The sequence below is a fragment of the Alteromonas sp. CyTr2 genome, from assembly GCF_947311905.1.
GTDB lineage: Bacteria > Pseudomonadota > Gammaproteobacteria > Enterobacterales > Alteromonadaceae > Alteromonas > Alteromonas macleodii.
Genome location: NZ_CAMZMZ010000011.1, coordinates 57672 through 110395 on the forward strand (window position 1 = coordinate 57672; position 52724 = coordinate 110395).

44 protein-coding genes and 2 pseudogenes (1 of these 46 only partly in view) are annotated in these 52724 nt (G+C 46.4%); 30 read left to right on the forward strand and 16 right to left on the reverse strand.

What is annotated here, in order from left to right; translation table 11 throughout:
- The 3 genes from QME20_RS08330 to hemC form a co-directional block, all read right to left on the reverse strand.
- Positions 1-1100, reverse strand: the 5' portion of a protein-coding gene (locus QME20_RS08330) for a uroporphyrinogen-III C-methyltransferase (protein WP_281715774.1). It extends 73 nt beyond the left edge of the window; the window shows 1100 of its 1173 coding nt (coding positions 1-1100); the start codon lies at positions 1098-1100; its stop codon lies beyond the left edge, outside the window.
- Entirely contained in the window at positions 1101-1832 is a 732-nt protein-coding gene (locus QME20_RS08335) for a uroporphyrinogen-III synthase (protein ID WP_039226924.1), read from the reverse strand. It abuts the gene before it with no gap.
- 63 nt (positions 1833-1895) lie between these two features.
- Positions 1896-2834 carry a hydroxymethylbilane synthase gene (gene hemC / locus QME20_RS08340; RefSeq protein WP_014947801.1) on the reverse strand — a complete coding sequence of 313 codons (939 nt, stop codon included), beginning with the start codon at positions 2832-2834 and terminating at the stop codon, positions 1896-1898.
- 196 nt (positions 2835-3030) lie between these two features.
- Here hemC and QME20_RS08345 point away from each other — a divergent pair, with 196 nt between their 5' ends.
- The gene (locus QME20_RS08345; RefSeq protein WP_281715775.1) at positions 3031-4092 is read left to right on the forward strand and encodes a GGDEF domain-containing protein; all 1062 of its coding nucleotides are present in this window, start codon (positions 3031-3033) and stop codon (positions 4090-4092) included.
- Between the two features lie 194 nt (positions 4093-4286).
- Here QME20_RS08345 and QME20_RS08350 read toward each other — a convergent pair whose 3' ends face one another.
- Positions 4287-4958 carry an alpha/beta fold hydrolase gene (locus QME20_RS08350; protein ID WP_014977932.1) on the reverse strand — a complete coding sequence of 224 codons (672 nt, stop codon included), beginning with the start codon at positions 4956-4958 and terminating at the stop codon, positions 4287-4289.
- Positions 4959-5165: 207 nt separating this feature from the next.
- Here QME20_RS08350 and gmk point away from each other — a divergent pair, with 207 nt between their 5' ends.
- The 14 genes from gmk to QME20_RS08420 all read left to right on the forward strand — a co-directional run bounded on the left by gmk (position 5166) and on the right by QME20_RS08420 (position 19704).
- Positions 5166-5807: a guanylate kinase gene (gmk, locus tag QME20_RS08355; protein WP_014947804.1), complete on the forward strand. Its 642-nt coding sequence runs from the start codon at positions 5166-5168 to the stop codon at positions 5805-5807.
- 169 nt (positions 5808-5976) lie between these two features.
- Positions 5977-6249: a DNA-directed RNA polymerase subunit omega gene (gene rpoZ / locus QME20_RS08360; RefSeq protein ID WP_014947805.1), complete on the forward strand. Its 273-nt coding sequence runs from the start codon at positions 5977-5979 to the stop codon at positions 6247-6249.
- A gap of 142 nt (positions 6250-6391) precedes the next feature.
- Positions 6392-8503: a bifunctional GTP diphosphokinase/guanosine-3',5'-bis pyrophosphate 3'-pyrophosphohydrolase gene (spoT, locus tag QME20_RS08365; protein ID WP_039226917.1), complete on the forward strand. Its 2112-nt coding sequence runs from the start codon at positions 6392-6394 to the stop codon at positions 8501-8503.
- A 24-nt stretch (positions 8504-8527) separates the two neighbouring features.
- On the forward strand, positions 8528-8914 hold the full coding sequence (locus tag QME20_RS08370) for a RidA family protein (RefSeq protein WP_281715776.1): 387 nt from the start codon (positions 8528-8530) through the stop codon (positions 8912-8914).
- A 3-nt stretch (positions 8915-8917) separates the two neighbouring features.
- Positions 8918-9625: a tRNA (guanosine(18)-2'-O)-methyltransferase TrmH gene (gene trmH / locus QME20_RS08375; protein ID WP_014975317.1), complete on the forward strand. Its 708-nt coding sequence runs from the start codon at positions 8918-8920 to the stop codon at positions 9623-9625.
- A gap of 194 nt (positions 9626-9819) precedes the next feature.
- Positions 9820-11892 carry an ATP-dependent DNA helicase RecG gene (gene recG / locus QME20_RS08380; protein ID WP_049587128.1) on the forward strand — a complete coding sequence of 691 codons (2073 nt, stop codon included), beginning with the start codon at positions 9820-9822 and terminating at the stop codon, positions 11890-11892.
- A complete protein-coding gene (locus tag QME20_RS08385; RefSeq protein ID WP_168462690.1) occupies positions 11885-12661 on the forward strand; it encodes a class I SAM-dependent methyltransferase in 777 nt (258 codons plus the stop codon). Before recG ends, QME20_RS08385 begins: the two co-directional genes overlap by 8 nt.
- Positions 12662-12670: 9 nt before the next feature.
- Positions 12671-13144 carry a peroxiredoxin gene (locus QME20_RS08390; protein ID WP_061093922.1) on the forward strand — a complete coding sequence of 158 codons (474 nt, stop codon included), beginning with the start codon at positions 12671-12673 and terminating at the stop codon, positions 13142-13144.
- A gap of 411 nt (positions 13145-13555) precedes the next feature.
- Complete coding sequence (locus tag QME20_RS08395) at positions 13556-14365, forward strand: hypothetical protein (RefSeq protein WP_014947811.1); 810 nt, start codon at positions 13556-13558, stop codon at positions 14363-14365.
- 9 nt (positions 14366-14374) lie between these two features.
- A complete protein-coding gene (locus QME20_RS08400; protein ID WP_014975320.1) occupies positions 14375-15409 on the forward strand; it encodes an extracellular solute-binding protein in 1035 nt (344 codons plus the stop codon).
- A complete protein-coding gene (locus QME20_RS08405) occupies positions 15406-16926 on the forward strand; it encodes an iron ABC transporter permease (RefSeq protein ID WP_281715777.1) in 1521 nt (506 codons plus the stop codon). The genes QME20_RS08400 and QME20_RS08405 overlap by 4 nt, the downstream gene beginning before the upstream one ends.
- Positions 16926-17957 (forward strand): ABC transporter ATP-binding protein, encoded by a 1032-nt coding sequence (locus QME20_RS08410; protein ID WP_168533143.1) that lies wholly within the window; start codon positions 16926-16928, stop codon positions 17955-17957. The genes QME20_RS08405 and QME20_RS08410 overlap by 1 nt, the downstream gene beginning before the upstream one ends.
- 2 nt (positions 17958-17959) lie before the next feature.
- A complete protein-coding gene (locus tag QME20_RS08415) occupies positions 17960-19141 on the forward strand; it encodes an NAD(P)/FAD-dependent oxidoreductase (protein ID WP_168533141.1) in 1182 nt (393 codons plus the stop codon).
- Between the two features lie 254 nt (positions 19142-19395).
- Positions 19396-19704, forward strand: a complete 309-nt coding sequence (locus QME20_RS08420) for a hypothetical protein (RefSeq protein WP_281715778.1) — start codon at positions 19396-19398, stop codon at positions 19702-19704.
- A 223-nt stretch (positions 19705-19927) separates the two neighbouring features.
- On the opposite strand, the gene QME20_RS08425 is transcribed toward QME20_RS08420, so the two are convergent.
- Positions 19928-20812 carry an ArgP/LysG family DNA-binding transcriptional regulator gene (locus tag QME20_RS08425; RefSeq protein ID WP_281715779.1) on the reverse strand — a complete coding sequence of 295 codons (885 nt, stop codon included), beginning with the start codon at positions 20810-20812 and terminating at the stop codon, positions 19928-19930.
- Positions 20813-20989: 177 nt separating this feature from the next.
- Between QME20_RS08425 and QME20_RS08430 the strand changes: the two genes are divergently transcribed.
- Both QME20_RS08430 and QME20_RS08435 read left to right on the forward strand, forming a co-directional pair.
- Entirely contained in the window at positions 20990-21592 is a 603-nt protein-coding gene (locus tag QME20_RS08430; protein WP_281715780.1) for a LysE family transporter, read from the forward strand.
- Positions 21593-21707: 115 nt separating this feature from the next.
- Positions 21708-22025, forward strand: a complete 318-nt coding sequence (locus tag QME20_RS08435; protein ID WP_014947823.1) for a multidrug efflux SMR transporter — start codon at positions 21708-21710, stop codon at positions 22023-22025.
- A gap of 74 nt (positions 22026-22099) precedes the next feature.
- Here the strand turns inward: QME20_RS08435 and QME20_RS08440 are convergent.
- Positions 22100-22652 (reverse strand): annotated as a pseudogene (locus QME20_RS08440) (DUF1499 domain-containing protein).
- Between the two features lie 196 nt (positions 22653-22848).
- Between QME20_RS08440 and QME20_RS08445 the strand changes: the two are divergent.
- From QME20_RS08445 to QME20_RS08470, 6 genes are all read left to right on the forward strand, one after another.
- Entirely contained in the window at positions 22849-23568 is a 720-nt protein-coding gene (locus tag QME20_RS08445) for a DNA-J related domain-containing protein (RefSeq protein WP_049587111.1), read from the forward strand.
- Between the two features lie 316 nt (positions 23569-23884).
- The gene (locus QME20_RS08450; RefSeq protein ID WP_014947826.1) at positions 23885-25030 is read left to right on the forward strand and encodes an efflux RND transporter periplasmic adaptor subunit; all 1146 of its coding nucleotides are present in this window, start codon (positions 23885-23887) and stop codon (positions 25028-25030) included.
- A 21-nt stretch (positions 25031-25051) separates the two neighbouring features.
- Positions 25052-28150, forward strand: coding sequence for an efflux RND transporter permease subunit (locus QME20_RS08455; protein WP_168533129.1), 3099 nt, complete (start codon positions 25052-25054; stop codon positions 28148-28150).
- A 56-nt stretch (positions 28151-28206) separates the two neighbouring features.
- Complete coding sequence (locus QME20_RS08460; protein ID WP_014947828.1) at positions 28207-28704, forward strand: alpha/beta hydrolase; 498 nt, start codon at positions 28207-28209, stop codon at positions 28702-28704.
- 113 nt (positions 28705-28817) lie between these two features.
- On the forward strand, positions 28818-30659 hold the full coding sequence (locus tag QME20_RS08465; protein WP_014947829.1) for a bifunctional acetyl-CoA hydrolase/transferase family protein/GNAT family N-acetyltransferase: 1842 nt from the start codon (positions 28818-28820) through the stop codon (positions 30657-30659).
- The gene (locus QME20_RS08470) at positions 30656-31636 is read left to right on the forward strand and encodes a histone deacetylase family protein (protein WP_281715781.1); all 981 of its coding nucleotides are present in this window, start codon (positions 30656-30658) and stop codon (positions 31634-31636) included. The genes QME20_RS08465 and QME20_RS08470 overlap by 4 nt, the downstream gene beginning before the upstream one ends.
- A gap of 94 nt (positions 31637-31730) precedes the next feature.
- Here QME20_RS08470 and QME20_RS08475 read toward each other — a convergent pair whose 3' ends face one another.
- The 3 genes from QME20_RS08475 to QME20_RS08485 form a co-directional block, all read right to left on the reverse strand.
- Positions 31731-32471, reverse strand: a complete 741-nt coding sequence (locus QME20_RS08475) for a glutaredoxin (protein WP_202941611.1) — start codon at positions 32469-32471, stop codon at positions 31731-31733.
- A gap of 122 nt (positions 32472-32593) precedes the next feature.
- Positions 32594-33112, reverse strand: coding sequence for a DUF6436 domain-containing protein (locus tag QME20_RS08480; RefSeq protein ID WP_014947832.1), 519 nt, complete (start codon positions 33110-33112; stop codon positions 32594-32596).
- 36 nt (positions 33113-33148) lie between these two features.
- A complete protein-coding gene (locus QME20_RS08485; RefSeq protein WP_281715782.1) occupies positions 33149-34630 on the reverse strand; it encodes a methyl-accepting chemotaxis protein in 1482 nt (493 codons plus the stop codon).
- A gap of 173 nt (positions 34631-34803) precedes the next feature.
- Here QME20_RS08485 and QME20_RS08490 point away from each other — a divergent pair, with 173 nt between their 5' ends.
- The gene (locus tag QME20_RS08490) at positions 34804-35676 is read left to right on the forward strand and encodes a hypothetical protein (RefSeq protein ID WP_281715783.1); all 873 of its coding nucleotides are present in this window, start codon (positions 34804-34806) and stop codon (positions 35674-35676) included.
- A gap of 81 nt (positions 35677-35757) precedes the next feature.
- Here QME20_RS08490 and QME20_RS08495 read toward each other — a convergent pair whose 3' ends face one another.
- The 4 genes from QME20_RS08495 to QME20_RS08510 all read right to left on the reverse strand — a co-directional run bounded on the left by QME20_RS08495 (position 35758) and on the right by QME20_RS08510 (position 41341).
- A complete protein-coding gene (locus tag QME20_RS08495; RefSeq protein WP_039236800.1) occupies positions 35758-37200 on the reverse strand; it encodes a DUF3300 domain-containing protein in 1443 nt (480 codons plus the stop codon).
- Between the two features lie 135 nt (positions 37201-37335).
- On the reverse strand, positions 37336-37950 hold the full coding sequence (gene ribA / locus QME20_RS08500; protein WP_014947836.1) for a GTP cyclohydrolase II: 615 nt from the start codon (positions 37948-37950) through the stop codon (positions 37336-37338).
- A gap of 132 nt (positions 37951-38082) precedes the next feature.
- The gene (locus QME20_RS08505) at positions 38083-40935 is read right to left on the reverse strand and encodes an EAL domain-containing protein (RefSeq protein ID WP_281715784.1); all 2853 of its coding nucleotides are present in this window, start codon (positions 40933-40935) and stop codon (positions 38083-38085) included.
- Positions 40936-41023: 88 nt separating this feature from the next.
- Complete coding sequence (locus QME20_RS08510) at positions 41024-41341, reverse strand: hypothetical protein (protein WP_281715785.1); 318 nt, start codon at positions 41339-41341, stop codon at positions 41024-41026.
- Positions 41342-41446: 105 nt separating this feature from the next.
- On the opposite strand from QME20_RS08510, the gene QME20_RS08515 reads away from it, so the two are divergent.
- The gene (locus QME20_RS08515; protein ID WP_014975342.1) at positions 41447-42115 is read left to right on the forward strand and encodes a glutathione S-transferase; all 669 of its coding nucleotides are present in this window, start codon (positions 41447-41449) and stop codon (positions 42113-42115) included.
- Between the two features lie 85 nt (positions 42116-42200).
- Here the strand turns inward: QME20_RS08515 and recQ are convergent, their stop codons facing one another.
- Positions 42201-44042: a DNA helicase RecQ gene (gene recQ / locus QME20_RS08520; protein WP_014975343.1), complete on the reverse strand. Its 1842-nt coding sequence runs from the start codon at positions 44040-44042 to the stop codon at positions 42201-42203.
- Positions 44043-44255: 213 nt separating this feature from the next.
- Here recQ and QME20_RS08525 point away from each other — a divergent pair, with 213 nt between their 5' ends.
- The 3 genes from QME20_RS08525 (at position 44256) to rarD (ending at position 47335) form a co-directional block, all read left to right on the forward strand.
- Positions 44256-44768 (forward strand): thioesterase family protein, encoded by a 513-nt coding sequence (locus QME20_RS08525; protein ID WP_202941617.1) that lies wholly within the window; start codon positions 44256-44258, stop codon positions 44766-44768.
- Between the two features lie 86 nt (positions 44769-44854).
- Positions 44855-46192 (forward strand): magnesium transporter, encoded by a 1338-nt coding sequence (locus tag QME20_RS08530; RefSeq protein WP_281715786.1) that lies wholly within the window; start codon positions 44855-44857, stop codon positions 46190-46192.
- A 228-nt stretch (positions 46193-46420) separates the two neighbouring features.
- On the forward strand, positions 46421-47335 hold the full coding sequence (gene rarD / locus QME20_RS08535; RefSeq protein WP_281715787.1) for an EamA family transporter RarD: 915 nt from the start codon (positions 46421-46423) through the stop codon (positions 47333-47335).
- Between the two features lie 65 nt (positions 47336-47400).
- On the opposite strand, the gene QME20_RS08540 is transcribed toward rarD, so the two are convergent.
- Together QME20_RS08540 and uvrD are read right to left on the reverse strand one after the other, a co-directional pair.
- Positions 47401-48678, reverse strand: a complete 1278-nt coding sequence (locus QME20_RS08540) for a diguanylate cyclase (RefSeq protein WP_281715788.1) — start codon at positions 48676-48678, stop codon at positions 47401-47403.
- A 42-nt stretch (positions 48679-48720) separates the two neighbouring features.
- Entirely contained in the window at positions 48721-50892 is a 2172-nt protein-coding gene (gene uvrD / locus QME20_RS08545; protein WP_014977964.1) for a DNA helicase II, read from the reverse strand.
- A gap of 464 nt (positions 50893-51356) precedes the next feature.
- Here uvrD and cysE point away from each other — a divergent pair, with 464 nt between their 5' ends.
- Together cysE and QME20_RS08555 are read left to right on the forward strand one after the other, a co-directional pair.
- Entirely contained in the window at positions 51357-52163 is an 807-nt protein-coding gene (gene cysE / locus QME20_RS08550) for a serine O-acetyltransferase (RefSeq protein ID WP_014947845.1), read from the forward strand.
- Positions 52164-52290: 127 nt separating this feature from the next.
- A pseudogene (locus QME20_RS08555) lies at positions 52291-52724 on the forward strand (transposase); the annotation flags it as partial.

A 52724-nucleotide genomic window follows, 5' to 3' on the forward strand; every position in this document is an offset into this window, starting at 1 on the left:
GACGCTAGCTCTGTAGGTATTGGGCGCGATACATCGGTAGCAATGAGGTTTTGTAGTGCATCTACAAAACCCGTTACTTGGCTTTTTTCTGTGTCGAACTTTTCAATAATTAACGTTTGAGCGTATTGAAGCGACTGGCTATAAAGCCCTGCATCGCCCTGAAGCGCAGCGGTTTGCGCGTGCATAAGCTGTAGGCGAAGCTGCTCTTTTGCTAAAAACTGCGCTTCCAGTGAAAGCACTGGTTCAACCGGGCCTTCAATGGTTTTTATGGTAAGAAAATCGTTCACCAGTGAACGCCACACCTTCGCAAGGTTCTCCTGCCAGTCGTCAGCTGACTCCGATAAGGTCGTGTCTTCTGCATTGGCGTCTTCTGGTTTTTCGAAGGTATCAAGTGGCAGTTTGTCAATTTGAGCAATCATACCCGTAAGCGCGAGAGCGACGGAACTCTGTGATACAGGGTTAAGCTGTTGTAAGGTTTGAATATCTTCAGCAAGGTTTGCGCGAACCGGAAGTACCGATGGGTCGGCCAACGACTTTAAGCGTTTATCTGCGTTAACTAGCAGCAAAATTGCTGTGCGTACGTCGTTTTCCAACCAAAGCTTTCTGCCTGCCATGCGAACTAAGTAATCAGCCTCAGCAATGAGCCAGTCTGCCGGGCGGCGACCTTCCATATTATTTAGTTGCTCAAGCGTCGATTCAGCTTGCAGCGTCAGCTTTTCGTTTTGCGCTTTTAACTCGGCTACCGTGCTTTCTAACGTCTGGTTGGTGCGAGCTACTTTGTCGATAGAGGCAACAAGACCAGCGCGCTCACGCTCAATAGTGTTTAGCTGAGAGGTCGTCGTTTGAAGTGCAGATTCAGAGTCCTTGCTTGCCGACTGTTGCTGCATGTAATACCAGTAACCTGCGCCAGCCATACCAAGCACAATAAGGAAAAGGGTGATTACAACAAACCACAGTAGACCATTTCCCGACGATTTCTTTTTAGCAGCACCCGATGGTGTTGATTCACTGTGCGTGGCAGAAGATTCGATAACGTCTTTTTCAGCTTCCACTTTCACGAGTTCCTCTTTTTGTGGGCTACTTTCATTGTTGTTGGCCATTCAATACTCCCAGTTATCCTTTACCCAGGCGATGAGTGCCTGATCGGTGGCTCGCTGACAAACCGCTACCTCTTTAATGCCTTGGCTAGTGAGGGTTTTGGCAATTCGATCGCTCACTGTTAACCATTTAATAGATTTAAGTGCTTGGCCAAATTGCGCAATTAGTTGCAGTGCCATTGCTTCGCTTGTAGCGATAATGCCGCTAACTTCGCCCATTTTCCACCGTTTTGTGTAAATTGGGCTTGTAAGTTGCTCTCTCTTATAAACGCAAAAGCTATTCACTAAAATACCTTTTTCGTCTAATCCAGTGGCTATGGCGTCGCGCCCACCTTCACCCTTAATGATAACGACATGCTGACAGTTTGCCTCATTAAGTTGGTGCATTGCCAGTATACCTTCGGATGTATGGGCTTCGGGAATAGCAACCTGCGCCGATGAAAACGCCTGAAGTCCCGCTTGTAATTTTCGTGCAGTGGCATCGCCCACAGCTATGATCAATGGTAATTCGTTAGCCGTTTCGCGTAAGCCTTCAATAACGGTGTCTACAGCATATACGCTGGTAACAACAATTGCGTTTACTGCATTTGACGCTAAAAATTCTGCAGCAGCTTTTCTTTCAGACGAAATATCAATGATGTTAGACGTGGCAATGCCTACCGCGTCAATTCCGGCTTTTTCAAAGGCAGAAGCGCTTGCTTTTAACTTCGGCAGTGGGCGTGTAAACAGCAACATACTATCGAATTTTCATCCTTTTATTTTACTGCGTAAACCTGCACGCATTCGACAAACTATAACTTAGTTATAAAGCGCCTTTAAGATTTCACCGGCACCTTGCTCAAGAAGGGATTCCGCTACTTCAACACCAATATCTGCGGCTTTTTCTCGCGACGCTGTAGCAGAAGCAAAGAGCAGTTCTGAACCATCTGGCTTACCAACCATACCGGTTAGTGTCAGCACATCGCCATCAAGCGTGGCAAAGCTACCAATAGGTACTTGGCAGCCGCCTTCCAATCTCTCGTTCATGGCGCGTTCTGCGGTAACACGTGTATTAGTGTCTGTATGGTTCAACGCCTGTAGCAACTTAATTAGCTCTTCATCGTCGTTACGGCACTCGATACCTACAGCACCCTGCCCAACGGCGGGTAGTGAAATATCAGCAGGTAACGGCATGCGAATACGAGATTCCATTTCAAGGCGAATAAGGCCAGCAGAAGCTAAGATAATGGCGTCGTACTCACCTGCGTCTAGCTTGGCTAGACGAGTATTCACGTTTCCGCGCAGGTCCTTGATGATAAGGTCAGGGCGATACTTGCGAATTTGGCACTGTCTGCGAAGGCTAGACGTACCTACTACTGCGCCCTGGGGCAGGGCATCTAAACTGTCGTGGTTATTTGAAACAAAAGCGTCGAACGGGTTTTCTCGCTCACAAATAGCGTGAAGGCCAAAACCTTCAGGAAATTCAACCGGTACGTCTTTCATAGAGTGCACGGCAATATCGGCACGGCCTTCAAGCATGGCAATTTCAAGCTCTTTTATGAAAAGTCCTTTACCACCAATTTTCGCCAGAGGTGTATCTAAAATTTTGTCGCCCTGCGTGCTCATAGGCACAAGCTCAACGGTCATTGACGGATAATGCTCCAACAATTTTGCCTTCACATACTCTGCTTGCCAAAGCGCTAAAGCACTTTTTCTAGTAGCAATTCGAACGGTGCGGGTAGTGTTGAGGTGACTCATGGCTATTCCAAACTATATAAAAAGAAACTAAAACGATGTATCACATAACGTCATACGATATACCCCGTAGTATACGCATTTTCTGTATTAATGTTTGAAATTAGGCGCAGTTTTCTCCTTGGTTATTATTAGACATTCAGTCTATGCTGAAAGGAATAATGGTCAATTAGTTTTAAATGCGGAGATAAGTCTTTTTATGGACAGTTCGTCGTTGCGCCAATTACTTAGAAGTGCTCAGCAAGATGAAGCGGAAGCAAAACGAAGGCGCTTAACGCTATATTTCATATCTTATGTTGGTGGCACCATTATGGCGTTTATGGCGTGGATCAACATGGGTACAAACAACCCATTGCTCGTTGGAACGCTGGCGGGGTCAGCTGCTTTTGTGTACGCCAATGTGGCGTTATCCCATATGTTCCCTCGCGTCGATGTCTTCTATTATCTAGCAGGCTTAGTGGTAGCATTTACCATAAACGGCTTGGTTTATACCGGCGGGCTAAATAATACTGGGCTTTATTTTATCTTTCCCCTGCTTTTTATTCAGATAGTTGTTGTGCGTTTTAAGCCCGCCATGGTTTACGTAGCAGTGACCATGGGTATCGCTATTTTTATGCTCTACAATCAAGAAAAAATAGTGGCTGAGTACCCAGCAGAGCATGTTTCCCGCTTCTTAATCGCTACGTTCTGTTTTATTTGCGTCGCCTTTATAGGTGAAAATTTCTGGCATCAAAGCAGAAAAGAAATGCTGTGCGAAAATTTAGAGCGCATGCGGCAGGCTAATACCGATCCGCTTACAAAACTTCCTAACCGGCGATTCCTTGAAGCTGTTTTTTTTGAACGTGCAATGCAAGATCCCGGTGCTCATTTCCCTTTAAGTGCGGTGGTGGTAGATATTGACCATTTCAAAACAATTAACGATACCTATGGCCACGATATTGGTGACGAAGTGCTTATACATATCACTCGCCTAATGAAAGAAGCAGTAAGAACTACTGACGTGGTGGCAAGAACCGGTGGTGAAGAATTTTTGGTTCTATTCCCTCATGCGACGTTGAGCCAAGCGGTAAAATTAGCAGAAAAAATGAGGAAGGTGATTGAAGCTAATCCGTTTGTAGAGGGTGATGTTAATCACTCCATAACCGCAAGCTTTGGTGTAGCCACAGCGCTTACTGATACAAACTTGCACGCTTGTTTGAAGCAGGCCGATGACAATCTTTACAAAGCTAAAAATGCGGGGCGCAACAGAGTCGTCGAATAGTTTTGGAATAAACGTGAAATAAAGAAGAGACGGAAGGCGCGACTTTTTAATCGACAGACGTGTACCCACTCACGCTAAGAAGAAAGCTGGCTTTTGTTGCTTCACCAGCTTTTTCTTTTGTTTAAATACCGGAGGCTGTTGATCTTTATTATATGAACGTAATTTGCAGCAAGGGCCAACAGGCTCTTAAGGCATTACCCTAGAACTTTTTGAAGCCAAGCACTTATGTCGTTAAGCTCTTGCATACAAACATTGTGCTGCATGGTGTAAGTCTGCCACGTGGCATTAAAGCCACTTTCGCTCAGCGTTTTAAACGCAGCATTGCCCATAAATACCGGCACCACTTCGTCTTGCTCACCATGTGCCATCATAATTGGCGTTTCGCGGTTTGTGTCTTTTGCTTCGCTTCCAAGAAGTGATGGCTCGCACATATAAGTAGATAGAGCGATAACACCTGCAAATTTATTGGCATATCGAGGTGCTAAGTGCAGAGCAATAACACCGCCTTGAGAAAATCCTGCAAGTACAATACGTTCGCTAGGAATGCCACTTTCAATTTGTGCTTCGATAAGCGCTTCTACCTGAGCAGCCGACTCTTTTACACCTTCTAAGTCCGCACGGCTTTCAAAATCTAACGATTTGATATCGTACCAAGCGCGCATTCTCATGCCGCCATTGATAGTCACAGGGCGTTCTGGAGCGTGAGGAAAGAGAAATTTAACCGCCATTGATTCGGGCAGTTTTAGCTCGGGCACTATAGGCGCAAAACCATGGCCTGAATCGCCAAGACCGTGAAGCCAGATAACGCAGGCATCAGGCGTAGTGGATGGGTTTATCTCTACGCACGGCAGAAGTTGCTGAGTCATGCTTTATTTCCTAGTTTTGGGGTCAGAGTACATTTAGGGCCAGAAAAAGTACTCTGACCCCATTAATTTTTGCTGTGGTAACCCATCGGCATAAGCTTGATAGAATGAACCAAGTTTTCACTATGCAATGAAAGGTACGGCACAACCGCTTAATATGCTATCATTGCCACTTGAAATCACCACATTTTGAAAGAATTTTAATACCCTATGGCTTCACTACTCGGCAACTTATTCATTCTTGCAGCTCCTTCTGGAGCAGGAAAATCAAGCCTTATAAAGGCGCTAATGGAAAAGTATGAAAGCAATACAGCTACGCCAATGCAGGTGTCTGTATCTCATACAACACGTCAACCTCGTCCGGGTGAAGTCGACGGCGTGCACTACCATTTTGTGAGTCGAGAGCAGTTTGAAGCGCTGATTGAACAGGGTGTGTTTTTTGAATACGCAGAAGTATTTGGCAATTATTACGGCACATCCCGCGTGACGATTGAACAAACTTTGCACCGTGGTATTGACGTATTTTTAGATATCGATTGGCAGGGCGCGCGCCAAGTCAAAAAGCTTATGCCAGACACATGCGGTATTTTCATTCTTCCGCCTTCACTCGACGTGCTAGAGCAGCGTTTAAATAATCGCGGTCAAGACAGTGAAGAAGTCATTGCAGGTCGTATGGCGCAAGCCGTAGCTGAAATGTCTCATTTCAATGAATTCGATAGCGTAATTATCAACGACGACTTTGCGACTGCGTTAAACGATTTGGAAGCCATCGTTACAGCACAGCGACTTCGCACGGGAAAACAACAAATGCGCCATCAAGTGCTATTGGACGAACTGCTCGGTAGCGCGTAAGCTTAACTTAACAATACGTGTTTTGTTTTAGCATCGAACGATCGCTGCATAAATTGCATGATCTGACTGCTTCAAATTCAAACAAAACGCTAGGATCGCGCCACGTATCTGTGTATACTACGCGGCCGTTTTTTGAATAACTTGCTCAACCTAATTTTCGGAGAAATACATGGCTCGCGTAACTGTAGAAGATGCCGTAGATAAAATTGGTAACCGCTTTGACCTAGTGCTTGTTGCTGCACGCCGTGCACGTCAAATTGCCACTGAAGGAAAAGATCCTATGGTTGACGTTCAAAACGATAAGCCAACTGTTACAGCACTTCGTGAAATTGAAGAAGGTTTGGTAACGGCTGCTACGCTTGAACAAGCAGAACTTCAAGCTCAAGAGCAGCAAGAACATGCTGAATTTGCATCAGTAGCAAACATCCTATCTGATCAATAAAACCTCTTTTTTACGGTTTTATCGGTATTTTAGCGCCAGTGCTTTGAAAAAAGCACTGGCGCTTTACTTTTGGCGTATTGGCTTCTTGCACAATTAAACGTATTCTTAGGGTTGTAACGTTAGATAAGGGTCACGCTTCACTGTGTATTTGTTTGAAGGTTTAAAGCAGAAAGTTTTAGAGTACTTACCAGCCGACCGCGTTCAGTTGGTACAAGAATCTTTTGTGCTTGCGCAAGAAGCGCATGACGGACAAATGCGTTCAAGCGGCGATCCGTACATTACTCACCCAGTTGCAGTTGCCGGTATTTTGGCTGACATGCACCTTGATCACGAAACGATCATGGCGGCACTCCTTCACGACGTTATTGAAGATACCCATTACAGCAAAGAAGACTTAGCCGAAGCTTTTGGCGATACCGTTGCTGAACTGGTAGAAGGGGTAAGTAAGCTAGATAAACTCGCGTTTAGCACTAAACAGGAAGCGCAGGCGGAGAACTTCCGTAAAATGATGATGGCCATGGTGCAAGACATCAGGGTTATTCTTATCAAGCTTGCTGATCGCACGCACAACATGCGCACGCTCGGGTCATTACGACCAGACAAGCGCCGCCGCATTGCGCTAGAAACGCTAGAAATCTACGCGCCAATCGCCCACCGCTTGGGTATTCACGACATTAAAAATGAGCTTGAAGATTTGGGTTTTCAGGCCATGTACCCTATGCGTCATCGCGCACTAAAGTCTGCTGTGCGCCAGGCCCGCGGTAATCGTAAAGAGATTATCGAAAACATTCGCGAAGAGCTGAACACTCGTTTAGACGCCTACCAAATTGAGTCGAATGTATTGGGTCGCGAAAAACATTTGTATTCCATTTACCGCAAAATGAAAAACAAAGAACTTATGTTCAATGAGGTAATGGATATTTATGCGTTTCGCATCGTTGTTCAATCGGTAGATAACTGTTATCGCGCCCTCGGTGCTATGCATGGGCTGTACAAGCCTATTGAAAACCGTTTTAAAGATTATATCGCTATCCCTCGAACCAACGGCTATCAGTCGTTGCATACGTCATTAATTGGCCCGCACGGCATTCCTGTGGAAATTCAAATTCGAACCCAGGAAATGGACCAAATGGCAGACAAAGGAGTGGCGGCGCACTGGCTTTACAAAGAGCCTGGCGATAATGGCACCACTGCACAGCTTCGAGCGCGCAAGTGGATGCAAAGCCTGCTTGAGCTTCAGCAATCGGCCAGCTCATCCTTTGAATTCATCGAATCGGTAAAAACCGACCTGTTCCCTGATGAAATTTACGTATTTACACCAGACGGACGTATTATCGAGTTGCCAATGGGCGCAACCGCCGTTGACTTCGCTTATGCCGTGCATTCCGATGTGGGTAATACCTGCGTAGGTGTGCGCGTAGAGCGCAGAAACTTTAGCTTAAGCAAGCCGCTTGAAAACGGTCAAACCGTGGAAATTATTACCTCGCCGAAAGCTAAGCCTAATGCGAACTGGCTAAACTTTGTTGTGAGCGCTCGCGCGCGAACCCGTATTCGTCAGTATCTGCGTAAACAGCACTCTCAAGAAGCGGTGAACATGGGTAACCGTCTACTTCGCCATGCGTTAGGCAGCGTGAAATTAGACGATATTCCAAACGAAGATATCGAACGTGTGGTGGCCGAAACTAAGCATGCTAATTTTGACGATTTGCTAGTAGATATCGGGCTTGGTAACGAGCTAAGCGCAATTGTAGCGCGTCGTTTATTGGGTGAAAGCACAACAGATTTATCAGATAAGAAAGGTAATGTGGCTATTCGCGGCACAGAAGGCCTGCTTGTTCATTATTCTCGTTGTTGCCATCCTATTCCAGACGATGAAATTGTTGCGGTTTTAAGCCCAGGTCGCGGCATGACTATTCACCAAATTGGGTGTAACAATATTCGCAAGCTTACGCGAGAAGAACCTCAACGCGTATTGCCCATGCAGTGGGACGACAACCCGCAAGGTGAATTTAAAGCCTCACTGCGTATAGAGTTGTTTAACCATCAGGGCACACTGGCAACTTTAACGAACACCATTTCAGGGTGCGATTCCAATATCATTGGTCTGCAAACTGAAGAGAAAGAGAGTAATATCTACTTTATTGACCTTGAACTTACCACGCACAACCGTGTGCACCTGGCTCGCGTAATGAAGAAAATACGTACCATGCCGGAAGTTCAAAGAGTGTCTCGTCATAGTCAATCACGACACTAATTACTACACTATTTAGGAACTACTATGTCTAAGTCTATTATTCAGACCGATAAGGCACCTGCTGCTATTGGTACTTACAGCCAAGCAGTTAAAGCAGGTACTACCATTTATCTTTCAGGGCAAATTCCTCTTGTTGCTGAAACTATGGAAATGGTTTCTGACGACTTTGAAGCGCAAGCTGTACAAGTTTTTGAGAACATTAAAGCGGTGTGTGACGCTGCGGGCGGCACTACAAACGACTTAGTGAAGGTGAACATCTTCCTTATCGACCTAGGTCACTTTGCAACGGTTAATGAAATTATGAGCCGTTACTTCACCAAGCCTTACCCAGCACGCGCAGCCGTTCAGGTGTCGGCATTGCCTAAAGGTGCACAAATTGAAATTGATGGTGTAATGGAACTGCCGGAGTAAGCCATGTCACCTGAGCGTTACCAACGCATAAGACAAGTGCTGGAAAGAAGGCAAACAGATCTTACGGTTTGCCTTGAAAATGTACACAAGCCGCATAACGTATCTGCAGTAGTGAGAACCTGTGATGCAGTGGGTATTCATCGCGTTCACACCGTGTGGGAAAAGAAATACCAGTTTCGTCGCGGCACCGCTATGGGCAGCCAACAATGGGTGCGTCAAACCAATCACGATAATATCAACGACGCGATGGCTGAATTAAAAGGTCAAGGTATGCAGGTGCTGGTAACCCACTTATCTGATACCGCTGTCGATTTTCGTGATATTGATTACACCAAGCCTACGGCTATTTTGTTTGGTCAAGAGAAATACGGTGCCTCTGATGAGGCGAAAGCCGTTGCCGATCACGACATTGTTATTCCTATGATGGGCATGGTGCAGTCGTTGAACGTATCGGTAGCCGCAGCGCTAGTACTTTACGAAGCCCAGCGCCAACGTACTATTGCAGGTATGTATAACACCCAGCAGTTACCAGAAGAAGAGTGCCAAGCATTGGCCTTTCAAAATGGTTACCCGCGTTTGTATAAACTTTGCCAACGCAAAGGTTTGCCTTTGCCTGCTATTAACGCCATTGGTGAAGTGGATGCCGACGATAGCTGGTGGAAAGAAATGCAGATCACAAAAGCAGAAGCAAACGCGCTAGAGGCCGACTAGGGCCTAACCTATTGGTAGCACTTTTAGTTTTGCTCGTACTTGTATAGGGGCCAGCGTAAAAAACTGGCCTAAAGCGTACTCGCCAACCCCTCAACAATCCTTTACACTTCTTTTCCTATAACATGTTGAATAACACCAGCTTGTGCCAATTCAAAGGTTAAATAGTTAATGTTCCAAAAGAAGGATATCGCTTGATGCAAGCACTGGCCACTACACCCATTACTGCGCTTAAAGGCGTAGGCGCAAAGGTGGCAGAAAAGCTTAACAAAATAGGTTTGTTTACCCTTCAAGATATTCTGTTTCATCTTCCTCACCGCTACGAAGACAGAACCCGTATTTATAGCGTGGCAGAGTGCCGCCCGTTTACTCATGTAAGCGTGCAGGGCCAGGTAATGAGCGCCGACATTCAGTACGGAAAGAAGCGCATGCTGGTGGTCAAGCTTAGCGACGGTACTGGTACCATAACCTTACGCTTTTTCCACTTTGGTGCGGTGCAGCGTTCAATCATGACACCAGGCAACACGGTGCGCTGTTTTGGAGAAGTGCGTACTGGCAAGTGGGGCATTGAGATGATGCACCCAGAGTTTAAGCTTGTGGATGAAGACGCGCCACCATCAGAAGAATCACTAACCCCGGTTTATCCCACTACCGACGGTGTAAAACAGCTAACCCTTCGTAATTTGACTGACCAAGCTTTAAAGCTTTTGGATAAAGGGGCGCTGGCCGATTTGCTGCCCGACGGTATTTACGATAATCAAATAAGCCTGAACGAGGCCCTTCATCTGGTACACAGGCCGCCGCCTGATGTCGACGTTCACGAAATGGAAGAGGGGTTGCACCCTGCCCAGTATCGGTTAATTCTTGAAGAGCTGCTGTCTCATCACCTTAGTGTGCTTAAAGTGCGAAAGCTATCAGATGCGCAGCCTGGCATTCCCATTAAGGTGAATCAGCCGCTTATCGATAAAATGCTTGCCCAATTACCATTTTCACCAACGGGTGCTCAGGCTCGCGTGGTACAAGACATTCAAAAAGATATGCAGCATGCGCGGCCTATGATGCGCCTTGTACAAGGCGATGTAGGGTCGGGCAAAACCTTAGTTGCGGCACTGGCCGCGCTATCAGCCATTGGTGCAGGGCATCAGGTAGCGTTAATGGCACCTACTGAGCTGTTGGCTGAACAGCATGCCAATAACTTTCGTGGCTGGCTAGAACCTTTAGGTATTGAAGTAGGTTGGCTTGCCGGAAAGCTGAAAGGCAAAGCCCGCAATGAAGTATTAGCCCGCTTAGAAGCTGGCGATATTCAAATGTTGGTGGGTACTCACGCCATCTTCCAGGAAAGCGTAAATTACCAGCAGCTAGCGCTAGTTATTGTAGATGAACAACACCGCTTTGGTGTGCATCAACGTTTGGCCCTGCGAGATAAAGGCGAGCAGCAAGGTCGCTACCCTCATCAGCTAATTATGACGGCGACGCCTATTCCAAGAACGTTGGCCATGACAGCCTATGCCGATTTAGACACCTCGGTTATTGATGAGTTGCCACCGGGCAGAACACCGGTGCAAACCGTGGTATTACCCGATACACGCCGCGCCGATGTGATAGAGCGCGTACGTCAGGCCTGTAAAGAAAACGGCCGCCAAGCCTACTGGGTGTGTACGCTAATTGATGAGTCGGAAGTGTTGGAGTGTCAGGCAGCAGAAGACGCTGCGGTTACCCTTCGTACTGCGCTGCCAGACCTACACGTTGGTTTGGTACACGGGCGTTTAAAGCCTGCTGAAAAAGCGCAGGTTATGGCCGACTTTAAAGACGGAAAGCTGGATTTATTGGTAGCGACTACCGTTATTGAAGTAGGCGTAGACGTACCTAATGCCAGCATCATGATCATTGAAAACCCTGAACGATTGGGTTTAGCACAGCTTCACCAGCTTAGAGGCCGAGTGGGGCGTGGTGCGGTAGAAAGTCAGTGTGTACTTATGTACCAGAGCCCACTATCGAAAACCGCTACTCAGCGCCTTGGCGTATTGCGCGAATCTAACGACGGGTTTTATATTGCCCAGCGCGATTTGGAAATTCGTGGCCCGGGTGAATTTATGGGTACTAAGCAAACGGGAATGGCCGAACTTAAAATAGCAGACCTAGTACGCGACGCCGCTCTTATCCCTAAGGTTCAGGAAATTGCCTATACCCTTTGGGACAAATACCCCTCTCACGCTCAAGCCATCATTAATAGATGGATAGGGCATAAGGAGCAGTACGGTCATGCTTAATCATGTGCCTTTAATTATTTGTGATGACACCAATAGCGATGACGCTGCATTAATTAGTGCAATCAGCGAAAAGTGGGGTTTTCCTGTTGTTAGCAGCAGTGAAAAGCCTAGCGAAGGCTTGTATTTGCAGGTACAAAACGGCGTGCTAGGGCTTGCCGACGCAGGTGAGAAAAAAGTGAATCCGGTAGAGGTTGATTTTGCTTCGCCGGCAAGTTTGTATCGCAAGCAGTACGGCGGTGGGCGCAAAGAGCCCATTGTTAAGGCCATTGGTCTTAAAGGCAATGAAGCATGGCACGTAGTGGATGCAACGCCTGGGCTAGGTCGTGATGCCTTTGTTTTGGTAAGCGTTGGCTGTAAGGTCACAATGATAGAGCGATCGCCTGTGGTTGCCGCCTTGCTTGAAGATGGTATTCGCAGATTAGCGCTTAGTTTTCCGGAACTTGCAGCTAAAATGTCGCTTCAACATGGAAATAGTGCTGAGGTAATGCAATACTTCACTGGTGAGAATGTGAACGCTATTTACTTAGACCCCATGTTCCCGCACAAAAAGAAGTCAGCCTTGGTGAAAAAGGAAATGCGGCTGTTTCAGCAACTGCTTGGTCATGACCCAGACGCAGATGCGCTGTTACCGCCAGCACTAGAGCTAGCCACGCATCGGGTAGTGGTGAAACGCCCAAACAGTGCAGACGTGCTGGCAGGAATAAAAGCATCAATGGCTATTGAAAGCAAAAAACACAGATTTGATGTGTATTTGTGTCACAAAATCTAGGAGAGTAGCATGATACAAATTGGGGGCACTTTGCCTGAAGTAGATTTTAGCCTTTTAGTAAATGGCGAGATAACCAACCCAGGAACTAACGAGTTGTTTTCAGATAAGCGCGTCGTATTGTTTGCGGTACCCGGTGCATTCACGCCGACCTGTTCTCAAGCCCACTTGCCAGGCTATGTAGCGCTTGCTGATAAGCTTAAAGCCAAAGGTATTGATAGTATTATTTGCTTAAGCGTGAACGATGCATTTGTTATGGATGCATGGGGCAAAGCAAGCAATGCTGAAGAGATCATAATGCTGGCAGACGGCAATGGTTTCTTTACCAAGCAAATTGGCTTAGACATGAACACGGGCAATTTCGGCGGCTTGCGTTCGTTACGTTATTCAATGCTTGTGGAAGATGGCGAAGTGAAAAAGCTAAACGTTGAAGACCCAGGTCGTTTCGACGTTAGCGATGCGCAAACCATGCTAGATAGCCTGTAACACCGAAATTACTGCGTTAATAATATCAAGAGCCCGCAACTAAGGTTGCGGGCTTTTTTCGTTCAGATGTTTGTAAAGATTCGTTAATACCAGTCCGCATAGATAATTACCAGCGCCTTCTGAGTGGGCAACTATCTATGCGAATTGGTATTCTTTACTTATGTGTATGCTGGTCGGGATTTTCATTAAAATGTAATCTATGTATGATCTGGCGCTCTGTAAATAGCGTTGAATATCAGTACGTTCAGTGAAGGTTAATGAACTAACATGCAGTATTCTGTGTCGGAAGTGCAGAAAAAATAAGGGCTAACACACTACGTTACTTAGCATGTGGGCTCGTTCAGTTACCTTTACTTGATTAATGATAATAAGTATCATTTGCGTGAAAAGACAAACGTTTTAGGAATAATTATGACAACAACACTGAAAAAAATGAGTGCTTTGGTACTGGCTTCTGCGGTCACTTTCTCGATGCTATCTTCTCAGGCGCTTGCTAACGGTGCCATTGGCGATCACGTGAACAATCTTCACGCGCACATCGGCGAATATACGGAAGAGGTACATTGGTTAGAAAGCAAGTTTGGCAGTGTTGTTGATGCGTATGAAGCAAAAGATAAATCGCTTAAGACCGATGCACTGATTGAGTATTGGGAAGAGGTTGATTTTCACTCTGCTATTGAAACCCAGTATGTGCCTATTTACGCCTCTATTTGGCAAGGTATTTATGGTGTGAAAGTCGCCATTGATGAAGGCAAGCCTGTTGCAGACGTACGCGTAGAGCAAGAGAAGCTAAATCATGCCTTGTGGCAGGCGTTAGGCGCAGTTAAACTTGCGTCCCAGTATCAAAAGAAAGGCTTAGTGAACAAGGTTCAAACCACCGAAAAAGAACCTACCACAGGCCCTGAAGTTATCGACGATATTAAAACACGTCTTGATCGTGTTGTTGCTAAGTACGCGGAACAGCTTCACGAAGTAGCAACTACACTCGTTCACGATACTTACCTTCAACGATTTGAAGGTGTGGAAGGTGACTTGATTGCGAAAAACGCAGCTTTGGTTGAAGACTTGGAGAAAGACTTTAACGTAACGCTTCCACAAGCTATCTCAAAAGACACTGGCGTTGATTCAGTTCGTAAGGTCGTAGAGTCTATGCAGGCCAAACTTGACCGCGCTCGCGCACTTTTGGTTGAAGTAGAACAAAGTCGTAAAGACGTATTTTAAGGAAGGTGTATGCAACGTAGAACATTCTTACAAGGCTTAGCAGCGGCCGGTGCATTATCTGGTTTGCCGTTTAGTTTTGCTCACGCTATGACACAAACAGGCAGTGTGTCAGTTGAGTCACTGCCTAAATTGGAAGGTGATCTTACACTTTACTTAGGTCGTGGTGAAGGTGGCTTGTACGAGAATGTTCTAAAGGCCATCGAAAAGCGCAATCCAAAGCTTAATCTTAAAATAAGACGCGGCGGCTCTGCGGCATTAGCCAACACCATCGTAGCTGAGACTAAGGCAGGCGTTAAACGCGCCGACCTTTTCTGGGCCGTAGACACGGGCTCTATTGGCATGGTTACTGATGCTGGCGCGGCTAAGCCGTTGCCAGACGACCTTACTGCGCAGCTGCGTGAAGATTTTCAGTATCCGAGCTGGTCACCGGTAACAGGTCGTGTGCGTACACTGCCTTATAACACTGAGCGTGTTAAACCGGAGCAAATCCCTGAAAGCGTGATGGCATTAGCCGACAGCGATTTAAAAATTGGCTGGGCACCCGCCTACTCATCGTTTCAGTCTTTTGTCACTGCAATGCGCATTTTAGAGGGCGATAAAGCCACTAAATCATGGCTTAAAGGCATTAATAAGCACTCGAAAAAGTACGCAGGTGAACTTGGTGTAGTGATGGGCGTTGAACGTGGTGAAGTCGATATCGGCTTTGCGAATCACTACTACACCCTTCGCCTTAAATCAGGTAAGCCGAACGCAAACGTAGCGCTTGCGTACAGTAAAAGCGACGCAGGTTGCCTAGTAAATGCGTCTGGTATTGTGGCATTGAGCGACGGTGACTTGCCGGTTAACTTCATTCGTTACCTGCTTTCGCACGAAGTTCAGTCTTATCTTGCTCGCGAAGCCTACGAAATTCCTCTGGTTCAGGGGGTTGAACAGCCGCAAGGCTTAGCTGACCTAAGTACGCTGTCACCGCCTGAAATGGACCTTCGTAAACTGGCTGACTTACGCCCTACACTTAATCTTATGAGGGAAGTTGGCGTACTGTGACAAATTGGCCAAAGTCGTATCCACTGGCACTTCTTATCGCGCTGATGGCTTTATTGCCCGTCGGCGTTTTGTTTTCTCTAGCTCAAGATAGTGCGCAACTTTTCGATACCCATAACCTAAGGGTACTAGCGAACACGGTGTCATTGGTGGTGCTTACCATTATTGGCTCTGTACTTATCGGAGTGCCGCTTGCCTTTTTAACCGCTTATGTGCAGATGCCATTTAAGCGGTTTTGGCTCATTTTACTTGCCGCGCCATTAGCACTACCAAGCTACATTGGCGCATTTGCGATGTACTTTTCATTTGGCACAGGTGGCGAAATTGAAAATGTGCTGGGAATTAGCACTCCACCTATCAGCGGCCTTTGGGGCTCTGCGCTGGTCATGAGCCTTTATACTTATCCATTTGTCATGATGACAACCCGTTCAAGCTTACTGAGTTTAGATGCAAGTTTGGTTAACGCGGCGCGCACGCTAGGGTTAACCTTAGGCGCAAGCTTATGGCGAGTGGTTTTACCGCGTGTTGTGAATAGCGTTGCCGCAGGGGCACTCCTTGCTGCACTTTATGCGTTATCCGATTTCGGTACGCCTGCAATAATGGGCTTCGACACTTTTACCCGTGTTATCTTTGTTGAGTATAACGCCTTCGGTCTTAGTCAAGCCGCTATGCTGAGCCTTCAGCTTATGATTATTGTTGGGCTTATTCTATTTATAGAAAGTCGTATTAGTGGCGCTCAAGAGCGCCCAGGTAAGCATTTATCGTTGTTTCCTGCTCGCTGGCAGCGAAATCTAATGTTGCTGGCTACTATGCCGGTGGTATTTATGGCTATTGTGCTTCCCCTTGCTATTTTTACGCTGTGGTTAGTGCGAGAAGGCGCCGGCGGTTTTGAATTTAGCTATGCGTGGAACTCAGCTCATGCGTCATTTATTGCAGCGATTGTTGCTGTATTACTCGCCATTCCGGTGGCTCATGCCGCTATTGCCGGAAAAGCTGGACGCTTTATGGAGCGCATTACTTATTTTGGCTTTGGGGTTCCGGGTATCGTAATGGGGACGGCCCTTGTTTATGTTGGCCTGCAGTTGCCCGCGCTCTATCAAACGTTAAGTCTGCTTGTAATGGCTTATGTACTGCGCTTTATCCCACTTGCTGTGGGAAGTGTAAGAAGTACGGCTGAGAATATTGATTCAGGTCTGGTAAAAGCCGCTCGTGTGCTAGGCGCTAGCCCGCGTGAGGCATTTATGCGAATTACGCTGCCGTTAACCCTTCGTGGTATGATAGCGGGCGCAGCGCTTGTGTTTTTAGAGGCCATGCGCGAACTACCTGCAACGCTAATGTTAGGACCTACAGGATTTGAAACCTTAGCTACCTATATGTGGCGTGTTTACGAAGCGGGTTACTTTGGCCGCGCAGCCGTGCCGGGGCTTTTACTTGTTTTATTATCAGGTGTGGGGTTAATTCTCATGCTGTCGGGCGAAAGAAAAGCCCAGTTTACCGTTACCGAGGATGATCGTTCGTAATGCTTAGTGTAAATAATTTGTCTGTGAATTATGGGTCTACCCGCGTTGTCGACAAGTTAAATCTTGAGCTTGGACAAGACGAAATCCTGATGCTGGTGGGGCCAACCGGCTGCGGTAAAACCACCATTTTGCAAGCGTTGGCTGGGCTTATTCCTATTTCAGAAGGTGCTATGAGCCTAGGTGAATGGGAAAGTACAGCAAACAAACATGTTCCGCCTGAAAAGCGTAACGTGGGTATGGTGTTTCAAGACTTTGCGTTGTTTCCTCATCTTACCGTTCAGCAGAACGTTTGCTTTCGTTTAAAAGACACTAAGCTGGCCGATCATTGGCTTCAATTATTAGGCCTAGATAACTTCCGCGATGCAAAACCTGCACGTCTTTCTGGCGGTCAAAAGCAGCGCGTTGCGCTAGCAAGAACGCTAGCTCACGAACCTTCCTTTGTATTGCTAGACGAACCCCTTTCAAACCTTGATGCTGCGCTAAAAGACAGCTTGCGCTGGGAAATTCGCGATGCCTTAAAAAAAGCAGGCGTACCTGCTATTTGGGTAACGCACGATCAAGAAGAGGCGCTAAGCGTTGGCGATAGAGTGGGTATACTTAATAAAGGTGTGCTTGAGCAATTAGACACACCTGAAGCCTGTTACTCTTCTCCTGCCAGCCGTTTTGTGGCGCGTTTTATGGGCGAAGCGAGCTTCTTAAGTGCGACGTTCGATAGCAGCGCAGCAAATACAGACAAAACAGTGGTTACCGATATTGGTAATGTGCCGGGCACACCGCTTCAAGGTGCAAGCGGCAACGTAGACTTGTTGGTACGCCCTGACGATTTAAGCTTAGATGCTGCACTAAGTGAAACTAACTGTACGGTTGAATGGGTACGCTACGAAGGCGAAAGTCGGCTTTACGCGGTTGTCTTAGATTGCGGCGACGAGCTTAAAGTACGAGTAAGCCACGAAAATGCTATAAAGCCCGGTACTCGCGCCTTCGTACAGTTAATAACCACACATCCATTGGCCGTTTTTCCTAGAGGTTAATTGTGATCAAGCGCGATGTAATTGTTATTGGTGCAGGAGCTGCAGGGCTTTTTTGTGCGGCGCAGGCCGGCGCGCGCGGACGCAGCGTAGAAGTGCTCGATCACGCTAAAAAAGTGGGCCGAAAAATCCTGATGTCAGGAGGTGGCCGCTGTAACTTCACTAACATGTATGCAGGCCCTGAAAACTTTCTTTCGCAAAACCCTCACTTTTGTAAGTCGGCACTAAGTCGCTATACTCAATGGGACTTTATTGGCTTGGTTGCCGAGTATGGCATTGCCTACCATGAAAAAACCTTAGGCCAATTGTTTTGTGATGATAGCGCCAAAGAGATCGTCGATTTACTGCTTAATGAGTGCAACAAAGCGGATGTGACGATTACTACTCGTTGCGAGATTCTAAGTGTTGAAAAGAATGAAAGTGGGTACTCACTTACAACCTCGAATGGTGAGTATGAATGTGACTCCCTTGTAATTGCTACCGGCGGTTTAAGCATGCCCAAGCTAGGTGCCACGCCATTCGGCTACAAAATAGCGCAGCAATTTGGTCTTAACGTATTACCTACTCGTGCAGCACTTGTTCCCTTTACCTTGCACGATAAAGATAAAGACACACTGGCAGAGCTTAGCGGTATCGCAGTTGATGTATATGCCAGCTGCAACGACACTACGTTTAAAGAAGCGATGTTGTTTACCCACCGAGGGTTGAGCGGCCCTGCCATGCTCCAAATTTCCAGCTATTGGGAAGCGGGTGACAGCTTAAGTATCAACATGCTACCTAACGACGATGCTACGGCGCTTCTACAAACTGCACGCACAGAGACGCCAGACGCATTGCTTGCTACCTGTTTAAATAAAGTATTTCCAAAGCGTATGGTACAGAGCCTTATTGAGTATCATAGTTGGCGCAACGTGCCGGTGAAACAGCTGACTCACGGCGAGTGCGACGCCATTGCTGACACCCTAGAGAATTGGCAAATAAAGCCAAACGGCACAGAAGGATATCGCACCGCCGAGGTTACTATAGGCGGTGTAGATACCAATGACCTATCATCAAAAACAATGATGGCGAAAAACGTAGAAGGTCTGTACTTCATTGGCGAAGTGGTTGACGTTACCGGTTGGCTCGGTGGCTTTAATTTCCAGTGGGCATGGAGCAGTGGTTGGGCAGCAGGGCAAGTGGTTTAAAACGACATACCAATTGCTAATCCAGCAACCACCGCACTCTTTTGTGTAAGTGGTACCTACCAATGCAGATAAATGATGGGGTGACGTTTCCCAATGATGAGCATTTCCCTTTGCAACAACAATGGGGGCAAATACCAAGGCAGCAACCAAGCCTAACGCTATTTGAACTCGCATAGTTAAGCTTACATCTACCCATAGCATCAAAATCTCGCTAAGGTGTCTGTATACAAGCCACCGAAGGAAAGAATAAGATAATGATTGATGAGAAACAGAAGGTACGTTTTTTAGATACTTGTACCGAACAGCTTATCGCGCTTTATACAGCCAGCAAAAACGGTAAAAAAGTCGATGCTGAGAAATATCGGGTACAAGGATTTATGCACGCTGGCGAGCTTCTAGGGATAATTACCAATGAACAGGGCAAGGCGCTGATTGCCGACTTACATGTACAGGTTTTTGGTGAAACTATTGATGAGCGAGCGACAAGAAAACGTAAACTTAATGCGCTAAAAGAATCTGATCCCGATGCATATATTGAGATTCCTGCAATAGAAAGACGTTAATAGGAACGAATCGTTAGCTCAGAAGCAATGTATACATTGCTGTTACTTCTGTTACGGCAAGCGTAGGCACCTACATCACAAATGAACGCTGCAAAGATCTCACCACCCTGTTAAATAAAGCAGATAAACTGATGTACAGCGTTAAGGAGAAGCATAAAACGGCTCAATTTGCGTCTTCTTAATTACCCTTCCAGCAACGTATCACACACGCAGTGTATTAGGGTCATTTAAGCTGCGCTTTCGCTATATTCTTTACGGCATTGGTCAAGTCGGCAAGCGCTGCCGATTCAAGGGTTGTCCAATGCCAAAATAACGGTACTCCAAGCTCTTTTTGAGGGAATAACGGAACGAGATAGCCTTCGTTAACCTCTTGTTCAACTTGAAGCGTGGGTAGCAAAGCCCACACCACGCCATCTAGCGCCATTTTGACAAAGCCATGAGACGATGGATACCAATGACAAGTTGTAAAAGAGGGGGCTATGTTTAAACACTCTCGTTGATAATCAGTCAGCAAAGTCACATCGTATTCGTCGTACAGCAAACCCGGTGTACTCATCACGCTCTGGGGGGATATTTCTTTATGCAGGTATCGCTCAATGAAGCGAGGCGATGCATAAAGTTGATAGCGCATAGTCCCCAGTCTTATAGATTGCCCACCGGTAACGGGTGTACCTGTTTGGCTAATGCAAGCCATTACACGGCCTTGCTGTAATATATCTCGGGTTTGAGTTTGATCCGCATTAACAATATGAATCGGGTTGGCACGCTTATCACTAAACGCGGCCATTACTTGCGAGAACCAGGTAGCCAGCACATCGTTATTCACGGCAACGCTTATAGGTGCAGCCGACGCTTCTAATCCACTTTGTATATTCAACGCTTCTTCTAATACGCTTACTTTTTGAATATGCGCCAGCAGCTCTTTTCCTAGTGGCGTAGCGCGAAGTGGCTTGGTGCGAACCATCACTGGCCCGCCCACACTCTGCTCTAGCCGTTTTATTTTTTGCGATACCGCCGACTGGGTGAGGTTTAGGGCCTGTGCACCTTTTTCAAATCCGCCGTAGCGTAACACTTCATGAAAGCATCGAAGCGCGTCGTAATCCAACATTAATGACTACCTGTGAAAAGAAGGTTATAAGTATTAATTTTACTTATTCAAAACAAATATCATTAATTTAATTTAGTCTTTCAAGGTGTATAAAATCAAGCCAATTATTCAGCATGTAACCTTAAACCGCGTTACAGCTATGGCGTTTGAACTTATTTACACTAAGAGGCATTTATCATGTTGGCGGCAGCAACAAGTGGTTTCGTGATGGGCGGTACCCTAATTATTGCAGTAGGCGCACAAAACAGTTTTTTGATTGAGCAATCGATGAAGCGACAGTGGACAACCTTGTTTGTCCTGCTGTTTATCCTAAGCGATGCCATCTCAATAAGTTTAGGTGCGATGGGCTTTGGCTTGCTATTGCAGGAATACCCAATGCTGGTGTCTACCACCAAGTGGGCTGGTGTGGCGTTCTTACTGTGGATTGCTTTTAACAAAATAAAATCATCTTTGGCCAACGACGCGCTTGTTTTAGAAATGGCGAAAAAGCAACTGTCGTTCAAAAAAGCACTGCTCATCGCGTTGGCAGTAACCTGGTTAAACCCCCACTTTTACCTAGACACTTTATTGTTGATGGGAAACTTAGCGAGTCAGTGGCAAGAAAATAAATGGTGGTTTGTGGGTGGAGCTATTGGTGCATCTGTAGTTTGGTTCGTAGGTTTGAGTACCTTAACCGCACGTTTTGCGCACCATATGCAGCGCCCTAATTTCTGGCGTTGGTTTAACCGTCTTAATGCTGCGGTATTAGGTATGGTAAGTATTCAGTTGGCGAGTTTGTAAGGCAAAAGCGCTAAATAGCAAAATATTACGACGCGTCGAGTACGCTTTATGATTTAAGACGGTACGCTACGCACCTGTGATAGTTGACGATGAGCGCGAAGAGAGGGATAGACTGGTGAGCTGGATTTATTTGATTGTGGCGGGCCTTCTGGAAATTGGTTGGCCTGTTGGACTAAAAATGTCACAAGAGGCGGAAACCCGCGTAATGGGTATTTTACTTGCGGTTGGGTTTATGGCTGCCAGTGGTTTTTGTTTATGGATGGCGCAAAAACAAATTCCAATTGGAACGGCGTACGCTGTGTGGACAGGAATTGGCGCCGCGGGCACATTTTTAGTGGGTGTTATGTTTTATGGCGACCCCTCGTCATTGGCACGATATTTCGGCGTAGCGCTTATTGTTGCAGGAGTCGTTGTCTTAAAGTTGGCCCACTAAAGTTAGGTCCAATTACAAAAAAGCCCGTTAGCTTAGTGCGAACGGGCTTTGTTTTTTAAGCGGGTGGTCAGGTTTTAGTGATATCCAAGTTGGTTTCTAAGCTCTGCCATAAAGGTTTCGATACGTTCAGCATTCTTGCCTAAATCACTTTTCCCTACTCGTGATTTGCTGCGGATATCAACCAGTGTGTCATCGCTTTTAGCGGTTAGACGAATAACTACGTCGTCTTTAAAACCAAACCACGCTGTGGTGTCGGTGGCTTCCAAGGTGTTCGGCAATGCGCCGTCGTTAACGCGTTCCCATCCAAGCGCCTCTATGGCTTTTTCTGCAGCGATGTAGACCTCATTTGCGGGTTGCGGCAGCAATTGAGTTTTAATTTCAGGGTAAGCTTCTAGTTGCTGCTTAGTGACTTCACCGCCTTCATAAGCGATGGAGTTAGGCGCACCTTCGCATAGCGGTGTAATTGCAACGAATTCCGGCGGATTAGTGACATCGGTAGTAATGTCATGGATTGGAGGAACTGCGCTGGCTTTGCTCATCCTGCTCACCGGCATACTGATAAAGGGGGCCGGGTAATACCACCATAAGAAAACCGACAATACTGGTAAGGGCAATGAGTGCTTTCAAGTGAACTCCAAAGTTATTATTTTATTTTTACTAAGCTACTTTAACAGTGAACGTTGCGTTTTGGATTACTTTCTAGCAATAAAATCGGTACTAGGCCAATATTTAACATGTTTGTACACTAGGGCTGTTGGTCTTTAACGTACATCAAAGGCCAGCAGGCCCTGGATGAACCCTATTTAAAGCAAGGTAATGAGTTTTGCAAAATCAGCCTGATGCTAGCGAAGCTTACGTGCTTCAAGCCGAACTACTTGTTGATACGTTATCGACACAAAAGCCGCTTTTTCAACGTGGTGTGAGCGAGTATGAGCTCATTGAGATTTTGAAAAAAGCGCCATATCACTTTTTTGATGACGCTTCGTTACGAGAGCCTTTAATGCTCTTTAAAACCCATTTCATTGTGTTTCACGCCCTTTATCAACTTAAACGAAGTTGGATAGAGCAGGGCGAAGGCGTGCTAGACATTCATACTCTTAATATTAAGCTAAACCAAGAAAGTGCCCACAGCGACAATAATAGTGCCCACAGCGACAAAAATAGTACCCACGGCGACAATTATAAAGATAAAGAAAGTCAGGATAAGGTTGGAGCAATAACCGAAGCTGATGCCTTAGCTGAATACTACTTGGACTGGGGCAATTTTGAGAAGGCCGACAGAAAAAGTGTAGATGCACTGCTCAATGCGTTTTGGCATCGCATGGCCTCAGGAAACGCGCACACCTTTGAGCAGGAAGATATTGCTGATGCCCACGCGCTTCTGGGCCTGCCCCAAGATGAACATGTATCTTTGTCGGTACTAAAACGAGTATATAAAAAAGCCCTGCAGTTGGTTCACCCTGATAAGGGAGGAACGCAACAGGAAGCCCAAGACGTCATTCACGCCTACCAGTTATTGCTGGGTTATTATTCGTTAAAATAGAACGTTAAGTGCATTGTGATTTCGCTTTATTCGTATAACGTATACACGCTCAGGTATTTGACCGACAACTTCAGTAATTTCAACTTCATTGACTTTTATTATCATCTATAAATGCGCACAATATGACCTATAAGAGCGTAGATCCGTATCAATGATCGCTTAACTATGCCACTTCAAAACCAATTATCGCAGTTTCAGGCTTTGAAATGCGCTAGATAATTCGGTGCACCGGAAGCAATAAGCTTTAATTTTAAAATTGGATATGCAGAGCAAAGGCCGTGTTCTGTACAAAAAGTTATTGGGAAATAGAAAATTTATGAGTCGCATTTTTTATGTTACTGCAGCATTAATAACCCTTGTCGGCGTTATTGGGTGTTCGAATGAAGGCGAGCAAGCACAGCAAGGTGCTCAGCAAGGTATGCCTGCACCCTCAGTATCGGTAGTTACACTGAAACAAGAACCTGTAGTACATGAAATGGTGTTACCGGGCCGCGTAAGCCCGTCTCGTCAATCTCAGGTGCGTCCTCAGGTAGATGGTGTTATTACGGAGCGCTTGTTTGAAGAAGGCGCACATGTAGAAAAAGGACAGCAGCTTTATCAAATTGACGAAGCCCGTTATCTAGCACAGTTAAATAGCGCAAAAGCCGATTTGAAAAGTGTTCAAGCGAACCTTAAAACGTTGGAAGCAAAGGCGCGACGCTATGACGACCTTGTTGCGCAAAACGCGGTAAGCAAACAAGAATATGACGACGTAATTGCTCAGAAAGATCAAGCGCAAGCGGCAATTAGCGTAGCTGAGGCTGCTGTTGACGTAGCGAAGGTTAATATGGGTTACACCAAAGTGTACGCCCCAATCAGCGGACGTATTAGCCGCTCTTTTGTTACTGAAGGTACCCTAGTTACCACGAACCAATCTCAGCAACTTGCAACCATTACACAGCTTGACCCAGTTTTCATTGATATGCAGGAGTCAGGTGCGTCAATTATTACGCTTCGCCAGTCAATGAGAAACCAAGGTTCAATGGATGTTGAATTAACGGTAGATGAAGTAACAGGCAAGCGTTACGACCAAACAGGCAGCGTTAAATTTTCTGAGGTAACGGTTGATGAGACCACTGGTTCGGTAACACTTCGTGCTGAAATGCCAAATCCAGATGGCGTATTGCTGCCTGGCTTGTTTGTGAAAGGCCACGTCATTACTGGACGCGAAAATGCGCTGCTTGTTCCTCAACGCGCAACGACACGCCAACCAGACGGTTCGCTTTCAGTTTATGTTGTTAACCAAAACAACGAAGTTGAAGGCCGTACTTTGGAAATAGGCAAAATCTATCGAGACCAATATGTTGCCCTAAGCGGTGTGAGCGAAGGCGAAAAGGTAATTGTAACTGGATATCAGAAGGTGAAGCCTGGCGCGAAAGTTAATCCGTCAGAGTGGCAACCATCATCACGTGGCTCACGATAGCAAACAAGGGATTTAAGTAATATGGCTCGTTTCTTTATAGACAGGCCCGTGTTTGCATGGGTGCTGGCAATTATCACAATGATGGCGGGTGTGTTGGCAATCACCTCACTCCCTATTGAACAATATCCCAAGGTTGCGCCGCCCTCGGTGACTATCTCAGCGACGTATCCAGGTGCATCTGCAGAAACTGTAGAGAACTCGGTAACTCAGGTAATAGAACAAAGCCTGACGGGAATTGATAACCTACGTTATTTCTCGGCAAGCAGTTCGAACAGCAGCATGTCTATTACGCTCACTTTTGAGCCTGGTACTGACCCTGATATTGCGCAAGTACAAACGCAGAATAAGGTACAGGGTGCACTTCCGCTGTTGCCTACTCAGGTACAGCAACAAGGGGTAACCGTAACTAAAGCAAATAGCGCATTTGCATTGGCAGTTGGCTTCTATTCTGAAGACGACTCAATGACGCAATATGACCTGAGCGACCTGTTAGTTTCTCAATTTCGCGACCCGATTTCCCGCGTTAATGGTGTGGGAAATGTACGGGTATTCGGTGCGCAGCGTTCAATGCGTATATGGTTAGATCCAGATAAACTGTACAGCTACAACCTTACACCTACTGACGTTCAAGGCGCCGTTCAGGTACAAAATACTGATGTGTCTGCTGGTCAATTAGGTGGTATGCCTGCAATAGAAAATCAGCAGATTAACGCGACAATTCAAGCGCAAAGTCGCCTTCAAACCGTTGAAGATTTCGAAAACATCGTACTTCGCGTAAATACCGATGGTTCTCAGGTTCGCGTGCGTGACGTTGCGCGTGTTGAACTGGGTGCGCAAAGCTACGACGTTATTGTTCGATACAATCGCAAGCCTGCATCAGGTATGGCGATAAGCCTTGCTTCTGGCGCAAACGCACTAGACACCATTAAGGCAGTAAAAGCCCGTGTTGAAGAACTGCGCTCGAACTTGCCTGATACAGTTAAAGTGGTTTACCCGGTTGACAGTTCTCCTTTTATCGAGCTTTCTATCGAGTCGGTAGTACACACGCTTATCGAAGCGGTAGTACTGGTATTCTTGGTGATGCTACTGTTCCTTCAAAATTGGCGTGCAACGTTGATTCCTACCATTGCGGTACCTGTGGTATTGCTCGGCACCTTTGCTGTGCTATTAGCATTTGGCTTTAGTATTAACGTGCTAACCATGTTCGCTATGGTACTTGCTATCGGCCTGCTCGTGGATGACGCCATCGTGGTGGTGGAAAACGTCGAACGTATTATGGAAGAGGAAGGCCTCTCACCTGCCGAAGCCACCAAAAAGTCGATGACTCAAATCACAGGTGCACTTGTTGGTATTGCGGCCGTGCTTTCAACGGTATTTATCCCAATGGCGTTCTTCAGCGGCTCAGCAGGCGCTATTTATCGTCAGTTCTCGGTTACAATCGTGTCGGCTATGGCATTTTCGGTATTGGTCGCCATTATCCTTTCACCGTCTCTGTGCGCTACGTTATTGAAAAAGCATCCGGAAAACCATGACAAGAACAAAGGCTTCTTTGGCTGGTTTAACCGCACGTTTAACAAAGGCCGCGATCGCTATCAAAAGACTACAACTCATATGGCGCAACGCTTTAAGCGCTATTTCGTTGTTTATGGTTTGCTTGTAGGTGGTATGGCATTTATTTTCAGCCAGCTTCCTGGCGCGTTTCTTCCAGATGAAGACCAAGGGCGTATGATGGTGTTGGTAAGCACACCGCCTGGTGCAACAGCTGGTCGTACGCTCGAGTCTATTAAGCAAGTAGAAGACTATATTCTTGAGCAAGAACAAGACGCGGTTAACGGCATGTTCGCGGTTGTGGGCTTTAGCTTTGCGGGTCAGGCGCAAAACGCGGGTATGGCTTTCTTAAACTTCAACGACTGGAGCGTAAGAGACGAAAATAATTCTGCGTTTGCAGTGATGAACCGAGCTTTTGGCGCGTTTAGCCAAATTCAAGATGCCTCAGCCTTTCCTATAGTGCCTCCGCCTATCATGGAACTAGGTAATGCAACGGGCTTTGATATGCAGCTTGTCGACCGTGGTGGAAATGGTCACGAAGCGCTGATGAATGCGCGTAATCAGCTGTTGGGCATGGCAGCGCAGAATCCAAAGCTGGCTGGCGTTCGCCCCAATGGTTTAAGTGACGTACCTCAATTTAAAATCAATATTGATAGCGAGAAAGCGTCGGCACTTGGATTGAATTTAAGTGAGATCAATAACGCGCTTCAAATAGCGTGGGGGTCCAGCTACGTAAATGACTTCATTGATAAAGGTCGAATTAAGCGTGTTTACATGCAGGCAGATTTGCCTCATCGCATGACCCCTGAAGACTTGGATAAGTGGTTTGTTCGCAACAGCGACGGCGAGATGGTGGCGTTTAACACGTTCTCGACCACTGAATGGGTTTATGGCTCACCTAAGTTAGAGCGTTTTAACGGCGTGTCGTCTGTCAATATTCAAGGTAGTGCTGCTGAAGGTATCTCTTCGGGTGAAGCAATGGCTGAAATGCAGAAATTGGTTGAGCAGTTACCGCCAGGCTTCGCAATCGAATGGTCAGGCCTATCTTATGAAGAGCAGGAAGCAGGCTCGCAAGCGCCTATGCTTTACGCACTATCAATCTTGATTGTTTTCTTGTGCTTAGCGGCCCTGTACGAAAGCTGGTCTGTACCATTCGCCGTTATGTTAGTGGTGCCTTTGGGTATTCTTGGCTCGGTAACCGCTGCGTTTATTTTCAACTTGCCGAACGACGTGTACCTGCAAGTAGCGTTTTTGACTACCGTAGGTTTGGCGGCGAAAAACGCTATTCTTATTGTCGAATTTGCAAAAGAGCAGTACGAAAACGGCGAAGATTTAATGACTGCGGTTTCAAATGCAGCCTCTCAGCGTTTCCGCCCAATTTTAATGACGTCAATGGCGTTTATTTTGGGGGTAACGCCGTTAGCACTAGCTAGCGGAGCAGGCGCAGCCAGCCAAAATGCAATAGGTATTGCGGTTATGGGTGGTATGTTCGCCGCTACTTTCTTGGCGATTTTCTTCGTGCCCATGTTCTATGTGCTGGTAGAAAAACTCTTTCATAGGGAAGACAAGTAACAAGCAAGTGCGCTAGAGTGGGAAAAACTTTTCATTTTTGAATAGGGATATCGGTAATGACCACCGTTGTTTTTTCTCACGGCAAAGAAAGCGGTCCATGGGGCAGTAAAATAACAACGCTTTCAAATGTAGCGAGCGATATGGGTTTTGGCGTCGAGAGTATTGATTATCAAGATCTCGACTGCCCGGAAGCTCGCCTAGCGCGACTTAAAGAGTTTATTGCTGAAAAGTGCAATGATGTTGTTCTGGTTGGCTCCAGCATGGGCGGCTATGTGTCACTTGCCGCAGCAAGCCAAATCTCGGCACGAGGCGTATTTCTTATGGCTCCTGCACTGTATTTGCCAAACTACGAAATTCAACGGTTCCCCTACGACGGCTACGTGAGCTTAGTGCACGGCTGGAATGACGATATCGTGCCTATCGAAAATAGCTTAAAGTACGCGCGCCATCAAAAAGCTCAGCTCTTGTTACTTAATGACGGCCATCGCCTCGCGAATAGCAAATCTGTTATTTCTCCGTTTTTCAGAAATTGGTTGGAAAAATTTCGATACTAATGATGAATCGGTAAGCCTACGACCAATCGCTTATAGTTCACGCTTACGCAAATGCGGGAAAGCGCCTGTTTTTATGGCATGATGAGTTATTGCTTAAAACAGGGCAGATGGAAATGACATTTAGTTTACCTCAAGCGCCACAATGGTCGTCGCTGATTAAGTCTGGTTGCCGTGTCTTTGTTGGTGGAAATGCCTCGGTGCCGCATGCACTAGTGCAGCATCTCATTGATAACAGCGAAGGGTTTAGCGACATCGAGCTGGTTCATATGCTGGCCTTAGGCGACACCCGATGGGTGAAAGAAGAGTATAAAAACCTCTTTAAAGCGAATACATTCTTCATTGGTGGCGAAGCCATGCGTAAGGCGGTCGATGAAGGCCGCGCCGACTATACCCCCGTTTTCCTGTCTGAAATATCAAGCTTATTTAGCGACGGTACGCTGGCACTGGATGCTGCGCTGGTTAACGTAAGCCCGCCCGATGAATTCGGCTATTGCTCACTAGGTCCTGCAGTGGATATTGCTATGTCGGCAATCAGACAAAGCAAAAAGGTCATTGCTCAAATTAATCCTCAGGTGCCAAGAACCGCCGGCCACTCTTATATTCACATCAGCGAAATAACGGCCTGCATTGAAGCCGAAGAGCCGCTTGTTGAAGTAACGCCGCCGCCTATCGATTCGGTGGCAGAGCGAATTGGTCAGTATGTTTCAATGCTGGTGGATGATGGTGCAACGCTGCAATTTGGTATTGGGAAAATACCGAGTGCCACCCTTAAATATCTGTGTAACCACAAAGACCTAGGCATTCACAGCGAAATGCTCACCGACAGTATTATTGAACTGTTGGAGTCGGGTGCTATCACCAACAAGAAGAAGACTTTCCACCCCGGTAAAATTGTTACTAGCTTTGCTATTGGCACCCGCCAGCTTTACGATTTAATCGACAGCAACCCTCACATCGAGTTTTATCCAAGTAGCTACGTAAACAAACCCACCAATATTGCCAAGAACGATAATATGGTTGCCATTAACAGTGCGCTTGAAGTGGATTTAACCGGTCAGGTGGTGGCCGATTCATTGGGCTACGACTTTTACAGTGGCATAGGCGGGCAAGTTGATTTCGTAACGGGCGCGTCTATCAGTAAAGGTGGGAAAGCGATTATAGCGCTGCCTTCTACTGCCAAGAATGAAACCATTTCCCGTATCACACCCCGTATCAGTGAAGGGGCGGGTGTTGTTACTTCGCGGGGGAATGTTCAGTACGTGGTGACCGAATACGGCATAGCATCGCTTAAAGGCAAAAGCATTCGAGAGCGTGCATTGGAACTTATTCGTGTGGCACACCCCAAATTCCGTGCAGCGCTCTTAGAAGAAGTAAGACAGCATTATTGGGTACCTCATTATCAGGAAAAGTACCCAACCGATATTCCAGAGCTGGGTGCTATTCAGCTTAAAAAACTGAATATTCAGGGGGAAACCTATTACATGCGCCCGCTGAACCCCGCCGATGAAAGGCGTTTGCAGGAATTCTTTTACTCCCATACGAAAGAAACACTAAGGCTGCGTTACAACTACGACCCGAAGCAAATGTCGCGCGAAAAGTCGTGTAATTTGGTGTCGGTGGATCAAAGCTCAGATGCGGCGTTATGTATTGTAAGGCAAGAAGGCTCCCGTATTACCATTCACGCAGTAGGGCGTTTTTACTTCAATCCAAATGACAATACCTGTGAAGCAGCGTTTGTTACCCGTGAAACCCAGCAAGGGAAGGGGATGGCAAGCAGGCTGCTAAACGAATTGATCAACGTTGCGAAAAAACGAGGCATTGCGAAGATGATGGCCTACGTGCGTGGCGATAACAGCCCGATGATTGCCATTTTCGAGCAAGCGCAATTTAAACGGAAGTTCACTGGCGACCCCAGTGACATAGAGTTAGTACTAGATGTGGCATCACTCGCATGACAATTAAAATTTTTCGCGGCAAACACGGCACTAAACACGACTTAGGGAAAGATCATCCCGAGTCACCGGACCGCCTGTTCGCCATAGACGACCAATTACTGTCTTCTGGACTCGATATGGTGTGTGAGCACGCTGGTGCTACGCCTATTGCTGAAGCTTATCTTAAGCTAGCCCACGACCCTTACTATGTGAAAAGTGTGTTTGAGCATGCGGCTCAGTCCATATTTAGCGACCACGAAAAAACGCTCTATTCCGAACGCAAGGATAATGTCGCATGGTTAGACGAAGATACCGGCTTGATGCGACACAGCTTAAATGCAGCACTTGAGTCGGCTGGTGCGGGATGTAACGCGGTGGATTGGGTTATGGAAGGCAGTGACAGGCAGGCGTTCTGCGCGACAAGGCCGCCAGGTCACCACGCTACATACGACAGCGCCATGGGCTTCTGTATTTTTAATAACATTGTTATAGCTGCGCGCTATGCCCTTCAAAACTATGAACTAAAGCGCGTTGCCATAATCGATTTTGATGTTCACCACGGAAACGGTACCGAGCAAATTGTTGCTGGCGATCAACGCATCATGCTTTGCAGCAGTTTCCAGCATCCTTTTTATCCACACAGTGGTTCACCGGTGTCGGCAAGTAATATTCTTTCTGTACCACTAGAAGCAGGCTCTACAGGTGAGGTATTTAGAGAAAAAGTGCAGCACTGGTTTAACGCATTGCGAAACTTTCAACCTGAGCTGATTTTTATCTCAGCGGGTTTTGATGCCCACGCAGAAGATCCTATGGCGCATTTGCGACTGGTGGAAGACGATTATTTCTGGATAAGCCAACAACTTCGCGCAGTGGCTGACGAGTGTTGCCATGGTCGCATAGTCAGCATGTTAGAAGGCGGCTACGATTTAAGTGCACTAGGCCGCAGTGTGGTGTCGCACCTTAAAGGTATGAGCCGCCCTATTGACGAAACTCAATAGGGCTTCATAGCAAGTGAATTATCGTGTTGCTAATTCAACGTGTAAACACGGTAATAGATACCAGCTCAACACCGGTGCATCAGCCTTCATTTAATTAAGCTATCCATCGTGTAAGCATGTAAAGGCCAGCACCTAACATGGCAAGGTTTTCGGTAAGCGAGATAAACCCAAGAGGAAGGTCTGAATTACCGCCCACACAGGCGCATTTAAGTTCACGTTTATCGATGTATACCGCTTTAATAACTGAAACTGCACCTATTGCACCGATAAAAATAGAAACAGGTGAAACTAATAGTGCGGGAAGCCCCGCTAGCATACCAAGCCCAGCAAGCGCTTCTGCGAAAGGGTACACATACGCGTACCTTACGTGCTTCATTGCCAGTAAGTCATAAGTAATGAATTGATTTGAGAACGCTACAATGTCCTGTAGTTTTTGTAATGCGAGGATCACCATGGTGATGCCAATGAAATTCATTATGAAAGGTTCAATACCTGTCGGGAGTCCACCTTTTAGCATGAGCGCAAATACCACAAGGGCGGCTAAAGAAAAAATCACAATGATAGGTGTGTAGCGCGAACCGAACTCACTTTCTTGCTTCAAATTGAAATAATCTCGTAAGTCATCATAGCCACCAATTCGCTTATCATCGATAAACGTTTGCGGCGTGGTTTTCACATTGTGCTTCTCTTTAAAAGCGTCAGTTTCACTTCGGTTGGACAAGTGATGGTCTTCAACATCGTAGCCCTTTCTTTCTAGCAAATCTTTCGACTTAAGTCCGAAGGGACAAATGTGATCAGGGGTAACCATGCGATAAAGAACGGCGCGCTTTGACATTGTGGACTCCTTGTAAACCTTTCACGAAACGGCACCTAGTGCGCAAAATATGCGCGCCTTCTGCCATGTTTATAGTGATATCACGATATACAAAGATAAGTTACATAATCCATGCCAAGGGTTTAACAGAAGCATCCAGTTGCATCAGTATTAATTACCGCACCGTTGTAGGGGAGTTGTGTGGTATAGCTTACAACCTGTTCGACAAGGTTCTTTCCGGTAAAGCATCCGTAGCCCGTTGCGTATGGACCTAAATAGCGAAGCTGATTTTGCATGTCTAAAACTATAAGCGCGGGCACCGCATCAAGCATAGCGGCGAGTTCTGGTACGTCTTCTATATTCACTCTGACTTGATGAAAGTCATTTCCTAGCTTTGTTAATAGCTGAGTTTGGTGAGGTGTAGTTAACGTTTCACAGTAGCAACGAGACTGCGTTCCCACATGAATAACAGAACCAGGGGCTATGTTTTGTTCGTTTAGTAGTTCGACAAGTGAAGCGTCAAAATTAGGCGCTGTTGTGCGGTGAAGTAGATCACCATTTGGGTCGAAGGAAGAAAGCTGGCGCTGACCGTAAACCAACAAGGCGGTGAGTAAACTCACCGCCCATAACAACAAAAGTATCCAGCTTGTTTTTTTATGCATAACCCAAATGCCAACAGCGTGCTTCTAGCGCTTTGGTTAAAGCTTAAATCGCTCGATAGCACTGCGCATGCGTTGAGAGATTTGTGACAACACCTCAACTTCGCCTGCTAGCGATTCAGCGGTAGCCAGTTCCTCAGAAGTGAATTCGCTTAATCGCGCCGTACTTTGCGCTATAGAAGACGATGCGGTTTCTTGCTCCACCGCTGATGTCGCTATTTCGGTCATGCTTTCGCTCGCTTCGCGAATTTGCTGCATGATCTGGGTCATGGCTGAAGTGGCGTTATCGCTCGATACAACGGCTTCATCAACCAGCTGAATGCAGGTTTGCATTTGTTCGACTGAACTGGCGGTTTGGGCAACTAGCTGCTCAGTAATACTTGTGATTTGGTCTGCACTTTCTTTTGAGCGAATAGCCAAAGTGCGTACTTCATCGGCAACAACGGCAAAACCTCTGCCGTGCTCCCCTGCGCGGGCTGACTCGATTGCTGCGTTCAACGCAAGCAAGTTGGTTTGCTCGGCAACGGCGGTGATAGAGCGCATTGCGTCAGAAATATGCGCGCACTGCTCGTTAAGCGCCGAGTTTGTCTGCGCTGCCGCATTTAATGTGTTGCGCAGCGAATCTATGGTGCGGCTTGTGTTGGAAATAGAGTCGCGCGTAGTCTGCGAAGAACTTTGTGCCGCAGAGGCTTTGTCGCTGGCAAGGGTTGTTTGTTCGGTAGACAGCTGCATCGTTTGTGCGATTTCTTCTGACGATGCCGATACCATGGCAATCTCTTGGTCAGTGTTTCTGCTTATTTCAAACATGTTGTTTGCCGCCAGCTCCATCTTGTCACAGCCTCTAACAACTTCGTCTGTTAAATTTGAAGCAAGCTCAATTAATGCTTTTACTTGGTCGATGAGCTCTGCGAAAGGTCTCACAATCTTGTGGCCTCGGTTAAGTTCAATAGATAAATCGAGTCTATCGTCACCCTTTTGCATGGTCTCAATAGCTAAGCGCAGTTCAGCCGCACCGGCACCTTCTTGATGACTTTGTTTAGCCATGTACATCAAAACACCGCCCTCAGAAAGCGCGAATACGGCGTGCATCAGCAAGATAGGAAAAGTTACGTGACCTTCTTCAAAAATAAATAACGGCGCACCGCCCGCTTGTAAAAAGAAGAACGAAATATGATGGACAGCAACAACTGCGGTGCCGGTTGCAACTACTTTCCAGTCTCTAAAGTAGGAAAGAAATGCCAGAAGAACAAAGATTTCAAAGTGGACTTCAATTAACCCGAATGACTGGTGGATGTGGAGGGCTGTTAGCAGTTGAACACCGATAGCCATCGCATGGCGACTTATCGCTGAATAGGGGGTTTGCAAACTAAGGACAAGTGGTACGGCAGCAATTGGAATACCAAGAACAAATGCAGGAAGAATCTCGCCAGTATAAAAACCGATGCCAATCGCAATTAGCAGTTGGATAACAATTACAACGCGAAAAATCTTGTGACCTTCTAGGAGCCAAGGATACTGCATGCCAATCTCCGACAAGTATTTGGGATTAAGTGTAGGTTAAAAATGAAGGGTGTGCTAACTTCGCCACAGTTTACGTAAGTCACGGTTTTTACGCCATTTAACTTTTGTATAGAAGTTACTTTTATTAAAAAAGTTTAATCTTCGAATGCCTAAATAAGCTAAAGGACATAATCATGCCTGCCATCGCCTTTCTTTCTACTGACCACCTTGAAGACTTTTTTGTGTACGACGAGCTTCTGATCCCGTTTTTCAATGATAACGGTTGGTCTGTAGAAACCATATCTTGGCATAGTCAGTCAGAAAACTGGGATAGGTTTGACTACGTGATTGTGCGCAGTACATGGGATTATCAGCAGCATCCAGAGGCCTTTCTGGCTTGTTTGACTCAAATTGATGCGTCGAGAGCAACCTTGCTCAATCCATTGCGTCTTATGCAGTGGAATATTGAAAAGCACTACTTAAAAGACCTACAGGACAAGGGCGTGCCTATTGTAAGTACACGGTGGAGTAATGCATTTAATAACAGTGTTATTGATGAGGCCTTTTCCCATTTCAATTGCGACACTGTGGTGATTAAACCTACGCTTAGCGCTAATGCTGATGATACGTTTAAGCTCTCGGTCTCAAATTGGCATGAACAGCAACAGGCGCTTTCTGATACGTTTAATCAACGTGATTTCATGATTCAACCTTTCTTAAATAGCGTGGTTGAAGAAGGGGAGTACTCGCTTTTCTATTTTGGCGGGAAGTACAGCCATGCCATTAAAAAGGTGCCGCAGAAAGGCGATTTTCGCGTACAAGAAGAACACGGGGGGAGCTTACATCCCGTTGCCGTAGATGAAGAACAACTAGATATTGCCCAGAAAGCATTGTCAGCAATGCCTTGCGAAGCACTTTATGCACGGGTTGATTTAGTCAGGCAGGGCAGTGGCTGGGCGATAATGGAACTTGAACTTATTGAGCCCTCTCTTTACTTCAATTTAGATGAACAGTCTCCCCTGCGCTTTGTCGACGCATTGATAAGCTTTCATTTGAATAGGGCCTAAGCGTTGAATAAATGAAAAGTGAAGCCAGCAAATTATAGGTTTGCTGGCTTACTGATAGGAAACTAACTTTTTAATTTAGTGCTAACGCAGCGTCTTCTCAGTTCGTCCCTGCTTTATCGTCCTGTTTCTGCTTGATTCAGAAGTCTTAACTTGAGCACGGCTAACTGAAGAAGTACTCGCCCGCTCAATTCGTCTTGGCTTACTGCTCTCTCGAGCCACCGGCTTGTTTTGCGGACTCGTTCTTTCAATTCGCTCTCGATTTATGTTTTGTTTAGCTGGGCGTTTTAGCGTGTTTTCTCTATTAGCATATCGCTTCGACTCTGACGGCGTTGATATCCGAGCGGGCTTGTCCCGCTTTAACTGGCTTAGCGTCCGGTCTCTAGTTGGCTTCTCGCTTCTGCTCGCCGCTTGATTGCGTTTTAGCGCGTGCTCAATTGATTGTTTGCGGCTTACCGAGTCTTGTTTGTTCTGAAAACGACTTTCTCTAAGTGGCGTTACCTGTTTTGGCTCAATAGTGCGTCTTACCGTCTTGGTCTTTTCCGTACGCGCAATGGGTCTTACAGTATTGTTGTCATTGTGGCGTTTCGATGTGTTTACCGTGCTAACGTGTTTATTAGACAAGTGCTTTGCCCGCGACACACCCGCATGTTCATATCGCGAAGGCGCATTGTGAACTACTCGAGTAGAGTAACGCGCACGACGATGCACCGTGTTGTGTTCCCAGCGACGATAGTCTCGGCTTATCACACGTTTTCTTGGGCTACCGTGATAATACCGGCGTACAGGCTCGCGGTGAATAACCACATGGCGGTTATGCCAGTGCACGCTACCAAAGAAAAAGAAGGTAGAAAGATGGATGCTTGGAGACCAGTAGACATTGCTATGATGATGATAGCTTACGTGATGACGCCAGCGAACTGGTGAGTTTGTGTGCCACCAGTGACCATACACAACATGTGGGTCGTAATAAGGCACATACACCACTTCCCGCTGACGGGGCTCAATGAAAATTATTTCGCGAGTAGGCTCACGTTCCCGTTCAACTTCAATGTAGTCATTGGTCACCAGATTGCCAGTGTTGAGGGCGTGTTGTCGAAGCACCTGCACGCGGTCTAGCACACGGCTTTGATCAATTAATACGTTATCACCAAGTTGCTGTAACCACTGAAGATCATTCGCCATGGTGCTGAGTAGGTCGGTAAACGGAGCAAGTGCTTTTACGCTGGGATCCCAGTTAACATTCGCCAGCACATTTTCTACCTGCTTCGGGGTTAAATGCTTGTTGCTTTGGCGCCAGCGGTCGGCTGCAACTACATCAAGCGGGTAGGTAGCCGCAATTAGTATGTGAGTAAGCAGGGTATCAGGATAAAGCGCAATGGGCGCAAGTACACTGTCTAATTCAGCGTCAGAATATTGCTGCGTTGACGCAGAAACATGTGCAAGGTTGGCGTTCGACTGGGCGATGGCAGGTAGCGCTGAAACACTAGATAGTGCGACAATCACAGATAAGGTTATGTTTTTCATACATTCTCCTTAGCGCATGAGCAACGGCTTTTCGCGCGCTAAATGGTAAGTCTGTATACGTTATAACCAGCCTATGATTAACCCAAGCTGAATAGAAAACGCCCACATTGGTGTGGGCGTTTTTAAGGAACTCGTCTATTTGAAAACGTGGGGGTCGAAAGCGTGCCCAAGCTTTTCTGTTTTCGTCTTTAAGTAATGCTTGTTGTCTTTGGTGATACCGTGGTCAATAGGCTTACGTGCAACCACGTCTATACCAAGCGCTTTTAGTGCTGCCAACTTTTTCGGGTTGTTTGTCATAAGCTCAACATGCTTCACATTCAGCGTATCTAGCATCAGCTTGCAGATATCGTAACTTCTTAAATCGGCGTCAAATCCAAGATGTTCGTTAGCTTCTACCGTGTCCATGCCACTATCTTGAAGGTTGTAGGCGCGAATTTTATTTAAAAGACCAATACCGCGACCTTCTTGGCGAAGGTATAACAGCACACCGTGACCATTATCGACGATATTTTGCATGGCTTTTTCTAATTGAAAGCCACAGTCACAGCGAGTGCTAAATAAAGAATCGCCTGTTAAGCATTCTGAATGGATACGAATTGGCACTACGTCGTCTTCTTTCCACTCTCCATAAGAAAGGGCAACGTGTTCTTGGCCGCTGGCTTCAACAAAGCCGTGTATTTTAAAATCACCCATGCGAGTGGGTAATTTTGCGGTACTGACATATTCGTATTTAGGCTGTTTGCTACTCATGTTACTTCTACACTTTGGACAGTAGGCAATAAGTGGGGATGACTTCTTTTTTTGCAAGTCTACCATTTTATTATACGCGAGTTGACGCTAGTGCTATCACTTTTTTCGTAAGACGTATATTAAGTGCAGTTATTAAAGTGGGGTAAACTCTCGCAGCGGGGCAGGCTTTGCAACGCTATAGCCTTGGGCAAAATCAACGCCCATTTTGCCAAGTTGTGCCATGGTGCCTTCATTTTCCACGAATTCCCCAACGGTTTGCATACCCATGGCTTTCGCTACATCATTGATTGACGCAACCATAGCCGTATCTACACTGTCGTTCAGCATATCCTTGATAAACATACCGTCAATCTTTACCTGATTAACCGGCAAGCTTTTGAGATAACTGTACGAAGAGAAGCCGCTGCCGAAGTCGTCTAGGGCAAACGAACATCCAAGGCGATTAAAAGTACGCATAAAGGCAAGGGTGTCCTCCATTTTTATAATCGCTACCGACTCGATCACCTCGAAACAAATCTTGTTGTAAGGAATATTAAAGGTTTCGAAAGCGTTTAAAATGAATAGCGTAAAATCTCTGTCTGCTAATGAATGGCAGTTGAGGTTTATACTGCATCGCCTTAACTCAGCGAGATGTTCAGGGTTTTCAGACAGCCATTTGAACGTATTTGTGACTACCCATTTGTCGACATTTACATTCATTTCAAAGCGCTCGGCCGTGGGTAAAAAATTAGCGGGCTCAACAATTTTTCCGTCTTTTTCCCTTAGGCGCAATAGCACTTCATAATAGTGACCATCGCTGGCTTTGCTCAAAGGTCTTAATGACTGGTAATAAAGTTCAAAGCGCCCTTCTTCCAAGGCGTTGTTTATAGAAGAGACCCAGTCCAACTCACGCTGATAGCGCTGCATGCTCTCGTCATCTTTATTATATCTATGCACCTGATTTCTGCCTTGCTCTTTGGCAAAATAACAGGCGGCGTCAGCCATACTTAAATACTGCCCTGAGCTAACGTTACTATCGTCGCACACAACCATGCCAATACTTACGCCTAGGTTGAATATTCGGTTATCCCACATGAACCGATAGGCCTGTACTGCATTGAGAATTTTCACTGCATTGAGATAAACCGCATCAACATCTAAATCTGAATAGATAACGCCAAACTCATCACCCCCGAGTCTTGCTAGCTGCGCGTTGGGTAGCAGCGTATTTTCAATCAGGCGGGCGACGTCTTTTATGAGTACATCTCCCGCTTTGTGACCGCAGGTGTCGTTAACGACTTTAAATCGGTCTAAATCTAAAAAGAGTAGGCACACAGGTAACGCGCTGTGGTTATGTACTTTTTCCTTGAAAACAGATTCAAATTGCCGTCTGTTGTATACGCCGGTTAGTGAGTCGTGAGTAGCCAAATACTGAAGGCTTAAATCGGATTGCTTTTTTTCCGTGATATCAATAATTGAGCCGTACAGGTAAGTTCCTTCATCGTTCTCGCGGATCTGGCAAGACAATGAAAACCAAAACTCTGTGCCGTCCCGACGTTTTCCCCGTATCTCTTTTCTGGTGACATGGCCTTGCTGTGATATCTCACCTAACAATACATGTCTGTCTTCTGGTGATGCGTAAAAGGCTTTTGTGCTTGCTCCCTCGCTAAGCATTTCTTCCTCATTCTCATACCCAAACACCGTGCACATCGCAGGGTTAACTGAAATTAGCTTTCCGTCCCAGGTTGATGTGTAGTGTCCTTCAGCGGAGTTTCGGAACAAGTCATAAAAGTGATTTAAGCTAGAAATCGTTTCAGCTTGTGAGGAGAGCTTATGTTGATTGAGTACCTGCTCTTTTGTGATGACCGCAAATCCAAAACACAGGAAACCCAAGGTTAAGAAAAACAGCATACCCATCGCGACATCGACAGTATAAATAAGGTCGCTGAAAAGGTTTTGGGTCACCAAAGCGTAAAACGCAAAGAAAGATAGCCAGGCCAGAATATAAGTGGTGCTGACAACACTACTGTCTTTGTCTTTAAAGATAAGAGCGAGGGTAACGTGATACAAACCCATCGCCGCTGTGAGTATAAGCAGCGTGATTGTGACCATATAAGCATTTACGGTAAAACAGTAAATGGTAGCAGCAAGAGGTAGAGCATAATTTAGCAGTCTTAAAACGAATGGCACACGAGAGAACAGGTGATGAGTCACTTTTCCAATACACAGTAGTAATACGCCGAAGCATACGGCGTAAAAATGCTCGCTGGCGTTAGTTAGGCTAGGCCAAAACGCGAGGCCACCCTCTGTAATGAACAGCAACGCAATAAGCACCAATGACGACATGGTTAGCCAGAAGCGGGTAGGAATGCGCTGACATAAGTAGGAAAAAAGAAAATAGGAAGCAATGAGTGCCATCACACCCGACACAGCACCAAGTAAAGTCAGCATATTAGTGTCGTGTTGAGCAAGCAGGTCTCGCTCCCATAGTGACATTGGAAAGTACTTTAGCCCTTCGTCTTTAACTGCGATTAGTAACCGAGCGTCTTGGTATGGTTGAAGGGTGAAAGCAAGCCTGATATTTGGAAGCGGTTGTCTTAACGAATAGTCACCTTTACCGGCTTGATAACGGTACGATTTTATAATTCGCTGGCTGCTGTCTAGAAGATAAATCTGCAAATCATCAACGTTTAGACGGTCGATATTAAGTACTAAGGGAATGGCACTATAGCCAGAGTGAACAAGCTCTGTTGAATACCACACACGTTCTGTTGAAGAAGCCGTTGCTGTTGCTGTTGGTGTTTTTGTGGAGCTTCCCGTCAATACATCAAAATAGGTTGCGCTATTAGGTGCAATTGATACCCGTGCATAATGGTTGATGATTTCCCTTTCGAAAGACTCATCGATAACAAGCCGCGGGCTGGCAAAGGCGTTTACGCTCAGAACCACCCAACTAATGAGCAAAGCTGCAACGTACTTTGTGAGCTGGGAGATTGGCACAAGCATGATCCTTGAAGCGCTAATTATGTGTTTTCTATAGAATAATACTAGTCTGTCCTAAAAGCCAAACAGAAAGAAAAAGGTGTGGTGATACTTATGTGTTTTGAAGATACTGGTAGATCGCATTCGGTGATTGTTGAGTGCCTACCGGTTCCAGCCAAATCGCCTCGCAAAGCCACTCAATGCAAAGTTTGCATTGAAAATCTGTATTGCTGGATTGGGTGGTAACAAGCGCCTGAAAGCGATCGGCTCCCCAATCTGCGTCGGATAGTGAAAAGTGAAAAAGTTCACAAAACTGCTCTGCCCACTGCTGAGTTTTAAGAGGCGTTAAAGGTAATGCAACGCGGATTTCTACGCTTTGTTTGTTAACCACGGCGTGCTGTTGAATGTCTTCTTTGGTGAGATTTTGCATAGAACTTATCAATTCGCTGGTTATTGTAAACCTGCTTGCTTTATAAAGTGTATATAGTACAACACAAAAACAATAGCGTTAATCTAAGTGTATTAAGGACGGGGTATGCTAACACTTCACCATTTAAATAACTCTCGCTCGCAGCGAATTTTGTGGCTTCTTGAAGAGCTAGGCGTAGAGTATAAAATAGAATTCTATCAACGAGACAGTAAAACGAACCTAGCGCCGGATTCATTGCGCGCTGTTCACCCGCTGGGACGCTCTCCGGTGCTTACTACGCCTCACGGTGCTATTGCCGAGTCTGGTGCTATTGTGGAATACCTTGTTCGCCACCACGCTACAGACGCATTTTCTGTACCTCAAGACCCAGAGGCACTTCAACAGTATTGGTTTTGGCTGCATTTCGCTGAAGGTTCGCTAATGCCGCCACTAGTGGCAAACTTAGTGCTGGAGAAAGCGCGTCAAAAAGGTTCGAAGCCTTTCTTTATTAAGCCAATTACTAACAAACTGATAGACGGTATTTTAAATGCCTATTATGGCCCTAATTTAGCGCAGAGCTTACGCTATGTGGAATCTTACTTATCGAAAAATACTTGGTTTGCGGGTGACGCACCCAGTGGCGCTGATGTTCAAATGATATTTCCGTTAGAGTCGTTGGTAGCCAGCGGGCGTGCGAAGGACTTTACTGCCATTCAAGGTTACGTAAAACGAGTTCATGCCAGAGAAGCCTACAAAGCTGCGCTTGAGAAAGGGGGAGAATACGCTTACGCCTAGTGTGTTTATCTCTACTGCGTGCACTTTTACTTTCTGCAAACCCTGCGGCCAGCTGGAAAACAGAATCTAGTTGGCCTGCAAGCCCTCAGTGCTCTCGATTTATGTAATCATCAATAAGCTGGATAAAAGCCTCACCATAGCGCTCGAGTTTGGTTTGGCCTACGCCGCTTACATCAAGTAAGGTGTTGCGCGTAGTGGGGAGTTTACACGCCATATCCACTAAGGTGGCGTCACTAAATACCACATACGGCGGCACTTCATTTTCTTCGGCCAACACTTTGCGTAAGTGCTTAAGACGGGTGAACAACGTTCGGTCGTAGTTAGCAGGCGCTTGTTTTGCTTTTTTCTTGTCGGGCTTAAATTCAAGTCGTGGAACGGCAAGCTGAACCGCTACTTCACCTTTTAACACAGGCCGAGCGGCCTCGGTTAAGCGCAATGCGGCATGGGCGGTAATATCAACGCGTATAAGGCCTTTATGAACAAGCTGGTTGATAATGTTGTGCCAGTAGCTATCCGATTTATCTTTACCTATGCCGTACGTGGAAAGCTGGTGGTGGCCTGCTTCCTGAAGGCGCCTAAGCTGCTTGCCTCGCAAAACATCAATGACATACTGGCTAGAGGCTTGCTGTGAGAGCCGAAGTACACACGACAGTACTTTTTGTGCAATCACCAAACCGTCGATCATCTTAGGTGGGTCTAGGCAAATGTCGCAGTTGCCACAGGCGCTGTCACTGAACTGCGAAAAGTAGTTCAGGAGTACTTGTCTACGACAGGTTTGTGCTTCTGAAAAAGCTTCCATAGCCGCAAATTTTTGTAACTCTATTTGGTTGCGCTCGGCTATTTCCCCTTGCTCTATCCACTGTTTTACGCGGGCTGCGTCTTTTTCATCAAACAACAATAAAGCTTCTGACTCCAAGCCGTCTCGCCCCGCTCGGCCGGTCTCCTGATAATAGCTTTCAACACTGCGCGGAACATCGTGGTGAACCACATAACGCACGTTCGATTTGTTGATACCCATGCCAAAGGCAACGGTGGCCACCACAATATCAATTTTATCGTTAAGAAACTGGCGTTGTACCAGCTCTCGCTCGTCGTTATCCATACCCGCGTGATAGGCCGCGCAGCGAAAACCTTGTCTGAATAATTTAGCGTGCAGATCGTCGACTTTCGCGCGGCTGTTGCAGTAAATAATGCCGCTACCTTCTTGCTGTTTTACGTAAGCAACAACTTGATCAAAGGCTTTGTATTTGCTCATTACGCGGTAGCGAATATTAGGTCTGTCGAAGCTGCCTTTATAAACCAGCGGGTCGTTAAGGTTTAGCTGCGTCAGTATGTCTGCTTGGGTGGCCGAATCTGCAGTCGCTGTGAGTCCAATAACAGGAATAGAGGGGAAGCGAGATTTTATTTGCCCCAGAGCGCGATAATCCTGCCTGAAATCGTGCCCCCAATGGGAAACGCAGTGCGCTTCATCAATGGCAAATAAGGCAATGTCGGCGTGCGCAAGCGACTGCTGAAAATAGTACTGCATTAAACGCTCAGGCGACACGTAAAGCAAGTCGAGTTTGCCAGCTTGCAGTGCGTCATTTATGCGTGCTTGTTCGTCTGCTTCTAGCGTTGAATTGAGATAGGCAGCTTTTACGCCCAGCGCTTTAAGCTGTTCTACTTGGTCCTGCATAAGCGATATAAGCGGTGACACAACAATAGCGGTGCCTTGGCGCACTAACGCAGGAATTTGATAGCACAGCGACTTGCCACCACCTGTTGGCAGCAAAACAAGGGCGTCTTTACCTTCACATACTTGGTGAATGACTTCGCCTTGACCGTCGCGAAAGGCATCGTAACCAAATACATCTTTTAAGACGGTTTCTGGTGTTTTTACACGTTGCGTTTCTGGCGCTAATTCTGATGGAGCTATTGCAGTTGTCATGGCGCAGGATTTTACGCGTTTTTGGCGACGTCTTCACGGGGCAATTTAAAAAACTAGACTAAAATCCAGCGATATTCCTGATCAGAGGGGCAGCAGCTCTCATAATTTATTTTGATTCAACATCATTGGTTGGATGAATTTCCGTCAAACTTACGTTCGGTAGTAATGTTGCTTATAAGCACAACACAAATATCAATTCATCAAGGAAAGCGAGTGGATAACAAAACGACTAATAAAGACGAAGCTAAGGGCAGCGAAACACTAAACCATGAACTAATGATTAAACATGTAATTGCGCTTTTTCGTGATACTATGCCGTTTAACCAGTTGCTGGGCTTGGAATTTGTTACTGAAGGAGAGGGACTGGATACACAGATCTCCCTGCACCTTGATTGGCAACCCGAGCTGACCGGCAATCCAATGCAAAAAATCCTACACGGCGGTGTAACAGCGACTATGCTAGACACCATCGGTGGTTTAGTTTCAATTGTAGAAACCATCAAACAAACCGCAAGTGAACTCCTTGCGGACCTTCAAGTTAGATTGCCCACCATGGGCACGGTCGATATGCGCGTTGACTACTTAAGGCCGGGAAGAGGCGAGCGCTTTGTTGCGACAGCCACGATTATACGCAGGGGCAGTAAAGTAGTGGTTTGTAGAATGGAATTGCACAACGAAAAAGGTGATCATATAGCCTTTGGCACGGGTACGTATATGCTGGGATAGCAGTGTCCAAATAGGTTTGCATCATCCCACAATGCTTATTGTTACGTTGTGTAAAGAAAGTGAGCGGTATTAACGGGAGGTGTAGCATGGCAGAGCCATTACCAGATTTAATTGAAGAGATTGTTACCGAAAGTATGGGTGACGATCCGGCGACCTTGTTAGCCGCCCTTGCGGGGCAAGACGAGGTATACATCGCATCACTGTTAGAATCGTTGCCCGTAGAAAAACGTTTGGCCGTATGGGAAGGCATTCCTCGCGACCGTAAGCTCGACGTATTGGTTGAGATGCGTAGCGACCCCCGTGAAATTCTTATCGACAATACGCCGCACGACGAATGGGCGTCTATTTTTGCTGATATTGACGCAGAAGATTTACTGGAACTACTCGATTCATTGCCAAAACGGCTTGTCGATATGGCCTATGAATCACTTGATTCTAAAGAGCGTAAGTACTTCAGAGAAGCGACACAATTCCCCGATAACCAAATAGGGCACTGGGTTAACCACGAGCAGTTAGTGTTACCTTCGAACGCGAAAGTACGCGAAGGGCTACGCTTATTAAGACGTGACATACCTCAGCATTGTGACAGCATTTTTTTGGTGAACCGCTCAGGTCAATTTTCCGCGCTGGTTAAAATTAGCCACCTCTTCAATGCGCAAGATCACGTGTCGCTATTCGACTTGTCAGAAGAAAGTGTGACGACCATTCAAGGGGCTGACGACACTATGAATGCGTCGCTACTTGTTCAACGTTCTGGGCTTGCGTCGCTGCCGGTAGTTGACGAAAACAACAAGCTTCTCGGCCGATTAGATGTGACCTCTGCAAGTGAGTTGGTTAACGAGTTTTACGAACGCCAAGTGATGGCTTCGGCCGGTATGGATGAGGACGAAGATTTATTCTCGCCTGTGGCCAAAAGTGCGAAAAATCGTGCCCTTTGGCTTGGCATTAACTTGCTTACCGCATTTTTAGCCTCGTGGTTTATTGGATTGTTCGAAGGCACCCTTCAACAAGTGGTTGCCCTTGCGGTACTGATGCCGGTAGTGGCAAGTATGGGAGGCATTGCAGGTAGTCAAACGCTAACCCTGATTGTACGCGGCTTGGCGTTGGGGCAGGTCACGCCTGCCAACTTACGGGCTCTGATGGTGAAAGAGCTTAAAGTAGGCGGCGTTAATGGCGTGATTTGGGCCTTGGTAATTGGCGTTGTTGCTTATTTCTGGTTTACCGATGCCATGTTAGGGATGGTTATCTGTTTGGCCATACTGTTCAACATTGTAGCCGCCGCACTTGCAGGCGTGTTTGTACCTGTAATATTGGACAAGCTGAAAATAGACCCTGCACTGTCGGGGTCGGTCATTTTGACTACCGTAACCGACATAGTAGGCTTTGTAGCATTCTTAGGTTTGGGCACACTGTTTCTGCTGTAGCACCATTCCCCCGATAAACCTTGTCCTGTTTTTTCATGACGAACGCATCTTAGGCCCCATTGAATGAGCACATTTAGCGGGGCTTTTTCATTTTTGTTAATTGCGTTTCATTAATTATGCCGCTTGTTACACGTCCTTTGCCGCATTGGAAAGCGTTAAGGGTTGTGTATTCACCTAGCCTGATAAACAATACGCGCCTTCTTCCCCCGAGTTTCGTTGGAGTCAGTCTTGTCTAAGCAAGCCAGTGCCGCTCAAATCGGCGTTATTTGTGCAATTGCCGCTTACAGCATGTGGGGTGTTGCACCTGTTTATTTCAAACAGTTGATGGTATTGCCGGCTGCTGAAATCCTAATGCACAGGGTAATTTGGTCTGTAGTGCTGTTGGTTGGGCTTATTGCCGCGCTAAAGCAGTGGCCCAAAGTGGGCGCCGCCCTTCGCAATAAGCGCGTTATGCAGATTTTATTCGTTGCAGGCTTGTTACTCGGAGCGAACTGGCTCTTGTTTATTTGGGCAATTAATAACGACCATATTCTTGATGTAAGCCTTGGCTATTACATCAACCCTCTTATCAACGTATTTCTAGGTCGACTTTTCTTAGGTGAAAGGTTGCGTAACTTACAGCGTGTAGCCGTTGGGCTTGCCGTTATTGGCGTGGCTATTCTTATTTTCTCTTACGGCCACGTGCCGTGGATTGCTCTGGTGCTTGCGGGAAGTTTTAGCGTGTATGGCTTATTGCGCAAGCAAGTGGCTGTAGACTCGCTACCCGGCCTGTTCATTGAAACTTTAATGCTCTCGCCATTCGCTATTATTTACTGGGTCTTCTTTGGCTCTGAGTACAGTAACTTATTTAATAACGACGCCACACTAAATACCCTTATTTTAGCGGCTGGCATTGTAACTACCGCGCCACTACTTTGTTTTACCGCTGCAGCAAGGCGCATTATGTATTCAACGCTGGGCTTTTTTCAGTACATTGGCCCAACGCTTATGTTCATACTGGCGGTTTACCTGTACGGCGAACCACTTGAAGAGTCGCGCTTGGTAACCTTCAGCTTTGTGTGGTTTGCGCTTATCTTGTTTAGTGCCGACTCGCTAGTTAATTACCGCAGTCAGCGTAAAGCGCGAAAGCTAGCGGTGGAGTAGGGGCTTTTGCGCACAAGTCATTTTTAAGCGTCGGACAGCTAAGCGGCAATGGATTGAGTGACAAGCTAAAGCAGTGAAGCTTGCTCTTGCTGAGGAACATCTGGTGGTTCGCACTTCACTTGGTTGCGCCCACTATTTTTGGCGGCGTAAAGCTGCTTGTCGGCAAGGCTTAGTAGCTTATCTACGCGCTGCGTGTGGACGCCACTTACCCCAATACTGCAGGTCACTTTAATGTCACTTTTAGGCAGCTGAATAATTTCCGCTTCCACCACTTTTCTGAAGTCGTCTAAACGCTCACAGGCTTCTTTTAGTGGTGTTGACGGCATGTATATACAAAACTCTTCGCCACCAAAGCGGGAAATAATTTCGTCTGGAAAATAAAACTCAATAAGGGCCGCCATGGCTTTTAGCACAATGTCACCTACGTCATGGCCATGGGTATCGTTTATCGATTTGAAAAAGTCTAGGTCAATAAGGGCGAGAGCGTGATCCTCAGACAGGTTTTGGTGTTGCACAGTAACCATGTAGAAGAAGTGGCGTCTGTTAGGCAAACCTGTTAAATAGTCGGTGTTGGCCACACGGCGAATTTCTTCAACGCTCTCAATATATTCTACGTTCTGCATCACGCGACACAAGAACTCTTCATGACAGTAGGGCACTCGCAAGAAGTCATTTGCACCACTCTTAATAAAGTGCGCAGACATTAACATGCCTTTGCCTCCAGCAACGCCCATAATTGCCAGCTGCTCTTTCGAAAAGGCTTTTCTTAAACTGGCGACAAAGTGCGTGCCTGTCATATCAGGTAACGTGTTGTCAGTGATAACAAGACGTACGTTTTTGTGTTCAGACAAGCATTGCATAGCGTCTGTAGCCGTTAGGCATTCAAACGCAATAAAATTGTGGCGCTGAAGTAATGAAACGGTTTTTGAGCGCAACACCCGATTAGTGCTTACCACGACGACGCCGGTAGACTTGTTTTTTTCTAATCGGCTAATAAGACGATTGAGGTAGTCGTAGTTCTGCGAATTTTCTTTGGGAATGTAATCGACAACGTCACGTTCTAGGACTTTATCGCGAATAGCGCTATCTAAACTTTCTGTTGTAGCAATGGTGGGAATGAAAGACTCAACCGTACAGTCGATGGCTTCGCCTTTTGGTGCATCGGGAAGAGAGTATGCCACAATAGCACACAGAAAGGTTTCCGGCATATTTTGCGAAAACCGTGCTTTGCCTTCTGTCAGCGACGTTGCGCCAACGGGGGTAAGACCAGCCCGGCGTACTAATTTCGCTATAAGTTCAAGGTTGCCTTCACCATTTTCGATGATCAGCACGTGTTGCTGCATACATTTCAACTTAGGTTTAGGCTACCTTGCCTATTAATAATGTTACGCTTTCTCCAGCTTTGCGTAAGCAAGTACCAGCCATTTGCTGCCAAATTCGTCGAAGTTTACTTGAACTCGACCGTGCTCACCACTCCCTTCGTAGTTAAGTACGATCCCTTCGCCAAATTTACGGTGTACAACTCGCTCACCTAAACTAAAGCCCGTTTCTTCAAAACTGGCGTGCGACGTCGCTTGGCTGAAGCGGTTGTGCACGGGCCGCGAAATAGTCGATTTCAGCCTAACCTCTTCAACGCAGTCTGCTGGCATTTCGCGAATAAATCGAGAAGCAGTATGATACTTATCTTGGCCATAGAGTCGACGACTTTCTGCATAAGTAATATACAACTTTTGCATTGCTCTGGTCATACCAACATAGCAAAGTCTGCGTTCCTCTTCCATTCGACCTGGCTCGTCGTTGGTCATTTGGCTAGGGAACATGCCTTCTTCTACACCTGCTAAGAATACCAGCGGAAATTCAAGGCCTTTGGCGGTGTGTATGGTCATCATCTGGACGGCGTCCTGGTCTTTATCCGCCTGGGTTTCACCCGCTTCCAGCGACGCATGAGCTAGAAAGGCTGCCAGAGGCGACATTTCTTCGGCTTCTTCAGGCACGATAAAGGTCTTACATGCAGTAACCAATTCTTCTAAGTTTTCTAGACGTGCTTGAGCTTTTTCTCCGCGCTCTGCTTGGTACATAGCGTACAGACCAGATTGGCGAATAGCTTTATCGGCTTGTTGGTCAAGGGGCTCATCTAACGTGGATTGCTCTAGCTCAGTAATTAGCAACACAAAGCTTTGCATAGCGTTTAGCGCGCGGCCTTTGAAGCCACCTTCATTAATGAGCAACTGACACGCCTGCCACATTGAACAGTTGTGCATTCGCGCGGTGTCGCGCACTTGCGATAAGGTTTTCTCACCAATACCGCGACTTGGGGTGTTTACTACACGCTCGAAAGCTGCATCGTCGTGCGGGTGGCTTACCATGCGCATATAGCCAAGGGCGTCTTTAATTTCTTGGCGTTCGAAGAAGCGCAGACCGCCGTATATGCGATACGCCAGCCCTTCGTGTAGCAAGGCTTCTTCCAGTACTCGAGACTGGGCGTTGTTTCGATAAAGAATGGCGGTATCAGTAAGGGCGTTGCCTTGATTCAGCCAATCTTTGATTTTCGAAACAATAAAGCGCGCTTCATCTAGCTCGTTGAAACCCGCATATACAGAAATAAGCTCGCCTTGCGCGTCTTCCGTCCAAAGCTCTTTCCCTAAACGGCCCGTATTGTTGTCGATAACCGTGTTCGCCGCTTTAAGAATGTTTCCTGTAGAGCGGTAATTCTGCTCAAGGCGAATAGTAGTAGGCTCGTTGAAGTCTTTCAGGAAGTGCTGAATATTATCTACGTTCGCGCCGCGCCAGCCGTAAATAGACTGATCGTCGTCGCCAACAATCATAATGTTATTATTACCACCACTACACAGCATACGAAGCCATGCATATTGGATATTGTTGGTATCTTGGAATTCGTCTACCAACACTGCACGGAAACGACGTTGATAGTGGGCTAATACTTCTGGGTTTTTAGCCCATAATTCATGTGCGCGTAGCAACAGTTCAGCAAAATCTACCAAGCCTGAACGGTCGCAAGCGTCTTGATATGCCGCATAGACTTCGCGCATGGTCTTTTGAATATGATCGCCGTGGGTTTCAATGTGCTGAGGGCGCAAGCCTTCGTCTTTGTTGCCATTTATATACCACTGAATTTGACGAGGCGCCCAATGCTTTTCGTCCAGGTTCATGGCCTTCAGAATGCGGCGAATAAGTCGATACTGATCGTCCGAATCAATTATCTGAAAATTCTCAGGCAAGTTGGCTTCTGCATGGTGCGCTCGTAGTAAGCGATGCGCAAGCCCGTGGAAGGTACCAATCCACATATTGTGCAGGCTGCGACCCATCAACGACTCTATTCGGCCGCGCATTTCTTTGGCTGCTTTATTGGTAAAGGTTACTGCCAAAATAGAAAAAGGGGCGATGTTTTCGACTTCCATTAACCACGCAATGCGATGCACTAATACGCGGGTTTTACCACTGCCCGCGCCAGCCAAAACTAGGGCGTTAGATAGTGGGGCTGCTACTGCTTCACGCTGTTTGTCGTTTAGCTCGTCTAGCAGTCGAGATACATCCATAGTGTGGTACCTGTTAGTTGATAGTGTTATACATTCAGCAGCGCGCTATTATGCCACCTGCCTGTTGATTTATACAGTCCAGTTTTTCCCCAGTGAAGATAAACTTCAACGGCATTATACGTTCGTGTGCAATCATGATTTTAAGTATTATTTAATGAAAGATACGAGCGCTCTGAACGTTCTATTAAGTTAATGGAAGCACTCGGTTAGACGCAGCGAGAGAGCAGAGTGCTTTAACGATGTATACATGTACGATACGGTTATTAGCTATAACGAATTAATTCGATAAATTGATCGAATTATGCGCTTGGTCGGTATCACATCGGTATTGCATCACATCAAACTCAGGTAAACTTTTACGCGTTCCCTTTTGTCAGCATAGATATGCCCAGCAAGGAACAAGTTTAGATTGCTTACCCAATTTTCTGATAGAACACAGCATTTTTATATAACGGGACATGCTCATGACCGCACTTACAACGCCCATCGATTTTTGGTCTACGCTGAAACAAGAAGCGCAAGTTGTTGCTGAAAAAGAGCCTTTGCTGTCTAGCTATGTGCATGCCAGTGTTCTTGCACATCACAACTTTGAATCGTCGCTAAGCTTTATTCTGTCGAACAAAATGGCAGACGACGTCATGCCTGCGCTCGCCATTCGTGAAGTTTTCGATGAAGCTTACTTACTTGAGCCTGGCATCAGCGAAGCGGCAATTGCTGACATTCTAGCGATTAAGGCGCGGGATGCGGCGGTCAACGATTACCTTACTCCCTTACTTCACTTTAAAGGTTTTCATGCTGTGCAAGTACACCGCATGGCGCATTACCTTTGGGTTCATGGGCGTCATCAGCTTGCTTTATTCTTACAAAGCCGCAACTCTGCAAGCTTTGGTGTAGATATCCACCCTGCTGCGCGTATTGGTAAAGGCGTCATGTTTGACCACGCAACTGGCATTGTAGTGGGCGAAACTGCAGTGGTTGAAGACAACGTATCTATTTTGCAGAGCGTTACATTAGGTGGTACCGGTAATGAGTCGGGCGACCGTCACCCTAAAATTCGCCAAGGCGTGTTAATTGGCGCTGGCGCCAAGATCCTTGGAAATATTGAGATAGGTGAAGGCTCAAAAGTAGGCGCAGGTAGCGTTGTACTCAATAGTGTTCCAGCTCACGTTACTGTGGTGGGTGTTCCAGCTAAAGTGGTTGGAAGACCGGTTTGTCAAAGCCCATGTGAATCCATGCGCCAAAACGTACTAGAAGATAACTCCCACGTATAAAATTGGGGTCAGAGTCTGAGGTATCCCCACAAATAATATAACGATATCAGCGAGATAAAAAAGATAGGAACATTCATGACGTTTGGTGATCAGATCAATCGCCAAAAATCACCGAGGCCAAACAGTCATGAATGCCCTATCTATTGTGAACAAAGTCGTATCGCTTGTCAGCTATAAAATGCATAAAACTCGTCGGAATGCAGTAACGGCGTGCGTTAAGAGCCTGCTCAACGGAAGCGCTGCAACCGTAACCAGCATAGGTCGAGGAATTAAGACTAAAACCTTTGAGAAACACCGGATTAAACGTGCCGACCGCTTGCTTTCAAACCCGCATTTATTAAGTGAAACACCGTTTATCTATGCATCTATTTGCCAACTATTTTGTGGCAGCACATCTCGCCCTGTTATCTCAATCGACTGGTCAGATTTAGATGACCATAAAGCGCACTTTCTTTTACGCGCGGCCATATCTTTAAAGGGTAGACCCGTCACACTTTATCAAGAAGTGCATTGCAACAAGACCAAAGAGAAACCAGCCACCCACAAAGCATTCTTAAAGAC

Coding starts and splice junctions, on each gene's coding strand:
- QME20_RS08495 (WP_039236800.1), bottom strand. CDS start 37,200: ATGAAAAACATAACCTTATCTGTGATTGTCGCACTATCTAGTGTTTCA.
- QME20_RS08370 (WP_281715776.1), top strand. CDS start 8,528: ATGTCTAAGTCTATTATTCAGACCGATAAGGCACCTGCTGCTATTGGT.
- QME20_RS08450 (WP_014947826.1), top strand. CDS start 23,885: ATGAGTCGCATTTTTTATGTTACTGCAGCATTAATAACCCTTGTCGGC.
- QME20_RS08480 (WP_014947832.1), bottom strand. CDS start 33,112: ATGCATAAAAAAACAAGCTGGATACTTTTGTTGTTATGGGCGGTGAGT.
- trmH (WP_014975317.1), top strand. CDS start 8,918: ATGTCACCTGAGCGTTACCAACGCATAAGACAAGTGCTGGAAAGAAGG.
- QME20_RS08505 (WP_281715784.1), bottom strand. CDS start 40,935: ATGCTTGTGCCAATCTCCCAGCTCACAAAGTACGTTGCAGCTTTGCTC.
- gmk (WP_014947804.1), top strand. CDS start 5,166: ATGGCTTCACTACTCGGCAACTTATTCATTCTTGCAGCTCCTTCTGGA.
- QME20_RS08540 (WP_281715788.1), bottom strand. CDS start 48,678: ATGCAGCAACACGTGCTGATCATCGAAAATGGTGAAGGCAACCTTGAA.
- QME20_RS08470 (WP_281715781.1), top strand. CDS start 30,656: ATGACAATTAAAATTTTTCGCGGCAAACACGGCACTAAACACGACTTA.
- QME20_RS08400 (WP_014975320.1), top strand. CDS start 14,375: ATGCAACGTAGAACATTCTTACAAGGCTTAGCAGCGGCCGGTGCATTA.
- recQ (WP_014975343.1), bottom strand. CDS start 44,042: ATGACAACTGCAATAGCTCCATCAGAATTAGCGCCAGAAACGCAACGT.
- QME20_RS08465 (WP_014947829.1), top strand. CDS start 28,818: ATGACATTTAGTTTACCTCAAGCGCCACAATGGTCGTCGCTGATTAAG.
- QME20_RS08430 (WP_281715780.1), top strand. CDS start 20,990: ATGTTGGCGGCAGCAACAAGTGGTTTCGTGATGGGCGGTACCCTAATT.
- hemC (WP_014947801.1), bottom strand. CDS start 2,834: ATGAGTCACCTCAACACTACCCGCACCGTTCGAATTGCTACTAGAAAA.
- rpoZ (WP_014947805.1), top strand. CDS start 5,977: ATGGCTCGCGTAACTGTAGAAGATGCCGTAGATAAAATTGGTAACCGC.
- cysE (WP_014947845.1), top strand. CDS start 51,357: ATGACCGCACTTACAACGCCCATCGATTTTTGGTCTACGCTGAAACAA.
- QME20_RS08350 (WP_014977932.1), bottom strand. CDS start 4,958: ATGACTCAGCAACTTCTGCCGTGCGTAGAGATAAACCCATCCACTACG.
- recG (WP_049587128.1), top strand. CDS start 9,820: ATGCAAGCACTGGCCACTACACCCATTACTGCGCTTAAAGGCGTAGGC.
- QME20_RS08530 (WP_281715786.1), top strand. CDS start 44,855: ATGGCAGAGCCATTACCAGATTTAATTGAAGAGATTGTTACCGAAAGT.
- QME20_RS08335 (WP_039226924.1), bottom strand. CDS start 1,832: ATGTTGCTGTTTACACGCCCACTGCCGAAGTTAAAAGCAAGCGCTTCT.
- QME20_RS08425 (WP_281715779.1), bottom strand. CDS start 20,812: ATGTTGGATTACGACGCGCTTCGATGCTTTCATGAAGTGTTACGCTAC.
- QME20_RS08475 (WP_202941611.1), bottom strand. CDS start 32,471: ATGTCAAAGCGCGCCGTTCTTTATCGCATGGTTACCCCTGATCACATT.
- QME20_RS08390 (WP_061093922.1), top strand. CDS start 12,671: ATGATACAAATTGGGGGCACTTTGCCTGAAGTAGATTTTAGCCTTTTA.
- QME20_RS08510 (WP_281715785.1), bottom strand. CDS start 41,341: ATGCAAAATCTCACCAAAGAAGACATTCAACAGCACGCCGTGGTTAAC.
- QME20_RS08420 (WP_281715778.1), top strand. CDS start 19,396: ATGATTGATGAGAAACAGAAGGTACGTTTTTTAGATACTTGTACCGAA.
- ribA (WP_014947836.1), bottom strand. CDS start 37,950: ATGAGTAGCAAACAGCCTAAATACGAATATGTCAGTACCGCAAAATTA.
- QME20_RS08395 (WP_014947811.1), top strand. CDS start 13,556: ATGACAACAACACTGAAAAAAATGAGTGCTTTGGTACTGGCTTCTGCG.
- uvrD (WP_014977964.1), bottom strand. CDS start 50,892: ATGGATGTATCTCGACTGCTAGACGAGCTAAACGACAAACAGCGTGAA.
- QME20_RS08385 (WP_168462690.1), top strand. CDS start 11,885: ATGCTTAATCATGTGCCTTTAATTATTTGTGATGACACCAATAGCGAT.
- QME20_RS08490 (WP_281715783.1), top strand. CDS start 34,804: ATGCCTGCCATCGCCTTTCTTTCTACTGACCACCTTGAAGACTTTTTT.
- QME20_RS08485 (WP_281715782.1), bottom strand. CDS start 34,630: ATGCAGTATCCTTGGCTCCTAGAAGGTCACAAGATTTTTCGCGTTGTA.
- QME20_RS08515 (WP_014975342.1), top strand. CDS start 41,447: ATGCTAACACTTCACCATTTAAATAACTCTCGCTCGCAGCGAATTTTG.
- QME20_RS08455 (WP_168533129.1), top strand. CDS start 25,052: ATGGCTCGTTTCTTTATAGACAGGCCCGTGTTTGCATGGGTGCTGGCA.
- QME20_RS08460 (WP_014947828.1), top strand. CDS start 28,207: ATGACCACCGTTGTTTTTTCTCACGGCAAAGAAAGCGGTCCATGGGGC.
- QME20_RS08410 (WP_168533143.1), top strand. CDS start 16,926: ATGCTTAGTGTAAATAATTTGTCTGTGAATTATGGGTCTACCCGCGTT.
- QME20_RS08345 (WP_281715775.1), top strand. CDS start 3,031: ATGGACAGTTCGTCGTTGCGCCAATTACTTAGAAGTGCTCAGCAAGAT.